Source organism: Pseudomonas sp. MWU16-30317 (assembly GCF_020515695.1).
In the GTDB taxonomy this organism is placed as follows: Bacteria; Pseudomonadota; Gammaproteobacteria; order Pseudomonadales; family Pseudomonadaceae; genus Aquipseudomonas.
Genome location: NZ_JAIWJA010000007.1, coordinates 288,147 through 345,699 on the forward strand (window position 1 = coordinate 288,147; position 57,553 = coordinate 345,699).

Here is a 57,553-nt window from a genome sequence, read left to right on the forward strand (position 1 = left end):
GAGCAACACGTCAACCAGCCCCATAATGAACCGGTCCAGTACCCCGCCTATATAGCCTGCGAGAACACCCAGTGCAGAGCCGATGATCATGGCAATCATGACCGCCACGAAACCGACAAGCAGTGACACACGTGCGCCATAAATCAGTCGTGACAGGACATCCCGTCCATAACTGTCTGTGCCCAACCAGAACTCTGCGGACGGAGGCTCAAGTCGATAAGCAATGTTCTGCTGCAAAGGATCGTAGGGCGCCAACAGCGGCGCAAACACGGCAATCAATATGATCAGTAACAGCAATCCGATACCGATCCATGCCATTCGATTGGTAGCCAAGGCCTGCCAAAGCCCATTCGGCCTGGCGGCTAATGGTGCGGCTAAAGAGGTCATTTGAATTTCACTCGAGGATCAACCAACCCATAAACAAGGTCGGTCAAGATGTTGACGACAATGACACAGCAGGCGAACACCACCATCAAACCCTGGAGCAAGCTGTAATCACGAGTATTTAATGCGCCAAGAATCAACTTACCCAGCCCTGGTCGGTTAAACACAATCTCAGTCAGTACAGAGTTACCAATCAACGTACCGAAATATAATCCGACCACTGTAACGATGGGGATCAGTGCATTACGCAAGCCGTGCCGCAAGACCAGGCGCATCGCGGGGACACCTTTGGCTTTGGCCGTTCGTATGTAGTCTTCACCCATGACACCCAACATAGATGAACGGGTAACGCGCATCACATAAGCCGTCATGATCAGGCCAAGGTTGAACGCCGGCAGTGCCAACGCATGCAACTGCGCCAGCCATCCCCCATCTACGGCACTGCCTATCACCGGGAACCACCGAAGATGAATGGCAAACACCAGCAACATCAGAATCGCTGATACAAACGCTGGAAATGACAATCCCACCAGCGACAGCACTCGGCCTAGGTAATCCGGCCAAGCGTTACGCCGCAGTGCCGCCCAGACGCCCAAAGGCAAGCCCAGGATCAGCCCAATCACAATCGACGCCAACGTCAGTTGCAGCGTCCAGGGAAGCACCAGGGCCACTTCTTGCGCCACGGTCCGGCCGCTGGACATGGATACACCGAAGTTGCCAGACAACATATCGCCAAGAAAATGCACGTATTGAATGTAAACCGGTTGATCCAGGCCGAGTTGAGTGCGCATAGCCCTCAGTGACTCGGCGCTGGCCTGATCGCCTAGCATCACTGCTGCCGGATCGCCCGGGACCAGGCGCACCAATACAAACACCGTCGTCAACATGGCAATCAACGTAGGTATGGCCAGCAGGAGTCGTTTGATCGCAAATTGCATCATGACTTATCCTCATCGATATCAAGCGACGCCAACTCACCGAGCGTCAGCGGCTTCAACGGTGGGCGAATACGGAAATACCCTACGGTCGCAACAGACTGTTTTTGTTCCGCTGCAATGATGTTCGCGACTGTGTATCCGCACTGTCGACCCTGACAGGGACCCATGCCCGCCCGGGTAAACGCCTTGAGTTGATTGGGGCCAGGCAAAGCGATAGCAGCGGCTTTGCGAATATCGCCTGCGGTCAGCTCCTCACAGCGACAGACAATGGTGTCGCTGGATGGAGCGAGAATGCTTGCCCGAGGTGGATACAGCGCATCAAGCATCGGCCGCAAACGCAGCAATGAACCCAGCTTATCTCGAAGTTTTTTCTTCCTGGCGCTCGCTGCTTCTGCAGTGAGACGTCCGGCCCGTATGCCGATACCCAGCGCAACAATTTCACCCCGTACACACGCTGCTTTCGCACCGCCTATTCCCGCGCCATCACCGGCCACATAAATACCGGATTCGGTCGTTTGGCCCCACTCGTCAAGGTCAGGCGAGAGGCACGACTGTTGCTCGCTCCAACTGTGTTTACAGCCCGACGCCTGCGTAATGTGGATGGAGGGCACAATGCCCTCGTGGGACAGCAGCACACTCGCCTCGACACGAACCGACTTACCGTCGGACTGGACGTATTCCAATGCCTCAAGGCGTCCTTCACCCAGCGCTCGCAGGGCAGTCGCTCCGCGCACCCGGCGAACGCCGGCGCTTCTGATTTCATACAACCATTTAAGGCCCTTGCCGATTTCCTTCAGGTCGGCCAGCGCTGCACCCGCCCAAGGTAATGCGCGGCGCCACCCACCCGGGGGCGAAGTATCAATCCACCCGGCGATACTCCCTCCTGCACGCAATAGCTGCGCCATATACAAGAGTGGCAGCGGACCGCAGCCGACCACCCACACAGGTTGTGAAGGCACCTGGCTTGAGGTCTTCAACAGGATCTGGGCTGCGCCGACGGTCAACACGCCCGGCAGCGTCCAACCAGGAAACGGCGCCGGTCGCTCTTGAGCGCCGGTGGCCAATACAACCTGTTCAGCACGCACAGCCTCGACCTGCCCGTCGCGCTTAAGGAACACCCTCCACGTTGGCTCAATCTTCCAGACCTGCGTCTGTGGTTCATAAACCGCGCCGCATCCTCGAAATCGCGCGACGAGCTCGGTACCGGCGCGGTACTCATTACCAAGAATCGCACCTGTCGGGGTGGGCGCAACGGCTTCGACTGCGCGCCAGATTTGTCCTCCCGGTGCAGGTTGCTCATCGACCACCAAAACGCCAAGGCCAAGCTCGCGCATGCCGATCGCCGCGCTCATGCCGGCGGGACCTGCACCGATCACAACCACATCAAATTTACGTGTCATGCCGTCACGCTCCGCCGACCATATTGGCGCTCCACCTGCATGCCCTCTTGCACTGTCACCAAACAGGATTGTGTAGAGGCCACACCATCGATGACCGCGAGGCAATCGAAGCAAACGCCCATCATGCAATAGGGTGCCCGTGGGGTGCCAAGCACTGGAGTCGTACGGCTGGCCAGCGCTTCCTGCCTCAACAGCACAGCGGCGACCGACTCTCCTTCAGCCGCTGCAACGGGTATGCCGTCAATAAACAGCGTCAACGTAGCGGTTGGCGACTCAGGCAGTCTTTTGAACATTGAAACGCCCATGATGAAAGATCTCCAAAGAGGCAGGCAGTACCCCGTCAATCAGCGCCTTGGCGTAGGCGCCCGCATGAAAGGGAGCCAAGGTCACGCCGGAATGGCATAGCGCGATATCCGCGCCTGGATGGCTGATGGATTTCGCATAGACGGGATTGCCGTCCGGTGTCATGACCCGCAGGCAGGACCATTGGCGGATCAACTTCGCTTTCGCCAGATCCGGAACAATCCTCAGGGCTTTGCGCACCATGCGCGCGGCGCCCTCAGCAGTCGTGGCCAGGTCGAACCCAACGTCTTCCTGGGTTACACCGATCATGACCGTCCCTTCGCCTGTTTGACGCAGGCCGCTTGCGGGAACGGGCAGCAATGGGGCGATTCGCTCGGTCACCAGGATTTGCCCCCGCTGGGGACGCAATGGCACATCTAGCCCCACCATCGGCCCAAGCGCTGACGATCCGAGACCCGCCGCAATCACCACACGCTCAGCGCGCGCGCGGAGCGTCCCGGCCACAACTTCGAATCCGCCACCCGGCAGTTTGTGAATGGCCTTCACGGCCTGATTGCTGCGCAGTGTCCCTCCCCTTTGCAGGAATGCCTTGTGCATCGCCGCCATCACCCGAAGAGGGTTCGCTTGTCCATCCAGTTCACCAAAACTAGCGCCTGCCACCTCCTTTCCCAAACGCAGCGAGGGGAAGCGCCGGTTGAGCTCGGCCCGATCCAGCATTTGAGTTGTGGGGGCAAGCTCCGGGGTCTGGGCGTGCCATCTGGCAATGTGATGCGTGCGGGCGTAGAACTCATCCTCGCTCAGGCAGAAGTTCAATCCTCCGTTACACTCATACGCCAACTCCATGCCACTTTCCGCCTCAAGCTGCATGACGAACTGTGGCCAATCTCTTGCCGCCTGAAGTGACATGCGCTGGTAAGCAGGGTGACCGAAGCCTTTACCATGGGCCCAAACCAAACCAAAGTTGGCCTTCGCTGCACGAAAATCCGTATCCGCCCCATCCAGCATGAGCACCCGGCGACTCATTCCGGCTAACCCATACCCAATGGCGGCACCGACCATTCCGCCGCCAGCGACGATCACGTCATATTCGAAGGACATTTAGCGCCCACTCCCGGTAACCGTCGTGAGTTCAGTAATCGGCGGTTGCAGGTTCAGCGCACCCTTCAAGTCGTAGCCGTAGTTCACGCGATCACTGTGCGCCCAAACTTGCTTCAGGCCAAACAGGGGGATGGCGCAAACATCGTCGTGAATCTGCGACTGGGCCTGCTTCCACAGGGCTAGTTGCTCCTGCGGATTGGCTTCAACGCGAGCTTTACGAATGGCCTCGTCAGCCACCGAACAGTGACCGAAGTTGGACATCGCTCCAGGAGCGCCAATCGAAGCCGAGGAGTCATAGAACTCGGTCAGCCAGTAATCGGCATTTGGAAACCGCGCAGCGCCGTAAAAGACAATCGCACTCTGATCCTGGCGACTCTTAGCTTGATAGGTCGCATGGTCGACGACTTCCATGTCCAGCTTGATTCCGACCTTGGCCAACTGCGCCTGGACGACTTCCATGATGGGTTGCTGGGCAGGCGCGTTGGATACCACCACTTTGAGAACAATGCCGCTCGCAAAGCCCGCCTCCGCCAACAGTTTTTTTGCGCGTTCCATATCGTATTTATAGCCATCCGAAGCGCAGTCCACACCGAGGTAGCCATTGGGTATGACCGAGCAGCCTTTGTCCGCTACATCCTTGCCCACATAGCGCACGATTTCGTCCAGGTTGACGGCAGCGGCAATTGCCTGGCGCACTTTCAGGTTGTCCAACGGCTTGATCGCTCGATTTAGGAACAGCGTTCGAAATTCGCCGGGTTCAAATACATCGACCTTCATGCCACGACTTCTTGCGCGCTCAACCCAACGTTGCTCACGTTTACCAGCGGTAAGGTCCAACTCGTTCGACGTAAACGCGAGATCCCGAGCACTATCTGAAGGAATCATCCGATAAGTGATCCCGCCGATTTTGGGCTTGCCCAGGAAATAGGCGTCGTTGGCTACCAGCTTTACGTATTGCTGAGTGACATGCTCACCGAATACGAACGGTCCGGTGCCAATGGGCGATTGGCCAAACTTGTCGCCCAATTTTTCCGCTGCGGCTTTGCTGATGATATTGCCGCCGTGATAGTTAGATACGCGACCAAGGAATGCTGCATCTGGGTACTTCAGGGTGATTTGCACCGTGTAGTCGTCCAACGATTCAACCTTGTCGATGATGGCGAAGTTAGCTGCGAAGCTTGAACGGCTAGGATCTCCGGCGCGCTGGATCGAATACACGACATCGGCCGCTTTCAGTTCGCCGTAGCCGCCATGAAACTGAACGCCTTTGCGCAGGTGAAACGTCCAGATCCGGTTATCCGCTGACGCCTCCCACTTCTCAGCCAGGTCGGCCTGCAATTCCTTGGGGTCGGCGCTTCCTGGCGGGAAACGAACCAAACCATTGAACAGTTCGGACACGACCCCTTTATCCCCCAACAATGTCGCACGGTGTGGATCGAGCGTAGTGATGTCAGAAGCGCCCGAGCTGACGGCGATAAGAGAACGGGCATCGTCCTGGGCGAACACCGCAGGACTTGAACCATACAACGCAAGCAGTACTGCTAATGCACTCGAACGAATCGTCAAACGATGAGATGTCATCGAAAGGCTCCTTGAATATTGATAAGACCACATCAGGACTTTCCGATGACTGCGTGGATAGCCTAGATAGCGATCAACCATTCCACGTCCCGCAGCATCGTTAGCCTTACGCCATGTTATTTAGCAATGCCCGGGCCATAGATATTTAAACTACTGATTAATAAGGATTTTTAATTTATGATTACTGATATATAAAGCTTAATGATATCAAAGCATGCTTAAATGCTATGTAGTTGCAATCCTATGGCTGAAAGCTTGCCCGACGGCGGTGCGCTTGCTACCCAATGTAGTGCAAAGCCTCTGCTACCGACCTTGATTCGCTACCTGAGGTAACACTCCGATGCAGGTTACGATGGATCAGATTCCGCCCCGCTGATACAGATGACCATGTGTCGAATGCCGCCTTGCAGTAGTCGAACAGCGAATTTAAATGGTGTGAAAAAACAACAGCCCCGGACAATGACACACTGCGATGTGCCAATGTCCGAGGCTGGAGCCCTGCATTGCGAAGGTAGTTAAATTAAAAAATCAGCGTTACACTAGATGGATATCTTTTGCGCCTACCAAAGTGCATAGGTGTAATTTATATAGAACCGGGTTTGATCCTGATCCTTCACGATGGTCTCTGGAAGGTCAGTCCTGAAGTTTGCCCGACGCAGCGAGAAGTTCAAGTTCTTGAAAGGCCCACTCTGCAGGGTATAGTCCAACCGGACGCCCCGCTCCCACTCATCATAACGTCCAGTGGTTGCGTTACCCGTGCCGCGCACGTCTCGACCGCTCGCATAGTAGATGGACGGCTTTAAACCGGGCACTCCAAGTCCGGCAAAGTCATAGCTGTACATGCCGAACGTAGTGTTTTCGCCTGCCCTGGCAAAGCTGTTGATTGTCAGGTCGGTGTACAAATAAATACTGGCGCCCCCCTCACCTTCGTTACGCCCGCGGCCATCCACAACGTTGGCATTGTTAACGTACGCCATACCACCACTGTCGCTGACTCGCTGATGCCCCAACGTGAAAACGTTCCCGCCCAGAGTATAGATGAAGGCAGCAGACCACGTGTCATTGTCCACCTTACCTAAGCCGCCGGCGTTGTAGCCATTCTTGTATTGGTAGTTTACGTCGCTACCGTTTTTTCCATCTGATTTGCTACTGAAGTACCGTAAGTCTGTCTTGAAGGTTTGATTGGGTGCTATTTGGAAAACATGAAGCAAGCCAAAGAAATTCTGGCGATAGTAGTCTTCGAGTTGTGAATGGTAGTACTGCAGCGTGAGGTCCTTTGTCACCTTCCAGTCGGCGCCTGCGAACCGGAAGCTGTCAGAGCCCTTCCGACCACCCGCAGCGATACCAGACCAGTTAGAGGATGCTCGCCCGATGACTCGATTCAGTTCACCGACTGTCAGAGTTACGTTATCAATCTCATCCGAGGTCAGAATGGCACCCTGAAAAGCGGTTGGTACAAGACGACTATCGTTCGCCACCAGAATCGGCAAATTAGGCGACAGCGCGTTACCTACGTTCAACTGGGTCCTAGAGTATTTGACCTTGGCGTTAGCTCCCACACGACCCCACGCACCGACGGGTGTGCCATCCGTATCAAGGGGAGAAACTGTGTTAGTCGTCGTAGTCCCGTGCGGTGAAGTGCCACCGCCCAGGGTAAAGCCCTGAACCCCTTGCAGATCTAAACCAAAGCCTACTATTCCTTGAGTGAAGCCGGACAGAAAATCAAACTTGAGACCGGTGACCGTTTGGCGCTGATCAATACCGCCAGGGTCACGCTGATCGTTATCAAAATACAGAGTACGGGAACTGATGGAGGCTTTACTGTCTTCAATGAAGCCGGCGGCACTGACGTGCTGGGCAAGAATGCCCGTGGCAACAGCTAATGCCAGGGTGCTCTTTTTCAATTTTTATCGCTCCTATGTAAATTATTTTTTTAACGTGCTCCAGAGCAAGGCCTCAATGTGTCGCTACGCCAACATATCGAACCCTTGAGCCGAAACACCCTTATTGCTATGGCATCCACACCTCTATCAGTGTTAAATCTAATGAGGCTTGGTCCATACGATGCTTTTTAGCAATAGGGGTGCCATAGGTATTTATGCCATTGATTTATAAGTATTAATTATTTTCAACAACAGATTTAAATGTCGCTATACTATTAGCCTATGTTGCAATGCTATTTACAAGGGAGAGATTTGTGGAAAATCGAATCACACTGCGTCACCTTGAGGCGTTTCGAGCCATCATGGTGCGAAAAACTGTTACGGGCGCAGCAGAGATGCTTGAAGTCACACAACCCGTCGTGACGCGCCTTATCGCCGACCTGGAAGACCGAATTTCTATTTCTCTCTTTACCCGTATCAAAGGGCGTTTGTTGCCTACGCCAGAGGCGGCAATTCTATTCAAGGATGTCGAGCAATCCCTGATTGGCATTGAGCGCATTGCGAATGCCGCATCCAACATCAAAACGTTGAAACTCGGTCGCCTTGAGATTGCTGCGGCACCTAGCATGGCGCTGTCTTTTTTGCCCAAGGCCATTGCGAGCTTCACGCTTGAGCATTCAGATGCTGTCGTTTCCATGCATATGCACAGTTCGGCAACAGTGCTGAATATGGTTCAGCAGGACCGATGTGATTTAGGTTTCGCAATGTTCCCTATGAGGGCCACACGACTCGGGAACAGTGAGACGCTGGTGACAGCGAAAATGGTAGGAGTGGTTCCCGTAAATCACCCGCTAGCGCGTAAGCGTGTATTGCACCCAGAAGATTTCGAAGGCGAGCGCTATATTTCGCTTCTCCCCCTAATGGAGATACGAATGAAAATTGACTCTCTTATGCTATCATATGGAGTGAAACGAAGGATAAGTGCCGAAACGCAAACAACCATAGCAATACTAAAATTAGCCGAGGCAGGATTAGGAGTATCGATTGTCGACCCATTGACAGCCAGTGGCTACTCGGGAACCTTGCTAAAGTTTATTCCATTTGAGCCTGCAATTATAAATGACTACTCAATAGTAATCTCGCAGCGAAACTCATCCACGCTTATTTTAAAACCCTTCATAGATCATGCTCGACGAGAAATACGAAACATGGTTCCTGCCAATCTGATTGTCCGAGCCTAGTTCAAACTCTTTACTCCCAGAGCGAATCAATTTTTCGCATGCGCAAATCAAATACGAAGCTAGTTGCTACCTTCTCACTAGAGAGAAATAAAACTCTGATTTCCACAGACCGTCAAGGCTTTGGCATCGGAGATAGGCGTACAGCATGTTGCCCTATAATGAACCAGGTGATGATACTCGGAAAAAACCATCGTACCCCATCGAAAAATGGAGACATAGCTAAACCAATTTTCCAAATCATGAAACCACGATGACCAAACCCACTATGGCATTGACCGAGTTGGTTGAGAAAGGGGCAGACGCTGATCTGCTCAAGCAAATGATCCAGTTCGTCGCCCAGCGGATGATGGAATTCGACGTCGAAAGCCTGTGTGGCGCCGGCTTCGACATCAAAAGTCTTGACCGTACAAACAGTCACAACGGTTACCGCGACCGCCTGTGGCAAACCCGTGCCGGCGACGTTGATCTGAAGATCCCCAAACTACGCCAAGGCAGTTAACTTCCCAGGGTTCCTTGAGCCGCACAGAACCGCCGAGAAGGCAATGGCGGCAGTGATTCAGGAAGCCTATATACAGGGCGTTTCCACGCGCTCAGTCGACGAGCTGGTCAAGGCCATGGGCATGACCGGCATCTCGAAAAGCCAAGTATCCAGGCTTGCGGGCGAGATCGATGAACGCGTCAATGCGTTCCTGGATCGACCCCTTGAGGGCGACTGGCCGTACCTCTGGATCGACGCCACCTACGTTAAAGTGCGTGAGGCAGGCCGTATCGTTTCGATCGCGGTAATAATCGCCGTGGCTGTGAGCACCAATGGCGGTCGGGAAGTTCTGGGCATGCGGGTAGGACCTTCGGAGGCTGAGCCGTTCTGGACGGACTTCCTGCGCAGTCTGATGCGTCGCGGTTTGCGCGGGGTAAAGCTGGTGATCTATGACGCTCATGAAGGCTTCAAGGCGGCTGTCGCCAAGGTCTTCCACACGACCTGGCAGCACTGCCGGGTGCATTTCATGCGCATCGCGATGGCCCACGTCGGCAAGGGTCAGCGCAGCATGGTGGCGGCGTTGTTGCGCACAGTCTTCGCTCAGGACAGTCGCGTTGAATGCCACCAACAATGGCGTCTGGTGGCCGACCAGTTGCGTGAAAAATATCCGAAAATCGCCGTGCTAATGGACGGCTGCGAGGATGAAGTACTGGCTCACATGGCCTTCCCGAAGGCGCGCCGCCAGCAGCTACACAGCACCAACCCGCTGGAGCGGCTGAACGCCGAGATCAAGCGGCGAACCGATGTCGTGGGCACCTTTCCCAACGATCCGGCAATTACGAGGCTGGTCGGGGCGATGCTGCTGGAGCAGAACGACGAATGGTGCCTGCAAAGGCGCTACACGCAGTTGGAGGCCTTCGAGGCGGTCAGCGATAATCCGCAGGCCAAGCTGTCGGCCGTGATCAACTAAACGGCAAACTCAGTGGCCAGAGCCGTGATGAGTTACACCACTTCCTGGGACACGATCCCATCACAACAGATGGGCTATTAATCAGTCACATATTAAAAAAACATCAAGTTATTGGAAAATGGCATAGTTTGTCGAAGCCAGATCTGAAACCAGTTCTCAACCATTAGACAAACCCTTAACAATAATTTTCTTGTTGCTTTGAACCCACTCAAAAATAAACTGTCTGCAAAAGATGCTCTGTAGGCTGCCGTCATATGAATTCTTGAACAACACAGGCTACAAGGGCCCGTTTCCAAATTCAAAATAGGCTCTCGATAAGAAATATACGAAAACAACATCGAGCAATAGGTAAATGGAATGACCTCGCAACGCTAAAAACCCGAGTAAACAGCCACTGCCATCAGCTAGGTTGGTATACAGGTATTCGGCGAGAGGCCTATCCAATAGGAATGGAGGTCCATCGCTATCATGTCCTTCTATGCTTTTAATCCGCATTCCAAAACCTTCTATCGCCCAATCGACGCAGCATTGCGTTGGTGCAATCTCATCCGTTACGAAGCACAGATAGTCCAAGCAACATGGTCACGTCCCGAAGAGCTTACCTCCCTATTTCCGCAATGGCCCTGCTTGCACGCAGCTATCGAAAAAATCTACGACGCAGTATGTAATGGAGAACTGACTTATGGCTGTCTCGGTATTTCGGTTCCCAAAGGAAGTGACGTGGAGCCCTTTCAACTGACGATACGCCACTCCGATTTACGCCACTGGATGCAGATTTATTATCCCGATCAGAAGCCCAGCTTTCTGTTTGGATCAGGCAGTAACGCTCATGAAAAAGTCAGTATCGGAACCTTCCTTGCGCTACAAGCGGATCGCGATACCCTCCTGCGAGAGTTGGATACGCTACAGCATCACCTCCAAGATATTTTGGTAGACCTCCAGGCTATAGGACTTGAACGGGATGACCTCAAAGCAATGGTCAAAACGCATGGAGAACTCAGCGAACGTAGCGAACTCACCTATCAGAACATTATCGGTGCTTTGCTCAACCTCTTCTTGGACCAATCGCCTGCTGGTCACCGTCTATCCGTTTTCAAAAGCCAATCTGCAATCGTCGATGCCGTTATAGCACGCTATGGCGAGGTACCCGGCCTGAGCAAACGAACGCTAGATGAAAAGTTCGCCGCAGCGAATCGCAGCCTCAAAAAAAACCAATAGACGGAGTCATTGCACTGCAATCCCAACGATTGCAGTGCAATGACTCTCCCCCATTTCTGCTATTCAATTCAGGTCACTTCCCACCAGTGCCAATCCGCGCCAGGAGTGACCAGCATGTCCAGCCAATCCTCACCCATCGTTGAAGCACCTCAACTGCAGATCGAACGTCACATCATGCGGCGTGACGAGGTGGAGCGTAAAACCGGCTTCAAGCGTGCGCACATTTACAACCTGATGAAGGAAGGGAAATTTCCTCAGGCTAAACGCATTGGACTACGCGCAGTCGGCTGGGACTCGCTGGAGATCGAGCAATGGGTCGTTGAGCGCTTGGGTCAGCAGGCCTGATGCCATGCGTGTGGTCTCGGTGGTATCCACTAAAGGCGGGGTGGGCAAAACCACAGTAACCGCGAATCTCGGCGGTCTTCTGGCGGATGCGGGTCTACGCGTTTTGCTGCTGGACTTGGATAGCCAACCTACCCTCTCCAGCTATTACGCCTTGAAACAGAAGGCTGATGCGGGTGCATACGAGGTCATCGCACTCAACCTAGCTATGCCTGCCCATATTATCTCCAGGACAGTGATTGCAGGGCTCGATCTGATCGTCTCCAACGACGATCAAGGCCGGCTGAGTACCTTGCTGCTGCACGCTCCTGATGGGCGATTACGGCTGCGCAACCTGCTCGACAACTTCCGCGCCCGTTACGACCTGCTTTTGATCGACACCCAAGGTGCGCGTAGCGTGCTGCTGGAGATGGCCATCCTCGCTTCCGACCTCGCCCTCTCTCCCATCACCCCGGAAATGCTCGCCGCCCGCGAACTGCAGCGCGGCATCTTGAAGCTACTCAGCGAACTCGAAGCTTTCCGCCACCTAGGCATTCCACTACCGCCCTTACGACTGCTACTGAACCAGGTGAATGCCATTCGGTTGGACACACGGATGATCATCCGTGGCCTGCGCGAGACTTTCGCTGGGGCTACCAACATCTCGATTCTAGAAACCGTAGTTCCAGACCGAGTGGCTTACCTAAATGCCGCCTCCCTCGGCCTACCGGCCCACCGAATCGAGCCGCGCCAGACTCGTGAGCGACGCTCGCCATCTGCGCTAGAAACGATGCAAGCGTTGGCCATTGAGTTGTTTCCGGAATGGCGCGAGGCGATCTCTTCGGTGAGCCGATGCGCGGAGGTTCAATGAGACGAATCATCCAACTGGCACTTCTCACCCAGTCATTGTGTTTGATCGACCTTGAGGCCAACGTGTTTGGCTAGGAGTCTTCTGATGTTGGATCAACTGCCCATCATCGTTCCACCCTCCATTCGACCACACCACGCACCTTGCGACGAGTACTGCACCGTTGTCTTTCGCCTGTAGGCTGGGCGCTCGGCCATGGGGTGGTTCCTCGCAGAACTCTCCCGACATTTCGAAGGTTCGGGCACTGCCGAGATCGTCAAGTTCGAGGTCGGTGACCATTTGCGTAACCGGCGTTAAGTGAGGTTGTTCCAATGAAGAAGCTCAGTCAGGAGCAGATCACCGACAAGCTGCACCAGGACCATTTCCCTCGAGGGCAGGAACTGGAGCGGCTGTCCGATCCACTTGCTGACACGCCTATGTTGGTCACGCTGGAGCAGTTGCGGCCTTACGAACACAACCCGCGTTTCATCCGTAATCCGCTGTACGACGATATCAAGGCTTCTATCCGTGAACGCGGGCTGGATCTACCACCACCGATTACCCGACGGCCGGGTGAAACCTATTTCATCATCCGCAACGGCGGTAATACGCGCTTGGCGATTCTCGGCGAGCTGTGGCAGGAAACCCGCGACGAGCGCTTCTTTCGCATTCATTGCCTGTTCCGACCTTGGACCAATGAGCTCACCGCCCTACTCGGCCATCTGGCTGAAAGCGATCTGCACGGCCAACTCACCTTCATCGAACGGGCTCTGGCGGTAGCCAAGCTCAAAACCATGCTCGAAGCAGAGGGAGCGGTGCTCTCACAACGTGAGCTGGCACGACGTCTTGCCGCTGGAGGCTATCCGATTTCGCAGTCGCACATAAGCCGGATGCTCGACACCCTCGAACACCTATTGCCCGCCATCCCACAAACCCTGTATGCCGGATTGGGTAAGCCCCAGATCGAACGCCTAATCGGCCTACGCAGCCAGGCAGAACGAACCTGGAACCGCTATCCAACCGCCGCCGTTGCGTTTGCCGATTTCTGGCTCGGGACCCTGGGCTACTTCGATGCAGAACCCGAGTCATTCGATCTTGAGCAAATCCAGGATGAACTGCTCGAACGCATGAGCCGCTTGCTCGGACAGTCCTACCGTATGTTAGCTCTGGAACTGAGCGATACCCAACGGGTCATCTCGACGCCTAGCGTTGCCCTCACAGCGCCCTCGGAAAATATCCATCTGCCGAGCATTGATGAAGCCTCGGCAGGACTTCCATCCTCCGCGCCCCATCCCAAATCAACTGAGACTAGGCCCCAGACCGAACCAACGCGAGAGGAACTGCTCACACCGCCAGAAACGAAGGTCGTATCAGCGGTCAGTCCTCCGTCACGCGTTCAACAGATTCGTGAACAGATCGATCGCGAGACCGCCACCGACTCAGCATATTCGGTCGACACCTATGCGATCGACGACATCTGGACAATCGCACCAGCACTGGATAGCCCCGAACAACTGCGATCCGCCATTGCCACACTGGCGCGGGAAATGGCGGCCTATGCCGGACATCCCGAGAGCATCATCGACCAGCAGCATGGCTTGGGCTTCGCCCTGAACATCGAGCGAGTTGATCTTGCAGTGCCTCGCGCGACCGGTGTTCACCTACTGCTCCTGGCCCTGCTGCGCGCTCAAGACGAGGTCAACTGGGAAGACCGTAAGCAACTGCCGTCAGCGCTGTTCGGCCAGTTGTTGTTGGGGATCTATCAACTTCCGCTCACAGATCGTCCCGCCGTGGATGTGGGACTGGAGCGATTGCCCGACAGTCTGCTCATCAAACTGTATCGGCTGATCCGCCTGGCCCGCCGCCTAATCGACCTAACGCTTGCCCCTCAAAATGAGTCACCGAAGGAGCTGCCATGAACCTGTCCTTCAATGTGCTCAACCAGGCCATGCTGACCCAGGTGCTGCATGAGCTGCGGCTGGGTAATCTACAACGCTGCAAGGCACTCGGACTGAGTGAGGACGACATCTACTTGTTGCAATCCTTACCGCCCACCACGCTGTCGCGGCTGGCCCATGCCACCGTGTCTTGGGTCGAGGTCAAGATCGACTCGCCGGTGCTGCATCGGTTGATCGAGCAAGCCGAACGCGACGAACAGAACGAGCGATTGATCAACCGCGCGCTCAAGCTAGGCGCTAGCAGCACCATCATGTATCAATACTTCGGCTTGGCGCATTCGGACACCGCCCTGCGTCGACGTCTGCTCAAGATAGAAACCCGTAAGGGCCGTCCTCAGCATTTGAGCGAAGCCCAGGAACATGCGCTCTGGCAGCGATGGTGCCAGCTACGCGCTCAGGACGGTTCCGAGGATCAGCTCGACGCCATGATGATGTTGGCCGAAGAGCAACAGGTCAGCTTGACCATCGTGTGGCAGCAGATCGACCAATACAGCAACGGAACATGAACCTTGCACCTTCCAGTCGTTGGCAGCGTGTCCTGCAGCAATGCACCCAGCAGCTGAGTGAACGCTGGCCCGCACGCCCCACCACTGAACAACCCTCCAACCAGGCCCTGCAGGCGGGCTTTTTGTTCAGTGGCCAATCTCACGAAGTCGTGCCACGTCGGCTGCTGTTGGATAGTCGGCTGACGCCATTGGAACGCAATGCCTGGCAGGTGTTTCGACTCATGCTGCACGGTCAAGGCGTGGTCACACCGCGCTATGAGGATTTACAGCCTTACCTGTCAAGCGTGCCCTACGGTGCGTCAGCCTCCCGTGAAACCATTGCTCGGGTGTTGACGATGCTCAGGTTGACGCGTTGGCTCAGTTTGGTGAGTCGCGGACGCGATCAGCTCAGCGGACGTCTTCAAGGTTCGCTGTACGTTCTGCACGATGAACCGTTAACCCCCGCCGAAGCCCTCGAACTGGATCAGGATTACCTGACGCTGGTCGGACATGCCCTCGGTCATGCGACCAAGGCGGTGCGTATTGTCGCCCAGCACATTGTGGAAGAAATCCGCCAGGACACGAATATCGATCGGAATCGGTTACCGACGCGGCTAGACAGTTGGGGGGATCATTGGACGCAACAAGGATTGGATCAGGCAACCGATGTCACTCTGCACGATTCCGAACTGAGGGAAGATGCCCTCGTTCGGAATCGTGCAGGCCCTCGTTCGGATTCCGAACCGAGTCTGAACGCCAGTGTTTCCGGCACCGTTCGGAATCCGAACGCCGCCTGTACTGTATTAAAAGAAAGTATTTGTACAGTACCGCGCGCGACCCAAGCGGTGAATAACCTGCACTGGCCCGCTGCGCTACACCTGAGCCCAAGCGAGCGTCACGCCGTCGCCGTGGCGCTGAACAAGCTCAAATCCACGGATCGTCAGGCGGTGCTCAACGAAGCGGGAGCACGCTGTACGGCCGGCGGTATCCGCAAGCCAGCGGCGTATCTGATGGGTCTGATCCAGCGTGCGCTGAAAGGTGACTTTCGTCCTTGGGCAGGTCAGGCCGAACCGTCACCCATTGCAGAACCACCCCCACCTGCCCCCTCGCGGCCATCTCGACAACAGGGCGAACCCGCGTCTACCCTTGCCCTAGCGTGCCTGAATGAGCTGCGCCAACTGAGTGGCAAACGCGGTGGACGTCAGTAGATTTGATGCCAGTGGCATCAAATCCATGGAGTTCCACTCTACGGACACATCGGACCAAACTATGAAACTTTTTGGGAAAAGTCGGGACATCTCCTCCCATTGGCGTCTCCATAGTTAACCCTCTTAAACCTAACCGAACAGACCGCATTCAGCTTTTTGGCTGTCCTTGACCCTCATCTGTCGCAACGTTCCTGTCCAAGCGAATGCGAGGACTACACCGTGGCCGATCACTATCAACTCAATCTGGGTTCATTGCGCAGTAGCATCACCCTGACCCTGCACACCCACCATGCCGCCCGCATCTGGCAAGGTCGAGCCGCACGCGAAGGCGTCCACTCGATCATGGGTATGGCCGGCTACATCAGTGTCACCAACCTGATCAAACAAACCGCGGCCCAGGACGATCCCTATGCCGATTGGGCCATCGTGCAACTCGAAGAAAAACTGATGCAGGCCAAGGCTGGTATGCGGGAACTGACCCAACAGCTGGATCGGATCAGACAGGACCTGCCGACACAGATCGACATGGGCGACAACCTCAACATCCACCCCGTCACCTTGCCGTTGTACATCGGCAGCCAGCTGGGCTTTCTAGCGGTCTACCTGCTGACCGACTACGACACCCTGGTGCGCCGGACCCTGTTGGCCCATCACACCGCCCTGATCGGCCGTATCGACATGGAAGCCTGGATCGACGACGGCGCCCATCTGCTGCGTAGTCTGTTCGGTCAGGCACAGCGCTATCGGCATGCCGGCGTCACGCGTGATGACATGGCGGCGAACAACGCCCGGGCCATTGCGGCCATTGAGAAACTGGGTTTGCCCCCGATAGACATTCTTGAGGGTCATCGCCGCTCCCAGTTTGCACCGCCAATCATTCGTCGTGGTGCTGTGCCAGTGGATGATGCCGACGTGTTGGCAGAGGACGCGGGAGAGCCCTCTGCGACAGTGGATGAGCCGGGGGACGTAGCATGAATCCCCTGACCTCGGCTCACCCAATGCACTTCGACGCGTTGACACCGGATGCCTATCGACGGCTCGAACACGCTGCCTCCCTAAAAGGCCTTTTAAAACCTTTTAAGGGTAAGGGGGAGTTGGAGCAACTGGCGCAGATGGCGAGGGAAATCGAGGCGCAGTTATGTGACTTGATGGAGGTGGTTGTACAGCAAGCCGGACAGCCTCCTTATTCACTGTTGGATATCCGATTGGTGCTGCAGAACACCAGCGCGGGCAGCACCTTTTTGCGTTGGCGCACCCGTGATTTTGCCCGCATGGGGGTTGCGGTCTGGGAACGCCAGATCTGCCACAGCAACCTGCCGCAGGCCGTACGCGAGAGATTGCACCGTTTCGAATGCGAGCGCATTGCACTGAACCTGCAGATGAGCGTGGTGCATTCGCTTTACCGCCAGGCCACCACCTGCGCGATCAAAATGGACGGCGCCGAACGGCTGCTGCGCCAATTCACAACCGTAGTAGAGGTATCACGATGAGTACTTTTTTTGTCGGCGAAGGCAACATCGGCAGTGCGCCAGAGTTCCAAGAATTCGCCTCAGGCAATGACGAGCCACGGCGTTTACTGCGGCTGAATGTGTACTTCGACAACCCCATCCCACGTGAGGGCAGCTATGAAGATCGAGGCGGCTATTGGGCGCCGGTTGAGCTCTGGCACCGTGAGGCTGAACACTGGAGCACGCTGTACCAGAAAGGCATGCGCGTTCTGGTCGAAGGCCGCACCGTGCGCGATGAGTGGGAGGACAGCGAAGACAATGCGCGGGTCACCTTCAAGGTCGAGGCCCGTCGCGTCGGTATCCTGCCTCACCGGGTACACGGCGTGGTCATGCGGGAACGCTCCAGTGAACCGGCAGCATCTGCGACACCCGTCGGGCAAAACACAGAGCAAGCCAGTTCTCCTGCATCAAAATCCAGAAAGCGCAGAGGGCAATCACCCACGGACTGACAGACTTCAGGCATAAAAATTGCGCCTTTGCGCGAAGTTGTCGACCAGTGATTACTCGCTGTTCGTGAAGACTCATCCTGTTATCCAGACTACAACCAGGCAGCAGCCTCGGCCCATTCAAAGCTGCCCTCACCGACTAATATGAGGGACCTGCCATTCAGGTTTCTCATATCTCGCCCCTGCTACTTCAAACAACGCTGCTCCGAAATCAATCCGGAGCAGTGCTATGCGTCTCTTCCTCTGCGAGAAACCGTCCCAGGGTCGTGACATCGCCAAGGTGCTCGGAGCCAACCGGCGTGGTGATGGTTGCCTGATCGGCACCGACTCAACCGTCACCTGGTGTATCGGCCACCTGCTGGAGACTGCTCCGCCTGAAGCCTACGGCATTAAGTACAAGAATTGGTCGTTGGATCATCTACCGATCATTCCCGCGCAGTGGCAGGTCGAGGTCAAACCCAAGACCGCGGCACAATTCAAAGTCATCAAACGCCTGCTCAGTGAAGCCACCACCGTCGTCATCGCGACCGACGCCGATCGCGAAGGTGAAATGATTGCCCGCGAGTTGTTGGAGCTCTGCCAGTATCGAGGCCCTGTTCAGCGCCTCTGGCTGTCCGCCCTCAACGAGGCGTCGATTCGCAAAGCCCTGTCCTCGCTTAAGTCTGGCCAGGAGACTTTCCCGCTCTACCACTCGGCCCTCGCCCGCAGCCGTGCCGACTGGCTGATCGGCATGAACCTCAGTCGTTTGTTTACCCTTCTTGGTCGGCGGGCAGGCTACGATGGCGTGTTGTCAGTGGGGCGCGTCCAGACCCCCACCTTACGTCTGGTGGTCGATCGGGATCGCGCGATTGCCGGCTTCGTCCCGGTGCCTTACTGGAACGTAGAAGTGCTCCTATCGTCGATGGGCCAGCGATTCATCGCGTCGTGGCAACCACCAAGCTCAGGACGTGACGAGGCCGGTCGTTGCCTGCAGCAGGCACTTGCCAGTCAAACAGCCCAAGCGATCTCTTGCAGTAAGACCGCCACAGTACTCTCGCTGCAGACCGAACATTTCCGAGAACCGCCGCCCCTACCCTTCGACCTGGGCACGTTGCAGGAAGTCTGCTCTCGTAAGCTGGGGCTCGGCGTCCAGGAAACCCTGAACATCGCCCAAGCCCTTTATGAAACCCACAAAGCCACCACCTACCCGCGCAGCGATTGCCGCTATTTGCCAGAGAGTATGTTCAACGAGGCACCCGCAGTACTCGACGCCCTGCTCGAAACGGATCCGGCACTCAGACCTGCATTCGGGAGTCTCGATCGATCATTGCGCTCCCGCGTATGGAACGATGCCAAGGTCACCGCGCACCACGGCATCATTCCCACCACCGAGCCGGCAAGCCTGGTGCGGATGTCCGAACAAGAACGCCAAGTCTACGAACTGATTCGTAGCCACTACCTCGCGCAATTTCTTCCGCAGCATGAATTTGATCGGACCCAGTTCGAACTGGAGTGTGGCGAAGAACGATTGACCGCTGTCGGCAAACAGATCCTGGTCCAGGGCTGGAAAGGCTTACTCTGCGAAAACACCGAGGAGGATGAGCCCAGTCAAAAGTCCCAAGTCTTACCCGTCTTGCAACAGGGCACGCAGTGCGCGGTGGACGATGTCGAGCTCAAATCGATGCGCACTGCCGCTCCCAAACCTCTCACCGAGGGCGATCTGATCAAGGCCATGAAAAATGTGGCCAAACTGGTCAACGACCCACGCCTGAAACAGAAACTTCGGGACACCACCGGTATCGGTACCGAAGCCACGCGAGCCGGCATTATCAAAGGGCTGATTGATCGCGGTTATTTGCTGAAGAAAAAACGCGCTTTGATGGCCTCCGCCGCGGCCCATACCTTGATTGAGGCGGTACCCGCCGCAGTCGCAGATCCGGGTATGACCGCAATCTGGGAACAGGCTCTGGACGAAATCGAAGCGGGACGCCTGACCCTGGATGCATTCGTTGCCAAGCAGGCGAACTGGATTGCGCAGTTGGTCGCACACTACCGCTCGCTCACTTTGGCAATAGCGGTCGAAACGAGTCCGGGCTGCCCCATGTGCAACGCGTCAATGCTCAGGCGAAAGGGCAAATCAGGGCCGTTCTGGTCATGCTCTCGCTATCCGGATTGCAAGGGCACGGTGTCGATCAGTAAAGCTACGCGTCGCTCATGATGTTCCATGGGACGATCATCATGAAAACGGTGAGTTCTCTGCCTTGACGTCGTTCCACCCTCTCTGCTGTAGTGCCTCAGGATCATCGCCAACGGCGACCCAAGACCGATTTGCTCCGGGTGGCTCGGTCGGACTCCTTGAGTTCGGAGCCTTCTCTTCTGCGGAATTTCATTCCTCACTTGTGCTCGACCTGATCACGGTGGCGGATGACCACTGTTGCCTCTGCCCGGCAACAGCGGTCATCCGCCTCGGCGATCGTATTCATTCCCGGAGCCCGCCGGGGAAACACGGGGCACCCTTTGTGCGCGGATGCGTGCCAGTAGGTTCCGACCCAGGCCACGACAAGGGTCGGTTGGCGAATCATGGCGCAGTTCAACCAAGTGTTGCGAGGCGCTTGTCGACTGCGTAAGACCGCCAAAGGTGGTTTTTCTCTTCCTCGCCTGGCACCCGGCCAGGCCCACTCTTCATTTTTTTCATTTTCTTAATTCCAGTGACTACCACCGTAATCCGGCCTTAAAAAATCGGGTTGCAGCGTCTTGACGCTCCCCTGTGACAGGCTTATACAAAGGGCGTGGTTCGCTGTCGTTGACAGCCCAGCCCAGGTAGCTTGAACCTTCAAGGCTACGCCACGTTCGTGGTGGTTTACCCAAGTGCGATCAGCGTTCGGAAGCTCGCGCGGTTACCGCTTCAGCGGTGATGAATGCCCACTACCCCATGCCTGCGGATCACCACCGCAGATGCTCCTCTGCTGCACCGCTATTCCCCCAGATGCATTGTTCTGATCGTCATCGGCTTGCCGGTGGCGAGTCGTTCATCGCTTGCCTTCACCTTACCCACCCTGACGGGGGCTCACTTCCCCGTCAGGGACTGTGCGTCGCCGTTTTCCCTTGAAACAGGAGAACCACCATGGCCCACGCCAACCACTCCCAAGAAGCGACCACTTACTTCAACCTGCACACCGTCGGTATCGGCTACCTCAACCGTGTTCGTGAAGTACAAGTCCGCCGCGGCCAGCCATTCATGGCCTGCGATATCGCCGCCCTGCACGGTGCCACCGATGCTGTGGAGTACACCCGCTTCGACTGCAAGGTCGCTGGAGGCGAAGCTGAACGTTTGATTCGTCTCTACATGGACGCCGTCACAGCCGAGAAAAAGGTCTTGCTGTCGTTCCGTATCGGCGACCTGTGGATCGATCCGTTTCTCTACGAGAAAGGCGCTAAGCAGGGCCAACCGGGCGCCAGTTTGAAAGGGCGTTTGCTGTTCATCGACTGGATCAAGGTCAACGGCACGTTCGAGTACAAAGCTCCTGCCAGGCAGGAAGCAACAGCACCTGCTGAGCAAGCGCCGATCAATGAACCCTCTCCAACGTCGGCTGATGTCGACGCCGAGGAGACCGCAAACCCAACAGAGGCTCGGGTCGAACCTGAATCTCCACCCACTCCCCGCACGGCCCGCCGTGAGGCCACCCGTACCGTTCAGTCCGCCTGAACAGTCCACGATGTTCCTCATCAAGGCGCTCCGTCGAGCGCCTTTTCTTCAATCCGCACAGGAGAACCAACATGGAATCCTTCTGGCTTTGCGACGACTGCCTGTTTGCTGCGGCTTACGAGGACTACAGCACGTTATCGCTCTATTACACGACGGATGAAATTGAGAAACGCATCGCCGGCATCCATCGAGGACTGGTTCGGTTAATGCCCATCAGTGCCGACTTCGATCCCGAAACTGGCTGGGGAATAAAAGCCTTTTCCCCATTGCCCTGCGACGGTTGTGGTTCACACCTACACGGTCAACGCCACCGATTCACGCGGCTGTAAACAGCGCGCCATCTGCTAACGCCCGCGACTCCACACCCACCTCGGGGACACCACTCCCCTCGGGCGTGTACCCCTGATTGTTCCCTTCGGAGGTACCACCATGAGCACCCCACTCTCTCTGATTGAGACCTCGGATTTCGAGGCAAATCGTATCGTCCTAGAAAACCAGCTGATCGACGAAGCGCTGCATATTCTGGATCGTCGGCTGTTCGCCCGCGGCCCTATCCTGACGTCGCCTGACACCGTGACCTCATACCTAAAACTGCGCCTTGCGCAACAAGAGCACGAAGTCTTCGGCGTGATTTTTCTCGATGCCAAGCACCGCGTGCTGGCGTTCGAAGTCCTCTTTCACGGCAGCATTGATTGCGCCAGCGTTTACCCCCGCCAAGTCGTCAAGCGCTGCCTCGCGCATAACGCTGCGGCCGCCATTTTTGTTCACAACCACCCCTCAGGGTGTACGGAACCCAGCCAGGTCGATCGCGTATTGACCGCACGGCTGAAGGAGGCCTTGGCGTTGATCGAAGTGTGCGTACTGGATCACTTCATCGTGGGTGAAGGTCGTCCGCTCTCCCTTGCCGAATACGGCTGGCTTTAACCCTCACAGGCGCCTACGGGCGCCTTGTTCATTTCCATTCTGGAGCATGCCCATGAACCCCACACACCAAGCCCCAGCCCTACTGACGGCCTCAAACCCATTTGCTCGCGGTTACGACCATCTGCATATCGAACGGCTGCTACTTATCACCTACGAAAACGACTGCCCTCCCTGCTTTCGACCCCTGCACGACTCACAAGCCCATCTGCCCGACCATGCGCTGCAACTGTTCCCCTGCCTGTTCAATGACGATTTCGCCTTGATCAGCGAAGGCCAATCCATTCAGAATGAATTGGATGATTGCTGCCCGTCCAACGGGCTGGTGCATCAGGTGATCTATGCCGTAATGGGCGAAGTGTTCAACGAGCAGTGCCACGTCGGCGACTTTGACTCCTTGGAAGAAGCCAAGTCCGTGGTCCATCGCTTGAGTTTCGAGACTGGACACTACAGCCGAGCCTGGGAGGTCAGCACCGCACACCTCACTGAAGAAGCATTGCGCTACTTGGGGCGCCGGGCTGGCAATTTCGACTCCAGACCAACCGGTCTGCTATTCGAACCCTTTGCCCTGACGGACTGCAATGGCGTCGGGTGTAAGCTGATCGGTACGCCCTGGGCCGACGATAACCTGATGACAATAGAGGGCTGTTCTTACTCATCGCTGAGGCAAGAGCAACTCGATGCCGGTACGCCAGCAGCCTTGATCAACGTACTGTATCTGGCCGCATTGGCGGATGTGCGACTGTTGATCTTCGACCCCGACGCTGCCGTCTTGGATGGGCTCGCCATTTTCGATGAATAGCAACGTGTTCAGCGTTAACACGACCCACCTTGAATCAACTTTCTCACTGAATCGCTCCTTCACCTCATGTCAGGTTCTGCACTGAATCTGACATGAGGTTTCTTCCATGGAGCGTTTCTTCACGCCTGTCTGCCTGCTGGGTTTGTTGAGCGCCTGCACCGCGCAAATCCCCAACCCTTTACCGACCCATCCAGAGATCGACAGTGGCTCCAATCGGGCCCAGCACTCGTGGGGCATAGCCGAAGAAAGCCATCCGGCAGAGCTTCGTTATGGCCGCTACACGCTGGTCAGCACCGAGCCCACCACGGAACAAAGCGATCTTCTTGCCCAAATCATTGAAGTGAACATCCCGTCCAGCCTGAACCCCTCGGTGCAGGATGCGTTGCAGTACGTGCTGCTGCGCTCTGGTTATGCGCTTTGCCCAGTTACTGCGTCGGTGAAGGTGCTGTTTACCCGGCCTCTGCCTGCAGCCCATTACCGGTTTGGTCCAATCCCTTTGCACAGCGCGCTACAAGTGCTGGCTGGCCCCGCCTGGCAACTCACGACCGATGAAGTCAGCCGTTCGGTCTGCTTCGAACAGCAGAAAACGGAGGCCGGCGTCGTGCGGGCCACACCAAGGTCATCCCATCAGGCAGAGGCACGCCCATGAAAGCCTCGACGTTTCAAACCCTCATTATTGGATTGCTTTGCCTGGCGGCCGCCGGGCTGAGTGGTGGATTGTATAACCAGTATCAGCGCGTGGCCGAACTACAGAGCACGAACACCCAATACCGACAAACCCTGGACACCCTGCAACGTGACTCAAGCGCCCTCAAGGACACCCAGGAGAAGCTGCAGTACGCGCTGAAAGACCTGAAACAGATGGTCGACTCCGGTGAGCAACAGGCCAATACCCTCGATCCGATGTTGGATCAATGGGCACAAGAAATACAGGAACTGCGCGACGGTCTGGCAGCCCGCGCCACCGTGGCAGACCTGACAGCGCTGCGCGCACGCATTGAACAGCTCGAGCAGCAGTTCGTGGACCTCAAGACCCAGCCATCACCCCCACCGCCGACGCCTTCAACGCCCAAACCGAAACAGACCGCTCACCCAAAATCCGTCCCGCTCTCGCCACCGTTCTCGGTATTGGGTGTCGAGTCCCGCGGTGGTGAGAGCTTTTTAGCGGTCGCACCTCATGACAGTCGCTCTCTCATGGATGTTCGGCTGCTGCATAGCGGTGAGCAGTTCGGCGCCTGGCACCTAAAAGTACTGGAGCCGAACTCAGCCGTCTTCGCGGTGGCCGCTCAGCCAGACCAAACCGTGCACCTCCCTTGAGAAGCGATCATGAACAGAACGCAACTGCCCGCCGTCGTCTGTCTCGTTTCACTGCTTAGCACGGGAACTGCGATGGGCAACCCCGTTGCGACGCAGTCACGGCCCCAGGACACGCAGTCTGCTCCACTGGGGCGCTCTGACTCTGAACAGGCGGCGAGTTGGGGCCTGACCGAGCAGGAATGGACGCGCTTCGAACAGATCCAAGCCGGCCCACGCGGTTTCTGGAGCCCGAACCTCGATCCGTTAACCGCCCTCGGGGTTGAGGCCCAGACCGACCAAGAGCGCCAAAGATATGCCGAATTACAGGTAGCACTGGAAGCCAAACGCGCCGAGCGCGAGTTGGCCTACCAAAACGCTTACACGGCGGCCTGGGCCAAGCTGTTTCCCGGGCTGCTGCCGATCCAGGGCATGGCGTCCCCGCCCCCTGCCAGCTCATCGGTCATGCCGCGCCAGGCCCTGTTTGTGGAGGACCACTGCCCAGAGTGCACCGCCGAAGCGCAGCGTCTGCAAAGCAGCGACACGGCGTTCGATATCTATCTGGTGGGCAGCCAAGGCCAGGATGAACGCATCCGTAGCTGGGCTCGACAAGCGGACATCGATCCGGCGAGAGTCCAACGCCAGCAGATCACCCTGAACCATGACCGTGGTCGCTGGTTCAACCTGGGTGCCCCGGGGCCATTGCCTGCCACATTTCAACAGGTGAATGGACAATGGCAACGCCTCGACTGAGTGGTATTGCGCTCCTGCTGACAATGCTCGCCGTCCAGGCTGACGAACTTCCGCCTCCGGCCTACCAACTGGCGGCGCATGACGCCGACATCCCTTCTACGGTGCTGTTCGCGATTGCCCTGCAGGAGAGTGGTATCCGCGTCCGTGGTCGACTGCTGCCCTGGCCTTGGACCCTGAACATCGCCGGAACACCCTACCGCTTCGCCACTCGCCAGGCCGCCTGCCACGCCTTGCTTCAGGCACTCGCCCGACATGACGCCAAGCGGGTCGATGCCGGTCTCGGGCAAACCAACCTGGGTTACCACGGACAACGCTTCTCCAGCCCTTGCGAAGCCCTTGATCCCTACCGAAATCTCGCCGTGACCGCCGCGCTGCTGCAGGAGCATCACGATGCCACCGGTGATTGGGTCTTAGCTGCAGGGCGCTATCACCGTCCGGCAGGAGGCGCACCGGCAGCACGCTACCGTGCTGGCTTTTCCCAGAGACTCGAACAGCTGCTGATTTCCTTTGAACAGGGCACACCACCATGAGGCGAATCCCCATTGTCTGTTATTGCATCCTGCTCTTAGCACCTTTCGCCCAGCCGGAACTGACCGTTGCCGAGGATCAGCCTAGCGACTTAATCCGACCCCATTTTCAAGTTGCCAGGCCGCCAATAAACAACAAGACCCAGCCTGATCGGGCCATGCATGCGGACCTGTCCACGTTTGCCGATGAAGCCTGGATACTGCCCATCCGCAGCTCCCACTTGAGGCCCGGCCAGATCACGTCTCGCGCCCTGAACATGCCGGGCTTGCGACCATTTTTTCTGGTCGGTGACGATCCCCAGTCGCTGACTTGGCTACGTCAACGCGCTGCTGAACTGCAGGAAATGGGCGCGGCTGGCCTCGCCGTCGAAGTGGCCAATACTGAAACCCTGGCCCGGATTCGAGCAGCCGCTCCGGGCATCACCATCCTGCCGGTCAACGGCAACGACATCGCCACCCGCCTGCAGATTGAGCACTATCCCGTCTTGATCACTGCCACCTCACTGGAACAGTGAGTCCAGGTCATGGCCGAGCATGCGATGGAGTCCAAGCTCCGACCAGCGGTGGAGCTGTATACCGTAGCAATCTGTATCGCTGCCGCGGTGTTGTGCGTGTACTCGCCCTGGGCTGTGGCCCTGTCACCCGAGATCGGTCTGGTTGCAGCGCTGGCCTATGCCCTGTTCGGCCTTATCCGGCTGCGACAAGCTTGGGAGGTGCTGCGTTATCGGCGCAATATCCGTCGGCTACCCCGCTACGAGCTGACCAGTCGGCAGATTCCGGTCAGCCGCAAGCGTCTGTTCATGGGCCGAGGATTTCGCTGGACCCGCCTGCACACCCAGCGCTTGGTCGAGGCCCAGGATCCGGCTGTCGCCCACTATGTCGACCAACCGACCAGCTACCGCCTGGCCCGTGGACTCGAACGGCGCCTGGAGCATGCACCGTTTCCACTCTCGATACTGGCCCGTGTCACGGCCTGGGACAGTGCCTTCAATCCGTTGCGGCCTTTGCCCCCGGTAGGTGGCTCGCCACTATTGCATGGGGTCGAGCCCGATGAAACGGAAGTCAGTCTGCCGCTGGGCGAACGGGTCGGACACACCCTGGTGCTCGGCACTACCCGTGTCGGCAAGACCCGGCTCGCCGAGGTGTACATCACCCAGGACATTCATCGCATCGAACATGAGGTGGTCATCGTCTTCGATCCGAAGGGCGACGCCGACTTGCTCAAACGGATGTACGTCGAAGCCAAGCGGGCCGGTCGGGATAAGGAGTTTTATGTTTTCCATCTGGGGTGGCCGGAAATCTCCGCTCGATACAATGCGGTGGGACGCTTCGGGCGTATCTCGGAAGTGGCGTCACGCATCGCCGGGCAGCTCAGCGGCGAAGGTAACTCCGCGGCCTTTCGCGAGTTTGCCTGGCGTTTCGTCAACATCATCGCCCGTGCCCTGATCGAGTTAGGCCGGCGTCCGGACTACCTGCAGATCCAACGGCATGTGGTCAACATCGATGCACTGTTCATCGAGTACGCCCAGCAGTTTTTCGCCAAGACCGACCCGAAGGCGTGGGAGGTGATCGTTCAGCTTGAAGGCAAGCTCACCGAGAAGAACATCCCCCGGCATATGATCGGGCGCGAAAAGCGTGTGGTGGCCATCGAGCAGTACCTGGCGGTGAAGCGGGTATTCGATCCGGTACTGGACGGACTGCGTTCGGCGGTGCGTTACGACCGTACCTATTTCGACAAGATTGTCGCCTCGCTGCTACCTCTGCTGGAAAAACTCACCACCGGCAAGACCGCCCAGTTACTGGCTCCCAACTACACCGATTTAGATGACCCACGACCCATCTTCGACTGGATGCAGATCATCCGAAAACGCGGCATCGTCTACGTCGGTCTGGATGCACTGACCGACGCCGAGGTGGCCGCCGCGGTGGGCAACTCCATGTTCGCCGACTTGGTCTCGGTCGCCGGACACATCTACAAACACGGCATCGACCATGGCCTGCCCCAATCGGGTAACAACAGTGACAAGTTGCCGATCAACCTCCACGCCGATGAGTTCAACGAGTTGATGGGTGATGAATTCATCCCGCTGATCAACAAGGGCGGCGGGGCCGGCATCCAGGTGACGGCCTACACCCAGACCCTCAGCGATATCGAAGCGCGAATCGGCAACCGGGCCAAGGCCGGCCAGGTCATCGGTAACTTCAACACCTTGCAGATGCTGCGGGTACGCGAGACCGCCACCGCTGAACTGCTCACCCAGCAGTTGCCCAAGGTTAACGTGCTGACCAAGACCCTGGTCTCCGGGGCGACCGATACCTCCGATCCTGAGGCCAACACAGACTTCACTTCGTCCTCGCAAGACCGCGTCAGCAGCACCAGCGTGCCGTTGATCGAGCCAGCGCATATCGTCAGTCTGCCCAAGGGGCAAATGTTCTCCTTCCAGGCCGGTGGCCAGCTCTGGAAAGTCCGCATGCCGTTGCCAAAACCCTCTAACGACGACTCCATGCCCAAGGACCTGCGGGAACTCACCCAGCGAATGCGGGCCACCTATAACGAGCAGGCGGGCCAATGGTGGACTGCCAGTGGGAGCGGCCCAACAAAAAACTTCGATCTGGATCAGGTGGGGTAGCCCAACCCCTCCGCAGGTTTCGATTCAGCAGAAACGATCGAGAAGGCGCCGTGAGCGGCATCAACTCTGCGGTCCACAATGGAGTGATCAATGGCGACTTCCGCACAAAATACTCCGACACAACCGATCCAGTCCCCGGGATTGATCATCTCGGCGATCAGCCTGATCCTGCGCATCATCGGTTTGCTGATCGCCTCGTTACTGTTCTCGATCCTGATCGAATTCGCTGGTTTGCTGCTGTTCTGGAGCGAACAGGGTTGGCGACACAGCCAGGCCATGCTGAGTAGCGAATTGGGTTGGCTCAGCGAGCACTTCAAAGCTTCACTCATCATCCAACAACCCGGACAGACGATTGTCCAATGGCTGGATTTTCTCAATCAGTGGCTGCTGGTAAGGACTGGCTTTGCGGATTTTGCCCAGCAGGCGCGGCTGTCGAGCCAAGGTAACGGTTTCTGGAGTGGGATCAACCAGCTCTACGTCAGCATTGAGGATTTCGTGCTGGCGGCGGTGTACATCACCTTCACCTTTGTGGTGCGCCTGACTATTCTGGTTATGGCCACACCGCTGTTCTTGCTGGCGATTCTCACTGGTTTTGTGGATGGCTTGATGCGCCGTGACCTGCGCAAATTTGGGGCCGGGCGCGAAAGCAGTTTTGTCTATCACCGCGCCAAGCGAGCAGTGATACCATTACTGATCGTGCCTTGGATAATGTATCTGTCCCTGCCCTTTTCAATCAGCCCAATGGCGGTATTCCTGCCTTGCTCCGTATTGCTTGGGGTGATCATCGCAATCACGGCGGCGACGTTCAAAAAACATATCTAAGTGCAACACAAGTGCTAATGTTTTTTTCAGTCGATATGACAACGCGCGTGTTTGGTGGCCGCAGCCTTACTGCCGGTTGCCTATCCTCCAATACTCTTCTACCGCCCAGAGCGAGCACCCTCCTTGCAGGACTTTGATAGCCCTGATGTATGCGTCATAGGTGGGCTTATCAAAGTCAGTCCAACGCGTTCTCATAGCGCTAGCTACATCCCATTTTTCGCGAAAATCCTCATGCAAAACTTCGCCCATTTGCTTCCTGCTCGCAATGCTCAGCGATGCCCCGCCTCGCGGTCTTCCTGCGGCTATTATCGCCGAGGTCACTAAAATATTCAGAAGACAGCAAAGCAGTGGGAGAATTTGTGAGCCTTGCAATGACCATCTTCAGCATGACTATTTTTTCATCTACTACTGACAGCGTCTCTGATGCCATTACTTCGAGGGTCTGTTTGGCCATCGAGATCTGAGGATTACGGAAGGGTTGTTGTAATCTTGTAAGACTTTCGCGCTTACAACTTTTGACCTTCAGCTTCCCCCTTCTTATTGCTCGGCCGGTCTGAACCAAGGGTTAATTTTAGTAATTATAACGTCATCTTGTGAGGTACAAGATCACCACCGGCCGAGTTTTCTGGGCACTATCGATTAATGAGTCTTGAAGCGATTTACGAGTGAGATGAGGCGATTATTAGAGTCTTGCAGCATGTCAGTGCTGCGATTAGCGCTCTCACCGTTTGCGACCAATTTTTCGACTATCTGCCGTATTGAAACCATATTGTGGTTTATCTCTTCGGACACCGCGCTCTGTTCCTCGGCTGCGGTAGCGATGTGATTGCTGAGATCGCTGATATCAGTAACTGAACTTGCCATCTTATCTAGGTCGGAGTGGGCTTTGGTCGTCTTGTCGGCGGTGATCTGGCAACTGATTTTAGTTTTATCCATAGCGTTGACAGCCGCGCTTACACCCTGTTGAAGGCGCAAGAGCATCTCATTGATTTCAGAAGTGCTCTTTTGAGTACGTCCTGCCAAGGCCCGTACTTCATCTGCCACAACGGCGAACCCCCGCCCTTGCTCGCCAGCACGAGCCGCCTCGATCGCCGCGTTCAACGCAAGGAGGTTGGTCTGGCCTGCGATTTCGCCAATCACGCTCAGCACATCATTGATGCGGTTCGTGTCTTGCTCCATCAACCGGACTTTTGCCGTGGCACTTTCGACTTCACCGATAAGGGCGAGGACACTGGAAGAGGCCTCCTGCACTACGAGCTTGGATGTCCTGGCGTGCTCGTTGACCTGCTGTGTAAAACTCGCCGTGTCGCTAGCATTCTTGGCAACAGATTCGGCAGTTGCACTCATCTCGGTGACCGCTGTTACTGCTTGGTCTGTTTGCGAAGCGTGTTGCGCGAGAATTTCGTTGGAGTGTTGCGATTGTTGCTTGAGTAGAGCGATCTCATCGGAAATCTGCTCTGTGGCGCTGGATACGTCGCTGATCATATCGCTCAAGTAAGCAATAAAGCGATTGACGGATTTCCCCACGTCGTCCACTTCATCCTGTCCCTTGACTGGAATTCGCCGAGTCAAATCAGCATTACCAGCTGATAAAGAGTCAATGTTGGACTTCAAAATCGCTAGGCGATTAATCAGTTTCTTTAAAGCGAATACCATCAGCAGTAACAACAAGAGCACCACTGGTACCTGGAGCATGGTCAAGGTCCTGAGTAAGGCATCTCCATGCGCGGTCAAAAGACGAGTTGGCTGCGAAGCGGCCAGTAACCAGGGCGTGCCGGATATTCTGGTCAGAAGGAATGTGCGGTCCTCCCCCTCTGTTCCTATGTAGTGGTTCTGGACCAGCTCTGAGCCCTTTGGTGGGGCTTTCAGGGCAGACTGAATCGTTGCGATGAACGGCGATTTACCAGCCAGGTCGGAAACGTTCTTCAGTACAATATTACTGTTTCCACTCGACTCATTGCTAAGGATCGTGCCATCGGATTCAACCACCATAACATGACCGCTGATCTCTTTTTCTTTATCTGCGACCAGTTGATTGAAGAAGTTCAAAGTGACATTTATTGTTGAAACACCATATACCTCATTATTTTTGAAGATGGTCATGGCGCAGGCAGTGCGCGGTTCTGGGCTGGCGGCATCATTAAAGGCTGCTGACCATCCGCACTGCCCTCGCAGAGCCTGCACACCACCTTGGTACCACGGTTGGTTAAAGTATAGCGGGGACTCAGGGGTATTCCAAAAGTGGTTGGCGATCATCTCTCCCGAAGCATCGCGTACGTAAAACGTACTGTGCTTTTCTCGGCCAGGAGTGCGCTTCTGGGGAAGCGGCCAGATGCCTCCACCAACAACTTTTATATCGCCGTACTGATCAAGTAAGGCCGGTAGTACCTTATCTATGGTGTCGCTGTCTAACACCGTTGTGGCTTGGGTGATACTGCGCGACTGTGCTTGTACCTTAGACAATTCCATGGTGATTTTATTGCTGATTTCCTCAACCTTGGCGATCAATACTTCCTGGTCAGTCGTCATCAATTGCGGTGTTATGAAAAGCTTTATTCCGACGACAGTTAGTGCAACGATAGAAATGATGAAAAAAATCAATGTAAAAGTATAGCGAGTCTGAATTGTTCTAAATGCACTCATAATATCGCCTTCTATGTTGTTGGTTTGATCGGCCTTATTTGTAAAAGGCTTATTTTTAGCAGTAAGAAAGTTTATTGCTGTTGGCTGAGGTATCACTCCAATATTGTTCAAGCTTGTCAAAGTTTGGAAGGCATTCGCCAGCAACGACTGTATCTGATTAGACGAGTGATCTTTATGTCTTGTTTTTAGTTAGACTTGGCGCGTTAAGCAGGCTCTAAGTTTAAAATCAATCTTAGTTGACGCGCTCTCCAAAACGTCGGCGAGGCCGGTCCGCGAGAATGAACCGGCTGTTTCACTTTTTATGGGCTGCCCCAAGGAGTTAGAGGGGAGCTGCCGAGGTGTTTCGTGTTATGAAACACTTGCCAGTGGTGGCGAGGCGGTTGTGTATTCATCGTTCCTATGACAGTGAAATTTCTAGGGCGAGTTCAGGCCTCAATCTTCAAGCATTCGCATTTTCACGGAAGTAGATTTGGATGGGTTGTCTAACAGAGCCCGCCAAGCCACGGACGTCATTAACCAGATTGAGCGCAGCAAGTCCTGCGGCATGCACCACCCCGCGGGCGTCCTGATCAAGTACTACGTCCATCCCGCCAGCCGTCAGTAATGCACGTGTCGAGTCAGAAATGCCGTGCCCGATGAATACGATCGGTGGTTCTGCGGGCAAGTCTTTCAACGCCTTTGCCACACCTGCTGCGCCATCTCGTGTTACATAGACCCCGGTAACGTTGGAGTAGCGGGGAAGCGCGTCTCTTAACGCTACATAGGCTTCTTCGTCATCCGTGGGGAAGTCGGGTTCCACCGCCCAGCGCAAATGTTTGAAATCCTCTTCCAGAATTTGTTCGAAACCGGTCCTGCGTTCGCTCTGGTCCGGAAGACGTGATGAATCAGACAGAATGATGACGGTGCCAGATCTGCCTGCAGTGAACTTGCCCATCAGCAATCCAGCGGTTCTCCCCATCATCCGGTTGTCAGCGCCTAGAAACAGTGCGCGTCGGCTCGCCGGTCGATCCGAAAAAACCGTTATCACCGGTATTCCTACCTCGCAACACGTGTCGATGAACTGATCCACCCACGGATAATCCAGTGGTAAAAGCACGACCGAGTCATATCCGCGCAAGGACTCTGAGAGTTGTGCGGTCTTCAAATTATCGGAGAAATCACAACGGTAGAAGGATGGCGTAATCCGGTGCTCTCTAAAGAAGCTGGCTGAGAGGGCAATATCACGTTCAACCTTGTCGACAAATTTTGACCTGATTACAGGCACAACGAACGCTACTTTTATGGACGTGTGTTTGGCGGGTCGTCCTCGGCTGGCTCGGGTATTACGCAAACTGTCCAAAGCAGCTTGGACACGCTCGACAGTTTCTGGACGGACCGCAGAGTCGTTGCGAATGACCCGATCGACTGTTGCCACGCTCACGCCAGCAAGCCGGGCAATGCTCACTCGAGTGGCTGCCATCAGTCCCCCTGCTTTGTCGGGGTTGAGAGGGATTTGTCGATTGGTTGCATTTTCATTAAAAGGCTTCGGTTATTCGGCCTGAAAGTGATCGAAACGCTAGCTGTCTTCGTTCGGACTTTCGTGGGCTGATGTGGAAATGATGAATCTTCAAATATAACACCATCGTGTGGCGCGACAGCATCGCAGCCCCCCATCAGGAACTGATCAAGTGGGGAGCGCAACGATGCATGGAAATGCCGCCATTTACCAATTTCTAAATGTGCACTTCGTACAGCAGGGCCGCCATCGCACCACCTACGAGCGGACCCACCACCGGGACCCAGGCATAACTCCAGTTGCTTCCTTGCTTACCCTGGATCGGTAACAGCGCATGCAAGATGCGAGGCCCGAGGTCGCGGGCTGGATTAATGGCAAAACCTGTTGCCCCACCGAGAGATGCGCCTATTCCCATCACCAGTAACGCAACAGGCAAGGCATCCAGTGCGCCAAGCCCGATACTGGCACTCGCCAGTTGCAGAATGCCGAAGACAAGAACGAACGAGGCTACCGCTTCCGATATGATGTTTGCAGGGAGGTTACGCACTGCGGGGCCGGTAGAAAATGCAGCGAGCTTTGTACCTGCATCCTCGGTCTCGCCAAACTGTTTGTAGTACGCGGCCCAGACAAGCAATGCGCCAAACGCCGCGCCAACTGTTTGTACACCGATATAGGGAAGAACTTCGGCCCAAGGGAACCTGCCAGTCATGGCGAGTGCGACAGTTACCGCTGGATTGAGATGCGCGCCGCTGTTGTAAGGTGCAACGCAGAATACCGCGATAAATACAGCCATTGCCCAGCCAACCGTGATAAGGAGCCAGCCACCGCCTAGCGCCTTCGAGCGAGCCAATATCACACTAGCAACGACGCCGTTACCGAGAAGCACGAGCAGTGCGGTTCCGATGAATTCTCCAAGCAAGGATGTCATGTCGATATCTCCAATATTGTTGTTGTTTTACGGGTTTAAATATCTCTAGCGCTAATGAGTTTTTACTCGAAGGCGCCATATACTTTTACGGAGAGGAGCTGGGTTAAAAGCCTAAGCACCCCATCGCAACGCAGCGGTGTGCACAGGACTGTCCCAGTGTTCCTTGGTCATCTCATCCAATATGCAAAGCGTGAACGATGCGCCAGCCATCTCGAGAGCAGTCGTATAGTTACCAACAAGCGAGCGGCTCACTGACAGCCCTTTTTTGTCGAGCCACTTCTGTGCGCAGTTGAAGAGCAGATAGAGTTCGCTGAGGGGGGTAGCGCCGAGTCCGTTGACAATCAGCAACACTTCAGAACCCTGAGCGGGTTGTAGATCATTGCAAATGGCTTCCAGTAGCTCGGCAGTAATGGCGTCTGCAGACATCAGTTTGTCGCGACGACGCCCAGGTTCGCCATGTATGCCCACACCGATTTCGACTTCATCGTCACCGATTTCGAATGTGGTGGTTCCTGCTTCCGGGACGATGCAACTTGTCAGAGCAACACCCAATGATGCCGTATTCTTGTTGACTCGGTCCCCAAACGCTTTGCAGTGCTCCAGATCCGCTCCAGTTTCGGCTAGGCTTCCGACTAGTTTCTGCACGATGACGGTACCGGCCAAACCACGCCGACCGGTCGTGTAGCTTGAGTTTTCTACAGCAACGTCGTCATTGATCAGTACCGTGGCCGTTGCCAAATCGGACATATCGGATGCCATTTCAAAATTGACCAAGTCGCCGGAGTAATTCTTCACAATGAATAGAACGCCCGCGCCGGTATCGACAGCTTGAGCAGCTGCCATCATCTGGTCAGGGGTGGGCGAGGTAAACACTTCGCCAGGGCACGCAGCATCCAGCATGCCGCGGCCGATAAAGCCGATATGAAGGGGTTCATGACCGGATCCTCCACCCGAAACAAGGGCCACTTTGCCAGGGGTCAGGACCTTGCGTTCAAGGTATGTCGGCTGTAAGTTCAGGGCGATAAGGTCCGAGTGTGCAGACGCGAAGCCAGATAGGGTTTCGACGAGGAAATCGTCGACGTTGTTGATAAATTTTTTCATTATTTTTTTTATCCTTGGAGTGACTTCGTCATCTGTTGACGCACGACTGAAAGGCAGCCAAGCGACCGCTCACCGAGAAATTATGCAATCCCTTTCTTAACAAGCATGTCTCGCATTGACCACATGCCATGTTTCACTTCCATAGCCTGCTCAGCAAGGCTTCACATAAGAAAATCGCCGTTGGTCGCTACCTCATCCCAGTTGTTCTAAAGACGAGGAGGCAATGCGCTCACTATCCTGGTGATGCCTTTACTACTTTCCTGCGCCTCCATCAGCCCCACAGTGCATGCTGCGACTGCTAGGGCTTTCAAGCCGCTACCTTTCACGTGAAATGATGGCTTAGTTTTTTGATATTACATCATTCGTCATCAAATACAATCGCGCGGATCTGATTTTTTGGAGGGCGCTTGTTTGGCTGATATAGATCAGATACCGGTCAAGTCGAGAGTCGTCGGGTGGATTGGGTGAAGCGGCTGTCTGAGTAGCTCGTGCTCGGGCGCCACTGCGGCCTAGCCGATCAGCCCACGATTGGCGGCGCGTCCTGCCTCACAGCAAAGCTCACCCTCGTTTCGCAGGTGGCACATCCACGTCGATGACCCGCCCTGGAACGATCCGGTTGCCCAGGAGTTTACGTAGGTAGACAGTAGGTCCGAAGGAGATGATGACTGAATGATGGTGTTTTCACCTAAAATGATTTGTTTTTCTAAATTAAATGCGTCATTGTTGCGTTCGGCGATACGTTGATTGGCTGTGGAGATATCCTTTAGATCTCTTGGCGATGGCAAGTTCGAACATGATCCTGTCTCAATTCGAACGCTGCACGAACCTTGAGTCGAGTAGTAGGCGTTTTTTCCAGTCCTCATCGCGCGCTGTGGCTAGCTTTGCAGCGGATGTCGTTGGTCGATGCAGCTTGCCATGCTCAAGCTTGCATCGCTTTAAGGTATCTGCAGGATCAGCAGTGGTTTGTTGAGCCCGCCGACTAATAAAAAATTGGTCACCTCTGGTGATTGCTCTGCCCGGCGACTGCCTACGTAGTTCCCCGGATCGGCATAACCAGGTGAGTGACAGTCAACCGGATAACCTCCATGAAAAAACTCATCAATGACCCAAATTCCGTCGTCGAGGACATGCTGGAAGGCGCTGTGTTGGCCAACCAGAATCTAATGCTCCTGGAAGGTGAAAACATCGTAGTCCGTAGAGACTTTCAGGCGCTTGCAGCTGCCAATAAGGTAAGTATTGTTTCGGGTGGCGGAGCGGGTCACGAGCCTGCTCATGCAGGTTACGTGGGGCATGGCATGCTCACCGCGGCGGTCGCCGGGCCCGTATTTACCTCGCCGAGCGTGGACGCAGTTCTAAGCGCAATTATGGCTGTCGCTGGCTCTGCTGGCGTGTTGCTAATCATCAAAAACTATACTGGCGATCGACTCAACTTCGGTCTGGCCGCGGAAATTGCTCGTACCGCGGGCGTCCAGGTTGAGATGGTCGTGGTGGGTGATGACGTCGCCTTGGACAATGATGGCGGTTTGGTTGGTCGTCGAGGCATTGCAGGCACTGTATTTATTCATAAAGTGGCGGGTGCCGCCGCCGAAGCCGGGCTTTCCCTCTCTCAGGTGAAGAGTGAAGTTGAAAAAGCCGCCGCCGGGCTGTTCAGCATGGGCTTGGGCTTAAGCGCCTGTACCGTACCGGCCGCCGGTAAACCTGGCTTCAAAATCGAAGACGACGAAGTTGAGTATGGTCTTGGTATCCACGGCGAAAGCGGCGTACGCCGAGGTCCTATCCAGCGTGCCGATGAAATGGTTAAGACGCTGTTGGACAGAATTATTGCCCAAGGGCGTTTGCAGGCGGATGAGCGCGTGGTGCTAATGGTCAATAACCTGGGTGCCACACCTGCACAGGAGTTGGACATTGTCGCCCGTCGGGCACTCTTGGGATGCATTGAGCACGGGATCAAGGTAGAAGGGGTCATGGTCGGCACCTTTCTCACCGCACTGGAAATGGCGGGTTGCTCGATTTCCCTTATGCGTGTCGATGACCCCCTTATGTTGCGTCTGCAAGCGCCTACTGAAGCGACGGCTTGGCACGGAATGACAGAACCGGCCCGGACCATTTCGCGTCAGCCTTGTAGAGGTCCCGTTGCAGAATCCGCTTCGATTGGAGGCACCTGGTCCTCCGACAATGCCAGGCAATTCAAGAGCATTCTGCAGTCGGTCGCCCTAGCCTTACGCCAACAGGAGGAAGTCTTGACGGAGCTGGACTCCGTGGTCGGTGATGGCGACATAGGTATCAGCCTGGCCCGCGGCGCACGCGCAATTGAAGATTCACTCGGCACCCTGGACCTTGAACGGCCTGCAATTGCTCTCCAACAAATTTCGGCCATTCTGCGCCGTGCATTGGGTGGTACGTCCGGCCCCTTGTATGCGGTCTTTGTTTTACGGGCCGGAGTTGCATTATCCGGGACCGGTAATCTGAACGCTGCGTCAAGCTGGGCCAACGCCTTCCAGGCGGGCTGCGAAGGAATCGTCAACCTCGGAAATGCCAGTCTTGGCGACAGGACGATGTTGGATGCGCTATTGCCAACAGCCTTGGCTTTGCATGCATGCGCCGATGAGCTTGAGGCTTTGGACGTTGCAAAAAAAGCGGACGCCGCCGCCTCGAAGGGTGCGGAAGAAACACGGAATATGATGCCCCTAAAAGGTCGCTCTTCGTATATCGGTCAACGAGCTCTGGGGCACGTGGATCCCGGTGCCTACGCAGTGACTATCTGGACTAAGGCCATTATATCGGCCTTGGAAAGCTTCGATCGTTGATCACCCCGGGAAATCCATAGCGCCCTTTAAATTGTTTAAAGGCCCTCGCCACCTTCAATGGGTTAGCGTTGCAGGGCTTCGGATTTATACGGGGCGCTATTCATACGAAGGTGTTTGAAGTGGTGGCTGTCATGCAACGCAGAACAAAAATTGTGGTTACATTGGGGCCGGCAACCGAATCATTCGAAGCCATCGAGGGGTTAGTCAAAGCAGGCGTGGATGTCGTGCGTCTGAATTTCTCCCACGGCAAGGCCGAAGACCACATCGCCCGTGCCAGATTGGTACGTGAGTTGGCTACTAAACATCGCCGATTTGTAGCGGTACTGGCTGATCTGCAAGGTCCAAAAATTCGAATCGCTCGTTTCGCGGAAGGAAAAATATCCCTCGACAAGGGACAGCAGTTCGTACTCGACGCTTCCCTTGACAAGAATGCAGGGGATAAGCAGCGGGTCGGAATCGATTACGAAGCGTTGATTACCGACAGCTGTCCGGACGACATTTTGCTGCTCGATGATGGGCGAATTGAGCTCAAGGTCCTGAGAGTCCAGGCGACGCAATTGATTTGCGAAGTACTGGTCAGCGGGCCACTTTCGAATAACAAAGGGATCAACCGAAAGGGTGGGGGGTTGTCGGCCTCGGCGCTAACTGAAAAGGATTTTGAAGATATCAAGACTGCCGCAGCAATGCAGGTGGACTACTTGGCGGTTTCATTCCCGCGAGATGCCTCCGATATGGAGTTGGCACGTCGACTACTGCATGAGGCAGGAGGGCAGGCAGGTTTAATCGCCAAAATTGAGCGAGCGGAAACTGTAAATGACCTACGTATTCTGGATGCGATAATCGAAGCATCAGAAGGCGTAATGGTCGCTCGCGGCGATTTGGGTGTTGAGATTGGCGACGCTGAATTGGTTGCCGTGCAAAAACTGATTATAGACCGTGCTCGTGCACTGAATCGAGTAGTGATCACGGCGACTCAGATGATGGAGTCGATGATCACTCAATCGATGCCGACTCGGGCTGAAGTCTTTGACGTAGCCAATGCCGTGCTTGATGGTACCGATGCGGTGATGCTCTCCGCTGAAACCGCAGCCGGTGCCTATCCCGTCGAGACAGTTGAGGCCATGCATCGGATCATTATCGGTGCCGAAAAACATCCTCAATCCCATCGCTCCAAGCATCGTGTCGATCATGTATTCCACAAGATTGACGAATCCATCGCCATGTCGGCCATGTACGCAGCGAACCATTTGCATGGCGTCAAAGCTATCATCTGCATGACGGAAAGCGGCGATACCCCTCGTTTGATGTCGCGCATTCGCTCACACCTGCCCATTTTCGCGTTCTCTCGCAACCTGGCTACCCAGAACCGAGTCGCGCTTTTCCGTGGTGTCACCACCATTCCGTTCGACAGCGATGATTTCACCCCTGAGTTGGTGAATGAGAAGGCCGTTGCGGAATTGACCCGACGTGGCGTCGTAAAGGCTGGCGATCACGTGCTAATCACGAAAGGCGACTACGCCAACGCGCAGGGTGGCACTAATTCTCTACGAGTGGTGTGCGTCGGTGAAGCTATTCGCTGAGTGAGGGAGCATTGATGAGAGTGATCAATTCAATAGACCACGACACGACGAGTACCCGTGATCGCGAATCGTGGCCAAGAGATTTCGATTTTCGTGAGCAGTACGCGGAGCAGCAGGAGTTGCTGAAGTTCCAAAGCGACGATGCTTCGGCTCCGCCCCATCCGAAGGGGGAAAACCATGCTTGATAAAATGAGCCTTATTCAACAAGTCACGGCTCGGGAGATTCTGGACTCGCGAGGAAATCCGACTGTCGAAGCAGTGGTAACACTCGCGAATAGAGTCATTGCTACCGCCAGCGTACCCTCTGGTGCTTCGACCGGCTCACGTGAGGCGCTCGAATTGCGAGACAACGCATCGCGCTACATGGGAAAAGGTGTAATGCGAGCGGTCGAGAATGTTAACAACCCCATTCGCGAGTGCCTTATTGGGCTTGATGCTCTGAACCAGCGCGAAATCGACAACGTCATGATTGCGCTGGATGGAACCGAGAGTAAGAGTCTCCTGGGAGCCAACGCGATTCTCGCCGTGTCACTGGCGACCGCCAAAGCGGCTGCCAAGATCCAGAACATTCCCTTGTACGAACACTTGGCCGAGCTATACGGCTCGCCAGGCAAGTTCAGCATGCCGGTTCCCATGATGAACATCATCAACGGTGGTGAGCATGCCGATAACAACATCGACATTCAGGAGTTCATGATCCAGCCCGTCGGAGCAACTTCGTTCCGTGAAGGGCTTCGCATGGGCGCCGAGGTGTTCCATTCCTTGAAGAAGGTTCTGTCGGAACGAGGCTTGAGTACTGCGGTGGGGGATGAAGGTGGGTTTGCCCCTTCGCTTGCCTCCAATGAAGAAGCACTGATCGTTATCAAGGAAGCGGTGAGCAATGCGGGTTACGAGTTGGGTAAGGACATTACCTTGGCTCTCGATTGTGCTGCTTCTGAGTTCTACGAGGACGGTCAATATGTGCTCGCCGGTGAAGACCAGGCATTTAATTCGGCAGGCTTCGCCGATTATCTGGCAATGCTTTGCGAAAAGTACCCGATTATCTCCATTGAAGACGGGATGGACGAAAGTGATTGGAACGGCTGGGCCGGTCTGACCAAAAAACTCGGTCACCTGCAATTGGTCGGAGACGATTTGTTCGTCACCAACACCAAAATCCTGCGCGAGGGAATTCAAAAAGGAATCGGTAATTCCATCCTGATCAAGTTCAACCAGATCGGCACGCTAAGCGAGACGCTGGACGCGATACGCATGGCTCAAAATGCTGGTTACACCGCGGTGATCTCCCACCGGTCAGGGGAAACCGAAGACACCACTATTGCCGATCTCGCCGTCGCCACTTGCGCAGGGCAGATCAAGACAGGTTCTCTCAGCCGCTCCGATCGAGTTGGCAAATACAACCGTCTGTTGCGCATCGAAGAAGCGTTGCAGGATCGAGCGCCTTACAACGCTACCGATCTCATGAAGAGGAAAGCTTGAGCCATGCAGACCTCTTCAAACAGGAAAAAAATGGTAATCGGCAACTGGAAAATGAATGGTAGTAGTGCTGCCAACGCGTCGTTGTTGCGTAGCGTGTTGCCGGTGATCTCGCGCTTTAAAAACGTTGAAATCGCACTTTGCCCACCGTATCCCTATCTCAGTGCCGTCGCAGATTTGCTCGATGATTCAGAGGTTGCGTTGGGTGCACAGAACCTCAGCGCTGAGCTGGCAGGTGCTCATACGGGCGAAGTCAGCGCGCACATGCTCTACGATATTGGCTGCCGCTTTGTGTTGGTCGGGCATTCGGAGCGTCGCGCACTGTATGACGAAGATGATGCGCTTGTGGCCAAGAAGTTCTCGACTGCACTGCGAGCAGGGCTCATTCCGGTTCTGTGTGTTGGCGAGACGTTCGCTCAGCGCCAGGCGGGGGAAACACAAGCCATCGTCACCTTACAGTTGAGTGCAGTGCTGAATGCCGTAGGCGTCGATGATTTGGTGAAAGGCGTGATTGCTTATGAGCCGGTGTGGGCCATTGGTACCGGCGAAACGGCGACGCCTGAGCAGGCGCAAGCGGTGCATCGACACATCCGACAGTGGCTGGCTACCCAGACTCACGCTGCTCGTGCAGATTGCCTGATTTTGTACGGTGGCAGCGTGAAGGCGGATAACGCAGAGCAGTTGTTCCTCCAGCCCGACATCGATGGTGGTTTGATCGGCGGTGCTTCTCTGGATGCTATGTCCTTCGTAGCAATTTGCTCGGCAGCGCAAGACAAGACAGCAGCCTGAGCTTTTCTGCAAATTGAGTTGTTTTGAATGAGTAGGCGCAGGGTGTCAGATCACTGCTATCGGCCTACGCCTATTGCAAGCACAGAGGTATGAAAAATGACGTTGAATAATCGTCTGAAAGCACTGTTTCCAAGTGCTGATGAAATTCCTGCAGAATACCGCCCAGGTCCAGCCATTGAGCAGCGAGAGTATCTCGTCAATGGTGAGCTGCGATTGTGGGACGGGGCGTTGGCGCCAGTCCGCAGCCCTGTGTCGCTGAAAATAGAGTCGGGGCACGAGTCCGTCATTTTGGGCAGTACACCGCTCTTGGATGCACAGACGGCCATGACCGCATTGGATGCTGCGGTGCAGGCTTACGATCGTGGTCAAGGAACCTGGCCGACAATGCGCGTGGTCGAGCGTATTCGCCACGTCGAGGCTTTCCTCAAACGCATGCGTGAGCAACGTGAGGCGGTTGTGAAGTTGTTGATGTGGGAGATTGGTAAAAATCTCAAGGATTCGGAGAAAGAGTTTGATCGCACCTGCGATTACATTGTGGACACCATCAACGCCCTGAAGGAACTGGATCGCCGTTCCAGCCGTTTCGAACTTGAACAAGACACCTTGGGACAAATCCGCCGGGTTCCGCTGGGTGTAACGTTGTGCATGGGCCCTTACAACTACCCGCTCAACGAGACGTTTACCACACTGATCCCGGCGTTGATCATGGGCAATACCGTGGTGTTCAAACCCGCCAAGTTCGGTGTGTTGCTGATCCGACCGTTGCTGGAAGCGTTTCGTGACAGCTTCCCGAGCGGGGTTATCAACATCATCTTCGGCAGCGGCCGCGACACCGTCAGCGCCTTAATGGCCAGTGGCAAGATCGATGTCTTCGCATTCATTGGCACACACAAAACCGCCAGTGACCTTAAAAAACTGCATCCGAAGCCGCATCGCCTGCGTGCTGCACTCGGCCTGGATGCCAAGAATCCCGGTATCGTCCTGCCCGATGTTGATCTGGAAAACGCCGTTTCTGAGGCCGTTACCGGCTCACTGTCGTTCAACGGGCAACGCTGCACTGCACTGAAAATTTTCTTCGTTCATGAAAAGGTCGTTGATGCCTTCCTAGATAAGTTTCAGCAGAAGCTTGCCCAGCTGAAACCGGGGATGCCTTGGGAAGCTGGGGTGGCGTTAACTCCACTACCAGAACCAGGCAAGACTGATTTTCTAACGGGGCTTGTGGCCGATGCCGTCAGCAAAGGCGCCAAAATGGTAAATGCCGGAGGGGGGGAAGTCTGCGAAACATTTTTCTACCCGGCGTTGCTGTACCCGGTGACCTCCGAGATGCGTTTGTATCACGAAGAGCAGTTTGGGCCCGTGGTGCCGGTAGTGGTTTACCGTGATCTGGAAACCGTCATCAATTACGTCCTCGACTCCGATTTTGGCCAGCAACTGAGCATTTTCGGCAAAGACTCCGCACAAGTTGGTCGTCTGGTCGATGCATTCGCCAACCAGGTAGGCCGTATCAACATTAACGCGCAATGTCAGCGTGGTCCGGACAGCTTTCCTTTTAATGGCCGCAAAAACTCTGCCGAAGGCACACTATCGGTCTATGACGCGTTGCGGGTGTTTTCCATCCGTACGCTGGTTGCCACCAAGTTCCAGGAGAGCAACAAAGAACTGGTCAGCAACATCATCCGTAATCGTGAGTCGAGTTTCTTGACTACCGACTACATCTTCTAGGGGGAACGATGACTACGCGCTCTTTGATTATTCTCGACGGTGTCGGCATTCGTCAGGCGACTGAGTCGAACGCATTTGCAGCGGCCAGAAAACCTACATTCGATGCGCAGCTTGAGCGCTATCCGAACAGCCAGATCGAAACATCAGGTCTGGCAGTTGGCCTTCCTCAAGGTCAGATGGGGAATTCCGAAGTAGGCCATATGAACCTAGGAGCAGGTCGGGTGGTGTACCAGAGCCTGACCCGAATTGATTAAGCGCTCGCGGATGGCGAGTTCACTAGCAACCCAGCGTTGCTGGAACTACTCCAGGGAATAAAAACGCACGATGGAGCTGTGCACGTCTTGGGTTTGCTTTCCCCCGGAGGTGTTCATGGCCACATCGATCAGATTGTCGCGGCATGCGGTTGCCTCGTTGAGGAAGGTGTCGAAAAAGTCTATGTGCACGGATTTCTAGATGGCCGAGATACGCCGCCCAAGAGTGCGCAGACATCGCTGGATGCCTTGGAGAGTGAACTCGCTCGCTTGGGCGCTGGACGGATTGTCCCGTTGGTCGGTCGTTATTATGCAATGGATCGCGATAACCGCTGGCCTCGGATCGAAGCAGCTTACCGCCTGATTGTTTCGGCGGATGCTGAACATCAAGCGGCAACCGCTTCTGAGGCCTTGTCAGCGGCTTACGAACGCGGGGAATCGGATGAGTTCGTCAAGCCGACTACGATTGGCGCACCTGTCAGTGTCGGCCCCGATGACGCAATGATCTTCATGAACTTTCGACCTGATCGTGCAAGGGTGTTGACCCAAGCATTGATCAATGCCTGAATTCGACGCCTTTGAACGGCGTTTTGTTTTGCCAACGGATCGATTGCTGACGTTGACCCGGTATTCCGGAGAGTTGGACTGCCCATGTGCGTTCGCTCCTGAGGTCATCAGCAACAGCCTGGGCGAACATTTGGCAATTCTCGGAAAGAGACGACTACGGATTGCCGAAACGGAGAAGTACGCCCATGTCACGTTCTTCTTCAACGGTGGCAGAGAGCAGCCTTTCGCAAGTGAAGAGCGAATCCTGATTCCCTCGCCTGATGTTGCCTCCTACGATCTCCAGCCTGAAATGAGTGCACCGCTGCTGACAGATCATCTGGTCAACGCTATTGCCGGAGGCACATTCGATCTGATCGTTTTTAACTACGCCAATGGCGACGTGGTGGGGCACACTGGCTCATTTGATGCCGCAGTCAAGGCTGTGGAAGTGCTTGATGACTGTCTGCGCCGAGTGGTTGAGGCTACGCTCTCAGTAGGAGGCGAATGTTTGATCACGGCCGACCACGGCAACGTCGAACAAATGCTCGACCTAGAGTCTGGTCAGGCACACATGGCTCACACGTTGAACCCTGTTCCCCTGATATTGGTTAGTGAGCTGCATGATCGTGTGGGGCTGAAGAACGGTCGACTGTGCGATATCGCTCCGACTTTATTGCAGATGCTGAGCTTGCCTATTCCTTCAGAAATGGATGGCAGTTCGCTTCTCACCATCTGATTGGCTTACCCATCGACATCGTCGCATCGATGAATTGGTCTCAATCGTTATGGCGATGTCGCCACGACTTGCTCATTTGCTCATGCAGGCATCGCCAATTAGGGTGATGCCTATTTCTGAGCAATAGAGTTTTTTGACATTATGGATTGGTTTCTCAATCGGTATTCTGGCTCGCGTTTTACATCCTGACGGCGCAGTACACATTGCTTGAGCGTCTCGATGGGATGATGCTCAATAGTCCGTTTGGGGACTCGCATCATCTCCGGCGCTTTTGCTCATCTGCTCGAAATTTGAGGCGCTGTTGGGCAGCAACACTTATGTCTCTCTACCACTTTTTATGCATGATTCCAGTTCGGAACAATTTCATTCCTCGCCGGGAGCGACCAAGCTTGCACGTCACTCACTGACCAACAGCTTCGCGAAGCTTTTCGAGGGGCGAGCGCCAAAATGCACAGCTAACATCTCGTACTTATCCTTGTGAAGCGACTCCGGCTGGAAGTTTTTTAACGCTGCTTGGCTGACAAGCTGGTCGCTTATTTCGGCGATACGCCCTTTCCTTGAATTGGTAGAGGCACCTAAGAATTGGTTCATCAAGCGCATTGCCGTTTCAGCCTGCAAGCCTAAGTGCCAGGCGAACGATATCGTCATCAACGAAACTCATTGAGAGTGGAGTCGCCCTAATGCCCCAACCACTATCCAAAGGTTGAAGGGCCACATAGCTGTAAGCTCTCATCTCCAGTATCTCCCCCAGAGAAAGCGATTTATCCGACCTCAGGTTTCTTACTGAAGAATTCGACCTTTGACTTGACTCTGCTCCCATATCCATATGGGCCCGCATCATGCTAACTACCGTCTTTCGCTGCTTGTTACTACTCTCGCTGGCTGTCGTCGATGGCATCTGCTATGCCGCCTCGGCTCATGAGCAGGATCAGCTCAGCCTGGTCCAAGAGCAACTTGACACTCTCGAACACCTTGCGACGCGAGCTGAGGCAACCAGTACAGCTGAGCCAAACGAACGCTATCGCTTCGACTATCCCCGCCTGACTCAGGACATCCAGCGTATCCGTCGAGGTGTGCAGGGTTACTTGTCCCCGTCCCGCGCCCAGCCTCGTGACTCCAATGAAATAACTGGCGATTACCGCCTCGATACTCCGCCCGCGGAGCCTTCGCCATGAGCATGACTGACGCCCAAACCTCAGCGTTCCAAAACGCATCCGGTTTCTCCCCGCAGAGCAGTTCAACGCTCTGGCTATCCCTGGTTCTCGTTCTGGCATTGCTTTGGTGCGCCTGGGTGTTGTGGACGGCTTACCGGGGATGGGCGACAGGCAGTGTGCGCTTCGGCGCGTTTAGCGGCAGCGCCGCGCGCGTGCTGCTCGCATTGTTGGTCCTGATGTTCTTCACCCTATCCTAACCCAGGAGATCGCCGTCATGCTCAAGTGCCTTGTCCCCCTGAAAAACAACCTGCGTGATCGTGCCAGTCAGCGCCTGATCGGTCTGCTGCTGGTGCTTGGTCCGAGCCTAGCTTTCGCCGAGCTCCCCACTATGGAAGCCCCCTCTCGCGGCGAAGGTTCCGGGTTGATCGAGACGATCAAAAACTACGCCTATGACGGCGGGATCCTGCTCGGTCTGCTGATCGCCCTGCTCGCTTTCTTGGGGGTGGCCTGGCACTCGCTGACCGTCTATGCCGACGTGCAGAACCAGCGCAAGACCTGGAAAGACCTCGGCGCGGTGGTTGGCATCGGCGCCCTGCTGGTAGTGATCATCATCTGGTTCCTGACCAAGGCTGCCGCGATTTTGTGAGGTTGGCATGAACGACACTATCGAACGCCTTGGCGATGGCACCTTGGTTTTTCTGCCCGAGCGACTCAATCGAGATCCCGCCGTTTTACGCGGTTTGACCAATGATGAGATGTGGATGGCACTCGGTGCCGGCGCCGTCATTGGTCTGCTGCAGGGCGTTCCTCTGGCGATCGCCACCGCCTCCATTGCCGTGGCGCCGACCAGCATGATCGCAAGCATGGCCGTGGTGTTATTGGCCGGTGGCACAGTACTGCGTCGGGCCAAACGAGCCCGCCCCGAGACCTGGCTGTACCGCAAGCTTGAATGGGTACTGGCCAGCCGTTGGCGCTTGGGTCGCGGCAGTCTGATCCTCCACTCCGGCGCCTGGACGGTTCGCCGTTCGCGTCGACTGCGTCCTGCCCTGTCCCGGTGGCAGCCATGAGCCGATTTCGGAACAAGGTGGATGCCCAACAGGCCCATATCTTCAGTCTGCGTCTGGCCGTAATGATCCTTGCCCTGGTCTGCGCCGGACTCTGGTACGGCTGGCGCTCAGCACCGACCGATCTGACCGTGCATGTCCCCCCGGATCTGCGCTCGGGCAGCACGCGCAAGTGGTGGGATATCCCCTCGGAGAATGTCTATGCCTTTGCCCTGTACATCTTTGGCCAACTCAACCGTTGGCCCTCGGATGGCGAGCAGGATTATCGCCGCGCCATCTATGGCTTGCAGTCTTACCTGACACCCGCCTGCAAGGCCTTCCTCGACGGCGACTACGAGTACCGCAAGGCCGCCGGCGAACTGCGCCAGCGGGTGCGTGGTGTCTACGAAATTCTGGGTCGAGGTTACAGCGAGGATCCAGAACTCAGGGTTAAGCAACTCGATCGCGACAGCTGGCTGGTCAAGCTCGACCTTAATGCCGACGAATATTACGCCGCCGAACCGGTGAAACGGGTGGTGGTGCGTTATCCATTGCGCGTGGTGCGTTTCGACCTGGACCCCGAACGCAACAAGTGGGGGCTGGCACTGGACTGTTATCAGGGCACTCCGCAAAAAATCTCCCTGCCTGGAGGTGAGCCATGAAGCGGATTTTTACTCTGGGACTCACCGTCGCACTGATGTTATGGGGAGCTGCAGCGCAGGCCGTCGAGCTGATGCACTGGGAACGCCTCCCCCTCGCGGTCCCACTGGTGATCAATCAGGAACGAGTGATCTTTGTCGATGAGGCTGTTCGAGTCGGCGTGCCCTCAACCCTGACAGGTAAGCTGCGCGTACAATCAACTGGCGGCACGCTGTACCTGCGCGCGTCGGATGCCATTGCCCCGACCCGACTGCAACTGCAATCGGTCGCGACGGGCGAGATCATCCTGCTAGATATCGCGGCCACGCCTGGTGATCAACCGCTGGAGCCCGTGCGTATTCTCAAGAATGCTCAGATGCAAGCTACCGAGGCTGAATCGAGCACCGTCCCTGTTCCAGAACGTACACCGATCCCGGTCGCTTTGACGCGCTACGCCGCGCAAAGCCTGTACGCGCCTCTGCGCACAGTGGAGTCCCTGCCCGGTGTACGCCGCGTCCCGCTCAAGCTGCGCACTGAACTGCCAACCCTGCTGCCGACCGAAAACGTGTCCAGCAGACCTATCGCCGCCTGGCGACTCGGTGATTACTGGGTGACGGCGGTGAAGTTGCGCAATCGTGGTTCAGAGACTGTGCACCTCGATCCGCGCCGACTTCAGGCCAAGCTGTTCGCCACGGCGTTCCAGCATGCTTTCCTCGGATCTGTCGGCAGTGCTGAAGACACTACGATTGCCTACCTCGTCACCCGCGGTGCCGGCCTCGAACAAGCCGTGCTGCTCCCGCCCGTCGCGCGAGGTGAGGACGATGAAAGCTAACGCCTTGCTCAAATGGCTAGTACCGGCTGCGCTGCTGGCCGTGGTGTTGATCATCCTGAAAAGCTGGGTCGCGGGTGGGAGCACGCCCTCTCCAGAGCACCCAGTTGATCAGGGCAATATTCAGTTATCCGCCGAGCAAGCCAAGTCGCTCGGCATTGCGGGTGATACCCCGCGCGACACGGTCGCCACCCTGGTCGGCCAGGTGAAGGCCATGCGCAGCGATATGCTCGGTTTGAAGAAACACAATGACTCACTGCAGACGGAAAACAACCGTCTGCGCGAGCGGGAAAATAGTGTCGATTCGCGTATCCAGACCGCGCTTGGCAGTGTGACTCAGCAAGTCGACGAAGGCCGCCGACAAGCCAACGAGGCCCGACTCAAAGCGGAACAAGACAGTCGTCAGGCTCGCGGTCTGCTGACGCAATTGCAGGAACAGTTGTCAGGGCTGACCGGCAAAGGCAAGGACATGCCGATCGGATTGGGGCTTGAGGCCGGCGACGGTGCTCAGTTTGAAGGGCAGCACTCTGCCAATGATGCGCTGCAGTGGATTGAACCTTCGGATGCCCCGTCCACCGACGCCCGAGGCAAAACCAAGACTTCCACCGCACTGAGTCTGCCTACCGCTTTCAACTCACTGGAGGGCTTGAACGATAACGCGATTGATCGCAGCCAGAAACAGCTGCGTGCCGTCTCCCAGGGTGAGCATGACCTGACGCGATCCGTTGATCGTACCGAAGGCGCGAAGCCGATCTACACCATTCCCGAAAACGCGACATTGATGGGTTCGGTCGCCATGACCGCGCTGATCGGCAGAGTCCCAGTGGACGGCACCGTGAATGACCCCTATCCCTTCAAGGTGCTGGTCGGTCCGGAGAACCTGACGGCCAACGGCATCGACCTACCGGACATCGCGGGTGCCGTGATGTCCGGCACAGCGTCCGGTGACTGGACCCTGTCCTGTGTGCGTGGTCAGGTCGAGTCAATCACCTTTGTGTTTACCGATGGCACCATCCGCACGGTGCCTCAGCCGAAGGCGATCGCCAGCCGCAATGCCTCCACCACCCAGAGTTCGAACTCCGACAAGATCCGTGGCGGACTCGGCTACCTGTCCGATCCGTATGGCATCCCGTGTATCGCCGGTGAGCGCCGCTCGAACGCCCAGCAGTACCTCGGCAGCCAGAGCCTGATCACTGCCGCCGGCGCCGGTGTCGCCGCTCTGCTCGGAGATGAGCAGAACAACAGCAGCGTGATCAGTTCGGACGGCAGTACGCTCGGGGTCACCAGCAGCAGTGGCAATAGCGCACTGAATTCAATTCTCAGTGGTGGGGTCAGCGACATCCGCGAGTGGGTCAACAAACTGTATGGCGAAGCCTTTGCTGCCGTGTACGTGCCTCCGGCCGCACAGGTCGCACTGCACCTCGACCAAGAGATCACCATCGACTACGAGCCCAAGGGCCGGAGCGTTCGCCATGAAAGAGACCATGCCTCTGCGTCTGACCTGGATTAGCGTGTTCTGCTGTGTCCTGGCGGGGTGTTCCACCGACAAGGACACGCTGCTGCCCCATGGCGAGCAAAGCATGCTGGACATCTGGAACAGTGCCAGTTCGCAAGGCACTCAGCAGCAACTGCTGGATGCTCGGCAGCAGTTACGCCGTCCGCTGGTCCAGGAAGATTTCCCCGCCTCTCTCCAGGAACCGTACACGCGCACAGCGGCGAACGAGATCCACAATTTGTTCCCTCGCCTGCCCAATCCCGATCTGGTGCTGTACGTGTATCCGCATCTGAGCGGCACCGAGCAGGCACCGGTCCCGGGTTACTCGACCGTCTTTCCGTTCTACCAGCGTGTGCAGTACGCATTGCCGGGCGAACGTCAGGAAGACTTGTAGTGCGTACCAGCGATGCGGGCAACCGCACTTCTGCATGGAAAGCCTGGCGCAATCCATTGCGCCCGCGCGCCACCTTGGCCGATGAAGCCTCTCTGTATGCGCGCAACCCCAGCTTCACTGATCACCTGCCGTGGGTCGAGTACCTCGACACCAAGCAGTGTTTTCTGCTCGATGACAATCGTTCGGTGGGTGCGGTGTTCGAGTTGCTGCCCATCGGCACTGAAGGGCGCGAACCCGATTGGTTGATGGCGGCCCGCGATGCCCTTGAGGATGCCCTGCAGGACAGCTTTGATGAGCTGGATCAAGCGCCTTGGGTGGCGCAGTTTTTCTGCCAGGACGACAACGATTTCACCCCCTACCTGACCCGGTTCACCGACTATATCCAACACAGAGCACGAGGTACGGTCTTCACCGAGGCGTATTTGGCGCTCAGCCGCCGTCATCTAAAGGCCATCACCAAGCCTGGCGGTCTGTTTGAGGATAAAGTGGTGACACGCCTACCCTGGAGCGGCAGTAACCGCCGGGTGCGCCTGGTGGTCTATCGCTGGCTTGAGTCTGACGCTGAGGAGACAGGACTCAATCCAGTGCAATCCCTGCAACAGGCTTGCGAGCGTATCGCGGCTTCGTTGCAGGCGTGCGGGGTGCACTCAACGCGAGTCGATGGCCGAGGTCTGTATGCCTGGTTATTGCCCTGGTTCAATCCGGCACCCAGGCTCACCGATGAAGCGCCCGAGGCGTTCTACCGCCGCGTGGCTTATCCGGAGTCAGGCGACGGTGAATTGCTGGAACTGCCCTTTGATCATGACTTTGCCGAGCGGCTGTTCTTCAACGAACCGCGTTCGGATGTGCAACACGGACTCTGGTTTTTCGACGATCAGCCCCATCGGGTGATGGTGGTCGACAAACTGCGCCGAGCCCCATTGATTGGTCAGCTCACCGGCGAAACCCGTAAGGGCGACGCGGTGAATGCGCTGTTCGACCAGTTACCCGAAGGCACGGTGATGAGTCTGACCCTGGTGATCAAGCCGCAGGACGTACTCGAGGACCAATTAAACCGCCTGGCGCGCAAAGCCATCGGTGAAAACCTGGCCTCGACCCAAACCCGCCAAGATGTTGAAGAGGCTCGTGCGATCATCGGTCGCCAGCACAAGCTGTACCGCGGCACCCTGGCGTTCTACCTGCGCGGTCACGATGAACAGCAACTGCACCAGCGCTCGGTCAGCCTGGCCAACGCGCTGCTGGGTGCGGGGCTGCAGCCGGTGCGGGAAGGCGACGAGGTCGCCGCCTGCAACAGTTACCTGCGTTGGTTACCGATGACTTACAAACCGGCCCGCGACACGCGCAACTGGTACACCCGCCTAATGTTCGCCCAGCACTTAGCGAACCTGGTTCCGGTCTGGGGCCGCAGCACCGGCACCGGCCACCCGGGTATCACCCTGTTCAATCGTGGTGGCTCGCCGTTGAGTTTTGATCCATTGTCACGTCTGGACCGGGCCATGAATGGTCATCTGTTGTTGTTTGGCCCCACCGGCGCCGGCAAATCAGCGACCCTGGTCACCTTACTGATGCAGATCATGGCCGTATACCGCCCTCGCCTATTTATCGTCGAGGCCGGCAACTCATTCGGCTTGCAGGGCGACTACTTCGCCACACAAGGCCTGTCGGTCAACAAGGTCCAATTGAAACCTGGCGCCTCGGTCAGCCTTGCGCCCTTTGCCGATGCCTGGCGCCTGGTCGAGCAACCGGATCAAGTGGCGAGTCTGTCGATCGATGAGTGGGACGAGGATGCGGTAGCCAGCCGCGAGGACCAGCGCGATGTTCTCGGTGAACTGGAAATCACCGCCCGGCTGATGATCACCGGCGGCGAGGCCAAAGAAGAAGCCCGCCTGAGCCGGGCCGATCGCAGCTTGATCCGCGAGTGCATTCTGGATGCGGCGCAGACCTGTGTCGCGGCGGGTCGCCAGGTCCTGACCCACGACGTGCGCGACGCGTTGCTGCGCGTCGCCGCCGACCCGCACTTGCCGGAGAAGCGTCGCGAGCGTGCCCAGGAAATGGGCGAGTCCATCGACCTGTTTTGCCAGGGTTTCGAGGGTGAACTGTTCGATCGCGAGGGCACGCCTTGGTCCGAGAGCGATGTGACCATTGTCGATCTCGCCACTTACGCGCGCGAAGGCTACGAGGCACAGATGTCCATCAGCTACATCAGCCTGATGAACACCGTGAACAACCTTGCCGAGCGCGACCAGTATCTAGGCCGACCGATCATCATGGTCACCGACGAGGGCCATATCATCACCAAGAACCCGCTGCTGGCACCATTCGTGGTCAAGGGGACCAAGATGTGGCGCAAGCTCGGCGCTTGGTTCTGGCTCGCCACGCAAAACCTTGCCGATTTTCCAACGGCTGCGCAGACCATGCTCAACATGATCGAATGGTGGATTTGTTTGAACATGCCACCGGCCGAAATCGAAGAGATTGCTCGTTTCAAGAAACTCACGCCGGCGCAGAAAGCCTTGTTGCTCTCCGCCAGTAAGGAGCCGGGGAAATACACTGAGGGGGTCGTGCTATCGAAGAAGCTCGAAACGTTGTTTCGGGTCGTGCCACCCAGCCTTTACCTCGCCCTGGCCATGACCGAGCCCGAGGAAAAAGCCGAGCGTTGGACGCTGATGCAGGAGAACGGCTGCTCAGAGTTGGAAGCGGCTTACCGGGTAGCTGAACGGATCAATAGAGCGCGAGGAATAGAATCAACATAGGAATAGCTATTCAGATATTGCTCTTCCAGAGAGTAGACTCTGCGATTGCATCGCAACTGACCAGACGTTTGCACGACAACTGAACAGTTGATTGCATTCGTATTCCACACTTAGCCGGGCGGTCTGTTGCTGGCCATCGCCCGCGCCGGGCCACTTCAAATATTTTTTATATCCGCCAAATGCAACACCACTTTCTATTATTAATGATGCGACCCTGATTGTGACCTTGCTTTAGCAGCCTTCTTCACTTCTGATTCCAAAGTATTTATCAGATAACTCAAATCATGCTTCGAAATACGCTTCGATCTGGCCATACGTACTGGGTCATTTATTCGCACTTTTGTTTCATCCGAAAGCGCGCGATCTAGACAAGTGGAAAATTCCATCTCATCGTCGAATATAGCTTCTACTTTTCGAGCCTCATCATGAATCAAAAGCGCCCTCAGAGGACAGCTCTTAATGGCTTTTAACAAACCATCATCAAGCGTAGTTACAACAGGAATCATGAATTGATTACCCTTCTTTTCTGTCATAAGCGTTTCGCAATGCCGAAACATATAAAGGTCCCACGCAAGCGCGGAAATCCTATTATTCGAACCCCCGTTCGGGTTCCGCAACGCTGGCTCGTCAAAGATAGGCATTCTATTCTGCTTATCCGCGAATCCGCTCAGGGCCTTCCATCCGAAGTAAATTTCCTTTAGGGGCATGACGTCAAAATTATCAAGACAAAAATCCACCAAGCAGCGAATACCATCATCTACGCTTTTGCCATTCCAGCACTCCAGCATCGCGCGCAAAATTATGGACTGCATCATATCTCGCCGTTGAATACAGGCCCATGCCTCCCGATTGGTCAAGAATGCATCCCACATTTCCTCAGCTGCGGGTATGTAGTCCTGAATCTGTTCGGCATGCCCGTTCAGCACCCTCTCCCTAACTTCGGGGATATGCATCATGGCATCAAACATCTTTGCTGCCGCAACTTTCTGGTACGGCCAAGGGTTATTAGGCTTTACAACCTCACGTAGGTTTTCCAGTGCCGCAAACATCCAATCAAAACCACGCCCGCCTTGATCTTCAATGAACTGCAACGTCGCCCGCACCTTTTCGCGATGCCTCGAATCTTCATGACGAAAAAAACCAGGTAACTCAGTAAGAAAGTTTGTATCGAGTAGTGAGAAAAAGGGAAACTCCAAAGGCGCACTACCGCTCCTCATCTGCCTCTCGATAGCATCGGAAAATGCAAAAATTCCCTTTCCAGCAAATAGAGGAACCACGGGCACATTTGGATTATCTGACCGGCCCAAGGCTTGCAATGGAACCCCTCCCTCATCGCTCGCGAACAACACACGAATGCCCGAGAACGCTTCACGATCAGAAGCGACGATGTCTGCGAGGGAATCACCTGGTGAGCGACGTAGAATGGCAGTCTTTACGCGTAGCATCTTTTTCATTTCGTGATGCAGATCGAGTTTGTTTACCATCGTGATGTGCCCTCTTGAAGATATGCTGGTGCGGTTGCCGACGCGGAAAATGAGAAAGATCGGTGGGTTGCTGCCACATATCTGGACTCCTTGCGCAACCTGATGCCCGCTCGCTTTCGTCGAGGGCAGCGCGAGTCGCAGAGCAAACATCGGGACAAAAACGCCGCACCTAAAAACCAAAAGTGATTTAAGACCGAAACCTGCTGGCCTGTGCCAATGCGATAGGCCAGGCTAAATGCAAACGGGTGGTCAAGTCGATACAGGTATCCGTGTACCGCGCTGAAGCCGCTGCTGAATCCTCAACAAGAATCCGGCTTCAAAAGCATCTTGGCAGTCACCGACAGGAAAGGTCTTGCGGGTTTGCGCCAGAGCCCACCACAGTGGAGTCTCCCCGGGCGTATCAAGCCACGCCTGAGCACACTGCACGCCACGTTCGATCATCGGGGCAAACTCGCTGCCCCAAGGCGTCAGAAGACTTGAGCATCCATCCGCCGCCGGAATTGAAATGTAGTTTTCGTCCATACACACCCTAGATGTCTGATTTATTGTTAGGCGTAGAATCCGACCTCGAAAAGCTTAACGACACCAAATGAACGCTCGATAACAGGCATGAACATCAAATGGCCTAGTTGAATGCCTATGTAGACTATATCCCGTGGATTGAGAGTCCCTCAAGGCGCAATTTGCGCACATGACTCAAGACTACGAACAGCTTCGTCTGCAGCTGGCGGAAAACATCCGCTTGATGAGACGCGTGAAAAACCTGACCCAAGAGCAGCTCGCACTCATGGCCGAGGTAGATCGCACCTACGTCAGTCAAATCGAACGATGCACGGGCAATCCGTCGCTGTTGGTCCTGTGCAAGCTGGCCAATATTTTCGAAATCACCGCAGATCAGCTACTTGTAGAACCCGATCTCCTGCGCAGCTCCCTTCACGTCAAATAATAGCCTCACGTCTTACAAACCCGATAGATCCGCCTTCATAATTCCCACTGACAGTCTTCAGTTCCTAACCGAACCTGCCCAGGCCATACACCAAGAGCCTGGATCATGCCCGTTGCCTGCTCGTCAATCCCACCCACAAAGCTAAGGCCCTTGGCGCTGAGCGTCCTGCTGGCGTGCGGCCCAAGCGTGGCGCTAGATACCGGCAGCATCACGTCCTCCGTGCTTTCTCCAAGCTGTCTCGAATACAGGGTCGTCGGCATTTGTTTCTGGCTCCTCTGCACGCCCTTCGGCTGCACAGTCAAAACCTCGACCAAGGTTCGTCATTTCATTCCTGAACTGGTGGTTTCGAGCTACGCCACCACCGGTAACAATCCCTGGACCGAGATGGCTGCCCTCTCCTCTCCCATCAGCGGCGCGGAGGGTGGCGGCAACCTGATCACGCCGAACACCCGCCGCGACAACCTGCCCCGCTTCAAGAACGTTGACGGTATCGGCCACCCCGGTGGCTGGGCCGCCACACAACTGGCGTCTCAATCCGGCCATGCCTGCGCCAGCGGTGCAACGGCGTTCATGCCCTACTACCTGAGCACCCTGGACTTACTGGCCTGGCGCCAAGGCATACCGGAAAGTTTTTACCCCGAGTCGCTCATGCCGGGAATCCGTGAAATCGGTCGTCAGGTCTCGGGAAACATGTGGGGCAACGTTTATCCCCGGCAGGGCTTTCTGGTACAGCCCGACGATTTCAAGGCGGCCGCCGTCATGGCGCAACGGGCCGGTGATGTGGTTACCCGCAACTGGCAGCCGCATGTGTACGTACCCCTCACGCCGGCCAGACGCGACGGATACTGGCCGCCTGGCCCGATCGTTGAAAACGACGCCTCAACCCACAAATGGCAGTTGCTCTCCCCTCAGGTTCAGCCCAAGTGCGCCATCTTCCCCAGCGATCCGGTACAGAGCGCGGATGGCGGCTACGCCTGGTCGCTGTGGCGGCCTTATAGCTGCTGCAAACGTGAGGGGCAGACCTTCCTGTTCAGCATCGACT

52 protein-coding genes and 3 pseudogenes (2 of these 55 only partly in view) are annotated in these 57,553 nt (G+C 55.9%); 41 read left to right on the forward strand and 14 right to left on the reverse strand.

All coding sequences use genetic code 11. The features are described from left to right. The 7 genes from LIX93_RS20540 to LIX93_RS20570 form a co-directional block, all read right to left on the reverse strand. Positions 1 to 387 carry the 5' portion of an ABC transporter permease gene (locus LIX93_RS20540; protein ID WP_226505895.1) on the reverse strand. The gene continues 486 nt to the left of window position 1, outside the view, so only the first 387 of its 873 coding nucleotides appear in the window; it begins with the start codon at positions 385 to 387; the stop codon falls past the left edge of the window. After that, the gene (locus tag LIX93_RS20545) at positions 384 to 1,325 is read right to left on the reverse strand and encodes an ABC transporter permease (RefSeq protein WP_226505896.1); all 942 of its coding nucleotides are present in this window, start codon (positions 1,323 to 1,325) and stop codon (positions 384 to 386) included. Before LIX93_RS20545 ends, LIX93_RS20540 begins: the two co-directional genes overlap by 4 nt. Next, positions 1,322 to 2,722, reverse strand: a complete 1,401-nt coding sequence (locus LIX93_RS20550) for an NAD(P)/FAD-dependent oxidoreductase (RefSeq protein ID WP_226505897.1) — start codon at positions 2,720 to 2,722, stop codon at positions 1,322 to 1,324. Before LIX93_RS20550 ends, LIX93_RS20545 begins: the two co-directional genes overlap by 4 nt. Further along, positions 2,719 to 3,027 (reverse strand): (2Fe-2S)-binding protein, encoded by a 309-nt coding sequence (locus LIX93_RS20555; protein WP_346015231.1) that lies wholly within the window; start codon positions 3,025 to 3,027, stop codon positions 2,719 to 2,721. The genes LIX93_RS20550 and LIX93_RS20555 overlap by 4 nt, the downstream gene beginning before the upstream one ends. Beyond that, on the reverse strand, positions 2,996 to 4,123 hold the full coding sequence (locus LIX93_RS20560; protein WP_226505899.1) for an FAD-dependent oxidoreductase: 1,128 nt from the start codon (positions 4,121 to 4,123) through the stop codon (positions 2,996 to 2,998). Before LIX93_RS20560 ends, LIX93_RS20555 begins: the two co-directional genes overlap by 32 nt. Then, positions 4,124 to 5,704: an ABC transporter substrate-binding protein gene (locus LIX93_RS20565; protein ID WP_226439434.1), complete on the reverse strand. Its 1,581-nt coding sequence runs from the start codon at positions 5,702 to 5,704 to the stop codon at positions 4,124 to 4,126. A gap of 560 nt (positions 5,705 to 6,264) precedes the next feature. Beyond that, positions 6,265 to 7,608, reverse strand: coding sequence for an OprD family outer membrane porin (locus LIX93_RS20570; RefSeq protein WP_226505900.1), 1,344 nt, complete (start codon positions 7,606 to 7,608; stop codon positions 6,265 to 6,267). Positions 7,609 to 7,901: 293 nt separating this feature from the next. Here LIX93_RS20570 and LIX93_RS20575 point away from each other — a divergent pair, with 293 nt between their 5' ends. From LIX93_RS20575 to LIX93_RS20685, 24 genes and pseudogenes are all read left to right on the forward strand, one after another. Beyond that, positions 7,902 to 8,828, forward strand: a complete 927-nt coding sequence (locus LIX93_RS20575; RefSeq protein ID WP_226505901.1) for a LysR substrate-binding domain-containing protein — start codon at positions 7,902 to 7,904, stop codon at positions 8,826 to 8,828. A 250-nt stretch (positions 8,829 to 9,078) separates the two neighbouring features. Further along, positions 9,079 to 10,276, forward strand: a pseudogene (locus LIX93_RS20580) (IS256 family transposase). 468 nt (positions 10,277 to 10,744) lie between these two features. Further along, positions 10,745 to 11,494, forward strand: coding sequence for a hypothetical protein (locus tag LIX93_RS20585; RefSeq protein ID WP_226505902.1), 750 nt, complete (start codon positions 10,745 to 10,747; stop codon positions 11,492 to 11,494). A 114-nt stretch (positions 11,495 to 11,608) separates the two neighbouring features. Beyond that, positions 11,609 to 11,839 (forward strand): AlpA family transcriptional regulator, encoded by a 231-nt coding sequence (locus LIX93_RS20590; RefSeq protein ID WP_226505903.1) that lies wholly within the window; start codon positions 11,609 to 11,611, stop codon positions 11,837 to 11,839. A gap of 4 nt (positions 11,840 to 11,843) precedes the next feature. Continuing rightward, entirely contained in the window at positions 11,844 to 12,686 is an 843-nt protein-coding gene (locus tag LIX93_RS20595) for a ParA family protein (protein WP_226505904.1), read from the forward strand. Between the two features lie 84 nt (positions 12,687 to 12,770). Further along, positions 12,771 to 12,980 (forward strand): annotated as a pseudogene (locus LIX93_RS29750) (hypothetical protein). A gap of 14 nt (positions 12,981 to 12,994) precedes the next feature. Further along, a complete protein-coding gene (locus tag LIX93_RS20600; RefSeq protein ID WP_226505905.1) occupies positions 12,995 to 14,581 on the forward strand; it encodes a ParB family protein in 1,587 nt (528 codons plus the stop codon). After that, positions 14,578 to 15,126, forward strand: coding sequence for a DUF2857 domain-containing protein (locus LIX93_RS20605; RefSeq protein ID WP_226505906.1), 549 nt, complete (start codon positions 14,578 to 14,580; stop codon positions 15,124 to 15,126). The genes LIX93_RS20600 and LIX93_RS20605 overlap by 4 nt, the downstream gene beginning before the upstream one ends. Next, positions 15,123 to 16,313, forward strand: coding sequence for an STY4528 family pathogenicity island replication protein (locus tag LIX93_RS20610; RefSeq protein ID WP_226505907.1), 1,191 nt, complete (start codon positions 15,123 to 15,125; stop codon positions 16,311 to 16,313). The genes LIX93_RS20605 and LIX93_RS20610 overlap by 4 nt, the downstream gene beginning before the upstream one ends. A 219-nt stretch (positions 16,314 to 16,532) precedes the next feature. Beyond that, entirely contained in the window at positions 16,533 to 17,288 is a 756-nt protein-coding gene (locus tag LIX93_RS20615; protein WP_226505908.1) for a PFL_4669 family integrating conjugative element protein, read from the forward strand. After that, the gene (locus LIX93_RS20620) at positions 17,285 to 17,803 is read left to right on the forward strand and encodes a DUF3158 family protein (RefSeq protein WP_226505909.1); all 519 of its coding nucleotides are present in this window, start codon (positions 17,285 to 17,287) and stop codon (positions 17,801 to 17,803) included. The genes LIX93_RS20615 and LIX93_RS20620 overlap by 4 nt, the downstream gene beginning before the upstream one ends. Next, entirely contained in the window at positions 17,800 to 18,270 is a 471-nt protein-coding gene (locus tag LIX93_RS20625) for a single-stranded DNA-binding protein (RefSeq protein ID WP_226505910.1), read from the forward strand. Before LIX93_RS20620 ends, LIX93_RS20625 begins: the two co-directional genes overlap by 4 nt. Positions 18,271 to 18,496: 226 nt before the next feature. Next, a complete protein-coding gene (locus LIX93_RS20630) occupies positions 18,497 to 20,464 on the forward strand; it encodes a DNA topoisomerase III (protein WP_226505911.1) in 1,968 nt (655 codons plus the stop codon). A 906-nt stretch (positions 20,465 to 21,370) separates the two neighbouring features. Then, the gene (locus LIX93_RS20635) at positions 21,371 to 21,952 is read left to right on the forward strand and encodes an STY4534 family ICE replication protein (RefSeq protein WP_226505912.1); all 582 of its coding nucleotides are present in this window, start codon (positions 21,371 to 21,373) and stop codon (positions 21,950 to 21,952) included. 71 nt (positions 21,953 to 22,023) lie between these two features. Further along, complete coding sequence (locus tag LIX93_RS20640; protein WP_226505913.1) at positions 22,024 to 22,281, forward strand: hypothetical protein; 258 nt, start codon at positions 22,024 to 22,026, stop codon at positions 22,279 to 22,281. 100 nt (positions 22,282 to 22,381) lie between these two features. Next, positions 22,382 to 22,876 (forward strand): DNA repair protein RadC, encoded by a 495-nt coding sequence (gene radC, locus LIX93_RS20645; protein ID WP_226505914.1) that lies wholly within the window; start codon positions 22,382 to 22,384, stop codon positions 22,874 to 22,876. Positions 22,877 to 22,928: 52 nt separating this feature from the next. Beyond that, the gene (locus LIX93_RS20650; RefSeq protein ID WP_226505978.1) at positions 22,929 to 23,675 is read left to right on the forward strand and encodes an ABC transporter substrate-binding protein; all 747 of its coding nucleotides are present in this window, start codon (positions 22,929 to 22,931) and stop codon (positions 23,673 to 23,675) included. 106 nt (positions 23,676 to 23,781) lie between these two features. Further along, complete coding sequence (locus tag LIX93_RS20655; protein ID WP_226505915.1) at positions 23,782 to 24,324, forward strand: PilL N-terminal domain-containing protein; 543 nt, start codon at positions 23,782 to 23,784, stop codon at positions 24,322 to 24,324. Then, entirely contained in the window at positions 24,321 to 24,992 is a 672-nt protein-coding gene (locus LIX93_RS20660; RefSeq protein WP_226505916.1) for a chemotaxis protein, read from the forward strand. The genes LIX93_RS20655 and LIX93_RS20660 overlap by 4 nt, the downstream gene beginning before the upstream one ends. 9 nt (positions 24,993 to 25,001) lie before the next feature. Next, complete coding sequence (locus tag LIX93_RS20665; RefSeq protein WP_226505917.1) at positions 25,002 to 25,721, forward strand: TIGR03759 family integrating conjugative element protein; 720 nt, start codon at positions 25,002 to 25,004, stop codon at positions 25,719 to 25,721. Beyond that, positions 25,703 to 26,251, forward strand: coding sequence for a lytic transglycosylase (locus LIX93_RS20670; protein ID WP_226505918.1), 549 nt, complete (start codon positions 25,703 to 25,705; stop codon positions 26,249 to 26,251). The genes LIX93_RS20665 and LIX93_RS20670 overlap by 19 nt, the downstream gene beginning before the upstream one ends. Next, positions 26,248 to 26,763: an integrating conjugative element protein gene (locus LIX93_RS20675; protein WP_226505919.1), complete on the forward strand. Its 516-nt coding sequence runs from the start codon at positions 26,248 to 26,250 to the stop codon at positions 26,761 to 26,763. Before LIX93_RS20670 ends, LIX93_RS20675 begins: the two co-directional genes overlap by 4 nt. Before the next feature lie 9 nt (positions 26,764 to 26,772). Continuing rightward, positions 26,773 to 28,878 (forward strand): type IV conjugative transfer system coupling protein TraD, encoded by a 2,106-nt coding sequence (gene traD, locus LIX93_RS20680; protein ID WP_226505920.1) that lies wholly within the window; start codon positions 26,773 to 26,775, stop codon positions 28,876 to 28,878. 90 nt (positions 28,879 to 28,968) lie between these two features. Then, positions 28,969 to 29,700: a TIGR03747 family integrating conjugative element membrane protein gene (locus LIX93_RS20685; protein WP_226505921.1), complete on the forward strand. Its 732-nt coding sequence runs from the start codon at positions 28,969 to 28,971 to the stop codon at positions 29,698 to 29,700. A gap of 639 nt (positions 29,701 to 30,339) precedes the next feature. Here the strand turns inward: LIX93_RS20685 and LIX93_RS20690 are convergent. From LIX93_RS20690 to dhaK, 4 genes are all read right to left on the reverse strand, one after another. Further along, positions 30,340 to 32,343, reverse strand: a complete 2,004-nt coding sequence (locus LIX93_RS20690; protein WP_226505979.1) for a methyl-accepting chemotaxis protein — start codon at positions 32,341 to 32,343, stop codon at positions 30,340 to 30,342. Positions 32,344 to 32,782: 439 nt separating this feature from the next. Further along, positions 32,783 to 33,802 carry a LacI family DNA-binding transcriptional regulator gene (locus tag LIX93_RS20695; protein WP_226439355.1) on the reverse strand — a complete coding sequence of 340 codons (1,020 nt, stop codon included), beginning with the start codon at positions 33,800 to 33,802 and terminating at the stop codon, positions 32,783 to 32,785. Positions 33,803 to 34,055: 253 nt separating this feature from the next. Next, the gene (locus LIX93_RS20700; protein ID WP_226505922.1) at positions 34,056 to 34,766 is read right to left on the reverse strand and encodes an MIP/aquaporin family protein; all 711 of its coding nucleotides are present in this window, start codon (positions 34,764 to 34,766) and stop codon (positions 34,056 to 34,058) included. A gap of 111 nt (positions 34,767 to 34,877) precedes the next feature. Beyond that, positions 34,878 to 35,867 (reverse strand): dihydroxyacetone kinase subunit DhaK, encoded by a 990-nt coding sequence (gene dhaK, locus LIX93_RS20705; RefSeq protein WP_226505923.1) that lies wholly within the window; start codon positions 35,865 to 35,867, stop codon positions 34,878 to 34,880. A 1,085-nt stretch (positions 35,868 to 36,952) separates the two neighbouring features. Here dhaK and dhaL point away from each other — a divergent pair. The 6 genes and pseudogenes from dhaL to gpmI all read left to right on the forward strand — a co-directional run bounded on the left by dhaL (position 36,953) and on the right by gpmI (position 45,774). Then, on the forward strand, positions 36,953 to 38,674 hold the full coding sequence (dhaL, locus tag LIX93_RS20710; protein WP_226505924.1) for a dihydroxyacetone kinase subunit DhaL: 1,722 nt from the start codon (positions 36,953 to 36,955) through the stop codon (positions 38,672 to 38,674). Between the two features lie 131 nt (positions 38,675 to 38,805). Then, positions 38,806 to 40,254, forward strand: a complete 1,449-nt coding sequence (gene pyk / locus LIX93_RS20715) for a pyruvate kinase (protein WP_226505925.1) — start codon at positions 38,806 to 38,808, stop codon at positions 40,252 to 40,254. Positions 40,255 to 40,443: 189 nt separating this feature from the next. After that, positions 40,444 to 41,733 carry a phosphopyruvate hydratase gene (gene eno / locus LIX93_RS20720; protein WP_226505980.1) on the forward strand — a complete coding sequence of 430 codons (1,290 nt, stop codon included), beginning with the start codon at positions 40,444 to 40,446 and terminating at the stop codon, positions 41,731 to 41,733. A gap of 3 nt (positions 41,734 to 41,736) precedes the next feature. Then, positions 41,737 to 42,519, forward strand: coding sequence for a triose-phosphate isomerase (gene tpiA / locus LIX93_RS20725; RefSeq protein WP_226505926.1), 783 nt, complete (start codon positions 41,737 to 41,739; stop codon positions 42,517 to 42,519). Between the two features lie 96 nt (positions 42,520 to 42,615). Continuing rightward, positions 42,616 to 44,241 (forward strand): NADP-dependent glyceraldehyde-3-phosphate dehydrogenase, encoded by a 1,626-nt coding sequence (locus LIX93_RS20730; protein WP_226505927.1) that lies wholly within the window; start codon positions 42,616 to 42,618, stop codon positions 44,239 to 44,241. Between the two features lie 8 nt (positions 44,242 to 44,249). After that, a pseudogene (gene gpmI / locus LIX93_RS20735) lies at positions 44,250 to 45,774 on the forward strand (2,3-bisphosphoglycerate-independent phosphoglycerate mutase). 396 nt (positions 45,775 to 46,170) lie between these two features. On the opposite strand, the gene LIX93_RS20740 reads toward gpmI, so the two are convergent. Next, positions 46,171 to 46,422 (reverse strand): hypothetical protein, encoded by a 252-nt coding sequence (locus LIX93_RS20740; protein ID WP_226505928.1) that lies wholly within the window; start codon positions 46,420 to 46,422, stop codon positions 46,171 to 46,173. A 191-nt stretch (positions 46,423 to 46,613) separates the two neighbouring features. On the opposite strand from LIX93_RS20740, the gene LIX93_RS20745 reads away from it, so the two are divergent. Genes LIX93_RS20745 through LIX93_RS20785 form a run of 9 tightly spaced genes read left to right on the forward strand, consistent with a single transcriptional unit; the run spans position 46,614 to position 54,081 of the window. After that, a complete protein-coding gene (locus tag LIX93_RS20745; RefSeq protein ID WP_226505929.1) occupies positions 46,614 to 46,949 on the forward strand; it encodes an RAQPRD family integrative conjugative element protein in 336 nt (111 codons plus the stop codon). Further along, complete coding sequence (locus LIX93_RS20750) at positions 46,946 to 47,185, forward strand: TIGR03758 family integrating conjugative element protein (RefSeq protein ID WP_226505930.1); 240 nt, start codon at positions 46,946 to 46,948, stop codon at positions 47,183 to 47,185. The genes LIX93_RS20745 and LIX93_RS20750 overlap by 4 nt, the downstream gene beginning before the upstream one ends. Before the next feature lie 17 nt (positions 47,186 to 47,202). Further along, positions 47,203 to 47,574, forward strand: coding sequence for a TIGR03745 family integrating conjugative element membrane protein (locus LIX93_RS20755; protein WP_003174125.1), 372 nt, complete (start codon positions 47,203 to 47,205; stop codon positions 47,572 to 47,574). A gap of 7 nt (positions 47,575 to 47,581) precedes the next feature. Beyond that, on the forward strand, positions 47,582 to 47,995 hold the full coding sequence (locus tag LIX93_RS20760) for a TIGR03750 family conjugal transfer protein (protein WP_226505931.1): 414 nt from the start codon (positions 47,582 to 47,584) through the stop codon (positions 47,993 to 47,995). Further along, entirely contained in the window at positions 47,992 to 48,633 is a 642-nt protein-coding gene (locus LIX93_RS20765; protein WP_016978885.1) for a PFL_4703 family integrating conjugative element protein, read from the forward strand. Before LIX93_RS20760 ends, LIX93_RS20765 begins: the two co-directional genes overlap by 4 nt. After that, positions 48,630 to 49,442 (forward strand): TIGR03749 family integrating conjugative element protein, encoded by an 813-nt coding sequence (locus tag LIX93_RS20770; RefSeq protein WP_226505932.1) that lies wholly within the window; start codon positions 48,630 to 48,632, stop codon positions 49,440 to 49,442. Before LIX93_RS20765 ends, LIX93_RS20770 begins: the two co-directional genes overlap by 4 nt. Further along, positions 49,432 to 50,949, forward strand: a complete 1,518-nt coding sequence (locus LIX93_RS20775) for a TIGR03752 family integrating conjugative element protein (RefSeq protein ID WP_226505933.1) — start codon at positions 49,432 to 49,434, stop codon at positions 50,947 to 50,949. Before LIX93_RS20770 ends, LIX93_RS20775 begins: the two co-directional genes overlap by 11 nt. Beyond that, entirely contained in the window at positions 50,912 to 51,328 is a 417-nt protein-coding gene (locus tag LIX93_RS20780) for a TIGR03751 family conjugal transfer lipoprotein (RefSeq protein ID WP_226505934.1), read from the forward strand. The genes LIX93_RS20775 and LIX93_RS20780 overlap by 38 nt, the downstream gene beginning before the upstream one ends. Continuing rightward, positions 51,328 to 54,081: a conjugative transfer ATPase gene (locus LIX93_RS20785; RefSeq protein ID WP_226505935.1), complete on the forward strand. Its 2,754-nt coding sequence runs from the start codon at positions 51,328 to 51,330 to the stop codon at positions 54,079 to 54,081. The genes LIX93_RS20780 and LIX93_RS20785 overlap by 1 nt, the downstream gene beginning before the upstream one ends. 200 nt (positions 54,082 to 54,281) lie before the next feature. On the opposite strand, the gene LIX93_RS20790 is transcribed toward LIX93_RS20785, so the two are convergent. Together LIX93_RS20790 and LIX93_RS20795 are read right to left on the reverse strand one after the other, a co-directional pair. Next, a complete protein-coding gene (locus LIX93_RS20790) occupies positions 54,282 to 55,565 on the reverse strand; it encodes a hypothetical protein (protein ID WP_226505936.1) in 1,284 nt (427 codons plus the stop codon). 249 nt (positions 55,566 to 55,814) lie between these two features. After that, on the reverse strand, positions 55,815 to 56,087 hold the full coding sequence (locus LIX93_RS20795) for a LasR-specific antiactivator QslA (protein ID WP_226505937.1): 273 nt from the start codon (positions 56,085 to 56,087) through the stop codon (positions 55,815 to 55,817). Positions 56,088 to 56,256: 169 nt separating this feature from the next. Here LIX93_RS20795 and LIX93_RS20800 point away from each other — a divergent pair, with 169 nt between their 5' ends. Together LIX93_RS20800 and LIX93_RS20805 are read left to right on the forward strand one after the other, a co-directional pair. Next, positions 56,257 to 56,511 (forward strand): helix-turn-helix transcriptional regulator, encoded by a 255-nt coding sequence (locus LIX93_RS20800; protein WP_226505938.1) that lies wholly within the window; start codon positions 56,257 to 56,259, stop codon positions 56,509 to 56,511. A gap of 105 nt (positions 56,512 to 56,616) precedes the next feature. Beyond that, a protein-coding gene (locus LIX93_RS20805) for a TIGR03756 family integrating conjugative element protein (protein ID WP_226505939.1) crosses the window boundary here: on the forward strand, positions 56,617 to 57,553 show its 5' portion. It continues 20 nt past the right edge of the window; only the first 937 of its 957 coding nucleotides appear in the window; it begins with the start codon at positions 56,617 to 56,619; the stop codon falls past the right edge of the window.

What these genes read in the sequence shown, in the direction of transcription:
- LIX93_RS20555 (WP_346015231.1), bottom strand. Translation starts at nt 3,027, where the DNA reads ATGGGCGTTTCAATGTTCAAAAGACTGCCTGAGTCGCCAACCGCTACG.
- LIX93_RS20590 (WP_226505903.1), top strand. Translation starts at nt 11,609, where the DNA reads ATGTCCAGCCAATCCTCACCCATCGTTGAAGCACCTCAACTGCAGATC.
- LIX93_RS20790 (WP_226505936.1), bottom strand. Translation starts at nt 55,565, where the DNA reads ATGGTAAACAAACTCGATCTGCATCACGAAATGAAAAAGATGCTACGC.
- LIX93_RS20800 (WP_226505938.1), top strand. Translation starts at nt 56,257, where the DNA reads ATGACTCAAGACTACGAACAGCTTCGTCTGCAGCTGGCGGAAAACATC.
- LIX93_RS20560 (WP_226505899.1), bottom strand. Translation starts at nt 4,123, where the DNA reads ATGTCCTTCGAATATGACGTGATCGTCGCTGGCGGCGGAATGGTCGGT.
- pyk (WP_226505925.1), top strand. Translation starts at nt 38,806, where the DNA reads ATGCAACGCAGAACAAAAATTGTGGTTACATTGGGGCCGGCAACCGAA.
- LIX93_RS20745 (WP_226505929.1), top strand. Translation starts at nt 46,614, where the DNA reads ATGCTAACTACCGTCTTTCGCTGCTTGTTACTACTCTCGCTGGCTGTC.
- LIX93_RS20740 (WP_226505928.1), bottom strand. Translation starts at nt 46,422, where the DNA reads ATGACGATATCGTTCGCCTGGCACTTAGGCTTGCAGGCTGAAACGGCA.
- LIX93_RS20795 (WP_226505937.1), bottom strand. Translation starts at nt 56,087, where the DNA reads ATGGACGAAAACTACATTTCAATTCCGGCGGCGGATGGATGCTCAAGT.
- LIX93_RS20650 (WP_226505978.1), top strand. Translation starts at nt 22,929, where the DNA reads ATGAACCCCACACACCAAGCCCCAGCCCTACTGACGGCCTCAAACCCA.
- LIX93_RS20775 (WP_226505933.1), top strand. Translation starts at nt 49,432, where the DNA reads ATGAAAGCTAACGCCTTGCTCAAATGGCTAGTACCGGCTGCGCTGCTG.
- LIX93_RS20600 (WP_226505905.1), top strand. Translation starts at nt 12,995, where the DNA reads ATGAAGAAGCTCAGTCAGGAGCAGATCACCGACAAGCTGCACCAGGAC.
- radC (WP_226505914.1), top strand. Translation starts at nt 22,382, where the DNA reads ATGAGCACCCCACTCTCTCTGATTGAGACCTCGGATTTCGAGGCAAAT.
- LIX93_RS20750 (WP_226505930.1), top strand. Translation starts at nt 46,946, where the DNA reads ATGAGCATGACTGACGCCCAAACCTCAGCGTTCCAAAACGCATCCGGT.
- LIX93_RS20770 (WP_226505932.1), top strand. Translation starts at nt 48,630, where the DNA reads ATGAAGCGGATTTTTACTCTGGGACTCACCGTCGCACTGATGTTATGG.
- LIX93_RS20760 (WP_226505931.1), top strand. Translation starts at nt 47,582, where the DNA reads ATGAACGACACTATCGAACGCCTTGGCGATGGCACCTTGGTTTTTCTG.
- LIX93_RS20640 (WP_226505913.1), top strand. Translation starts at nt 22,024, where the DNA reads ATGGAATCCTTCTGGCTTTGCGACGACTGCCTGTTTGCTGCGGCTTAC.
- LIX93_RS20780 (WP_226505934.1), top strand. Translation starts at nt 50,912, where the DNA reads ATGAAAGAGACCATGCCTCTGCGTCTGACCTGGATTAGCGTGTTCTGC.
- LIX93_RS20625 (WP_226505910.1), top strand. Translation starts at nt 17,800, where the DNA reads ATGAGTACTTTTTTTGTCGGCGAAGGCAACATCGGCAGTGCGCCAGAG.
- LIX93_RS20565 (WP_226439434.1), bottom strand. Translation starts at nt 5,704, where the DNA reads ATGACATCTCATCGTTTGACGATTCGTTCGAGTGCATTAGCAGTACTG.
- LIX93_RS20700 (WP_226505922.1), bottom strand. Translation starts at nt 34,766, where the DNA reads ATGACATCCTTGCTTGGAGAATTCATCGGAACCGCACTGCTCGTGCTT.
- LIX93_RS20690 (WP_226505979.1), bottom strand. Translation starts at nt 32,343, where the DNA reads ATGAGTGCATTTAGAACAATTCAGACTCGCTATACTTTTACATTGATT.
- LIX93_RS20605 (WP_226505906.1), top strand. Translation starts at nt 14,578, where the DNA reads ATGAACCTGTCCTTCAATGTGCTCAACCAGGCCATGCTGACCCAGGTG.
- LIX93_RS20755 (WP_003174125.1), top strand. Translation starts at nt 47,203, where the DNA reads ATGCTCAAGTGCCTTGTCCCCCTGAAAAACAACCTGCGTGATCGTGCC.
- LIX93_RS20595 (WP_226505904.1), top strand. Translation starts at nt 11,844, where the DNA reads ATGCGTGTGGTCTCGGTGGTATCCACTAAAGGCGGGGTGGGCAAAACC.
- tpiA (WP_226505926.1), top strand. Translation starts at nt 41,737, where the DNA reads ATGCAGACCTCTTCAAACAGGAAAAAAATGGTAATCGGCAACTGGAAA.
- traD (WP_226505920.1), top strand. Translation starts at nt 26,773, where the DNA reads ATGGCCGAGCATGCGATGGAGTCCAAGCTCCGACCAGCGGTGGAGCTG.
- eno (WP_226505980.1), top strand. Translation starts at nt 40,444, where the DNA reads ATGAGCCTTATTCAACAAGTCACGGCTCGGGAGATTCTGGACTCGCGA.
- LIX93_RS20620 (WP_226505909.1), top strand. Translation starts at nt 17,285, where the DNA reads ATGAATCCCCTGACCTCGGCTCACCCAATGCACTTCGACGCGTTGACA.
- LIX93_RS20660 (WP_226505916.1), top strand. Translation starts at nt 24,321, where the DNA reads ATGAAAGCCTCGACGTTTCAAACCCTCATTATTGGATTGCTTTGCCTG.
- LIX93_RS20655 (WP_226505915.1), top strand. Translation starts at nt 23,782, where the DNA reads ATGGAGCGTTTCTTCACGCCTGTCTGCCTGCTGGGTTTGTTGAGCGCC.
- LIX93_RS20730 (WP_226505927.1), top strand. Translation starts at nt 42,616, where the DNA reads ATGACGTTGAATAATCGTCTGAAAGCACTGTTTCCAAGTGCTGATGAA.
- LIX93_RS20695 (WP_226439355.1), bottom strand. Translation starts at nt 33,802, where the DNA reads ATGGCAGCCACTCGAGTGAGCATTGCCCGGCTTGCTGGCGTGAGCGTG.
- LIX93_RS20550 (WP_226505897.1), bottom strand. Translation starts at nt 2,722, where the DNA reads ATGACACGTAAATTTGATGTGGTTGTGATCGGTGCAGGTCCCGCCGGC.
- LIX93_RS20545 (WP_226505896.1), bottom strand. Translation starts at nt 1,325, where the DNA reads ATGATGCAATTTGCGATCAAACGACTCCTGCTGGCCATACCTACGTTG.
- LIX93_RS20610 (WP_226505907.1), top strand. Translation starts at nt 15,123, where the DNA reads ATGAACCTTGCACCTTCCAGTCGTTGGCAGCGTGTCCTGCAGCAATGC.
- LIX93_RS20585 (WP_226505902.1), top strand. Translation starts at nt 10,745, where the DNA reads ATGTCCTTCTATGCTTTTAATCCGCATTCCAAAACCTTCTATCGCCCA.
- LIX93_RS20665 (WP_226505917.1), top strand. Translation starts at nt 25,002, where the DNA reads ATGAACAGAACGCAACTGCCCGCCGTCGTCTGTCTCGTTTCACTGCTT.
- LIX93_RS20685 (WP_226505921.1), top strand. Translation starts at nt 28,969, where the DNA reads ATGGCGACTTCCGCACAAAATACTCCGACACAACCGATCCAGTCCCCG.
- dhaK (WP_226505923.1), bottom strand. Translation starts at nt 35,867, where the DNA reads ATGAAAAAATTTATCAACAACGTCGACGATTTCCTCGTCGAAACCCTA.
- LIX93_RS20765 (WP_016978885.1), top strand. Translation starts at nt 47,992, where the DNA reads ATGAGCCGATTTCGGAACAAGGTGGATGCCCAACAGGCCCATATCTTC.
- LIX93_RS20635 (WP_226505912.1), top strand. Translation starts at nt 21,371, where the DNA reads ATGGCCCACGCCAACCACTCCCAAGAAGCGACCACTTACTTCAACCTG.
- LIX93_RS20630 (WP_226505911.1), top strand. Translation starts at nt 18,497, where the DNA reads ATGCGTCTCTTCCTCTGCGAGAAACCGTCCCAGGGTCGTGACATCGCC.
- LIX93_RS20675 (WP_226505919.1), top strand. Translation starts at nt 26,248, where the DNA reads ATGAGGCGAATCCCCATTGTCTGTTATTGCATCCTGCTCTTAGCACCT.
- dhaL (WP_226505924.1), top strand. Translation starts at nt 36,953, where the DNA reads ATGAAAAAACTCATCAATGACCCAAATTCCGTCGTCGAGGACATGCTG.
- LIX93_RS20670 (WP_226505918.1), top strand. Translation starts at nt 25,703, where the DNA reads ATGGCAACGCCTCGACTGAGTGGTATTGCGCTCCTGCTGACAATGCTC.